Origin of the sequence: Streptomyces sp. CA-106110, assembly GCF_050936285.1 — a bacterium.
Lineage (GTDB): Bacteria > Actinomycetota > Actinomycetes > Streptomycetales > Streptomycetaceae > Streptomyces.
The window spans coordinates 8,661,819-8,718,357 of sequence record NZ_JBNJNB010000001.1 but is presented as its reverse complement, the minus strand read 5'-3'; the positions used below and the strand labels follow the sequence as shown (position 1 = coordinate 8,718,357).

The following is a 56,539-nucleotide window of genomic DNA, read 5'->3' as shown; positions in this document are numbered from 1 at the left end:
CCCCTCTGACCTGGCTCTACGCTCCCGGCGATCGTCCGGAGGTGGTCGGCAAGGCGCTGGTGTCCGGGGCGGACGTGGTGCTGATCGACCTGGAGGACGCGGTCGCCCCGGACCGCAAGGGATACGCGCGTGCGGCGACCGCGGAACGGCTGGCCGAGCGCCCGGCGGTGCCGGTCCATGTACGGGTGAACGCGCTGGACAGCCCCTGGGCGGAGGCCGACCTCGCGGCGCTGACAACGTTGCCCGGCCTGGCCGGTCTGCGCCTGCCCAAGGTCACCTCGCCGTCGGAAGTGGTCCGGGTGGCGGAAGGCACCGCCTCCGCGGAGGGCGGGGCGATCGCTCTCTACGCCCTTCTGGAGACGGCTCTGGGTGTGGAGCGGGCGTTCGCGATCGCGGCGGCCCATCCGGCCGTGCGGGGCATCGCGCTGGGTGAGGCCGATCTCCGGGCGGACCTCGGGGTACGGGAGGACGCGGGACTGGACTGGTCACGGGCGCGCGTGGTCGTGGCCGCACGCGCGGCGGCACTGCCTCCGCCGTCCCAGTCGGTCTACCCGGACACCCGGGACATCGAGGGCCTGGCGGCGTCCTGCGCCCACGGCCGCGCGCTGGGCTTCCTGGGCCGCGCGGCGATCCATCCGCGCCAGCTTCCGGTCATCGAACGCGCCTACGCGCCCACCGCGGGGGAGATCTCCCGTGCCGAGGAGATCCTGAAGGCGGCGGCCAGGGAGCCGGGGGCCCAGGCGCTCCCGGACGGCCGCTTCATCGACACGGCGGTGGTCAGGGAGGCACAGCGGACGCTGTCACTGGCCCGCCGAAGATGCTGAGGACCCGGAGCGACCTGAACACGCCGGGGGCGCCGTATCTGGCGATACGGCGCCCCCGGCGATGTACGGACGCTCAGGCCTTCTTCGCCGACCCCGCTTCGTCCTTCGACGGCTTCGACGTCTCGGTCGTCCCAGAGTCGTCGGCCTTCTCGGAAACCCCGGCGGCCCCGGAGTCCTCGGCGGCCGCAGACTTGTCGGCCGCCTCCGGGTCCTCGGTGGTCCGCGCCGCCTCCGTCTCCGTGGCGGCGGGCTCCGCGTCCTCCGGCTCGGACCCGGCCTTCTTCTCCGGCGTCCCTTCGGCGGAGTCCTCGTCGCTCGCGGGGGCACCGCCTTCGGTGCTCAGGCCCGCCTCCACGATTTCCTCCCGGCCGGGCCGCAGCCGCGCCGACACCACGATGTAGGCCACGGCGAGCAGGAACACGAGCATCGCGGTCCAGTCGTTCAGCCGCAGGCCGAGGAAGTGGTGCGCGTCGTCGACCCGCATGTACTCGATCCAGCCGCGGCCCACGCAGTAGGCGGCCACGTACAGTGCGAACGCCCGCCCGTGGCCCAGCTTGAAGCGGCGGTCGGCCCAGATCACCAGGAGTCCGACCCCGATGCACCACAGCGACTCGTACAGGAACGTCGGGTGGTAGTAGCCCGGCACCCGGCCGTCCGTCGACGAGGTGATGTGCAGCGCCCAGGGCAGATCCGTCGGCCGTCCGTACAGCTCCTGGTTGAACCAGTTGCCCCAGCGGCCGATCGCCTGCGCGAAGGCGATGCCGGGCGCGACGGCGTCCGCGTAGGCGGGCAGCGGGATGCCCCGGCGCCGGCAGCCGATCCAGGCGCCGAGCGCCCCGAGCGCGATGGCTCCCCAGATGCCGAGTCCGCCCTGCCAGACCTTGAACGCGTCCACCCAGTTACGGCCGTCGCTGAAGTACAGCTCGTAGTCCGTGATCACGTGGTAGAGCCGGCCGCCCACGAGTCCGAAGGGCACGGCCCAGACCGCGATGTCGGCCACCGTGCCGGACCGGCCGCCACGGGCGATCCAGCGCCTGTTGCCGAGCCACACGGCTACGAAGACTCCGATGATGATGCAGAAGGCGTAGCCGCGCAGCGGAATGGGGCCGAGGTACAGCACTCCGCGCGAGGGGCTGGGAATGTAGGCAAGTTCCATGGCAGGAACGACGCTACCTTGCCGGACACGCAGCGTGGCAACCCACCGGGCTACGGGTCCATAACGTAGACCGCCCCCCGGTGCAGTGGCACCGGGGGCGGTCACTGGACCACAGGCGTCTTAGGACTTGTTCTCTGCTTCCACCAACTGCTTCAGCTTGGCCGGTGTCATCGTCCGGTCCGTGTAGATGTCCTTCGCGCCGAGGAGGACGGTCGGCGTACCGCTGAAGCCGCCGCTCTGGAACGCGGCGTTCGACTTGGTCACCCAGCTGTCGTGCGTACCGTCCTTGGCGCACTTCTCGAACGCGGGGGTCCTCAGCCCCGGGACCTTGTCCGCCAGCTCGAGGAGCTTGCCGTTGTCCGCGTATGTATCCTGCGTCTCCTTGGGCTGGTTCTGGTACAGCACGTCGTGGTAGTCCCAGAACTTCCCGGCGTCCTGCGCACAGGCCGCCGCGTTGGCCGCGCGGAGCGAGCCGCTGCCGCCCAGATTCCCGTCGATGAGCGTGACGAGGTGGTATTCGATCTTCAGGTGGCCGGCGTCGACCAACTCGTGGATGGTCGGGCGATAGGCGGTCTCGAAGGCCTGGCAGGCCGGGCAGCGGAAGTCCTCCCAGACCGTGAGGGTCGACTTGGCGGTGTCCTGGCCGACCGGGATCGCCAGGCCGTCCTTGCCCGTCGCCCCCGAGGGTGCGGTGGCGGGGCCCGAGGCGCCGCTCTTGCCGCTCTTGCCGGCGTTCGCCGCGAGGACGCCCACCACTGTCGCCAGGGCCAGGACACAGACGATCGAGGCGCCCACGATCAGCGTCCGGCGACGCTTCTCCGCAGTCCTGCGCTTCTCTCGCTCGACCACCAGCCGCTCACGGGCTGTGCGCTTTCCATCACGGTTCTTCTCGCTCACATGTGGCAGAACGAACCGGGGAGGCGCAGCGCGCCTCCCCGGTCCCAGGTCCACCCGTTCGGGTGAGCGATTTTTTCGTCATGGGGGACTTTCGCCCACATGAGTAAGACCGCGAGGTGTCAGGCGTTGCCGCGCACGCCCTCGGCCAGCTCACCCGCCAGGGTCCGCACGGCCTCGAGGGCGGCGGCCTCGTCCTCCGCGTCCAGCATGCGCTTGACGAACGCCGAACCGACGATCACTCCGTCGGCGAACCCGGCCACCTCGGCGGCCTGCACGGCGTTGGAGACGCCGAGGCCGACGCAGACGGGCAGATCGGTGGTGGCCCGGGTGCGGCGGACCAGATCCTGGGCCTGCGCGCCGACCGTCTCACGGGTGCCGGTGACTCCCATCAGCGAGGCCGCGTAGACGAAGCCGGAGCCCGCCGCCGTGATCTCGGCGAGCCTCGCGTCCTTGCTGCTGGGCGCCACGACGAAGACCGTGGCGAGCCCGTGCTTCTCGGCGTGTTCCCGCCACAGGGCCGACTCCTGCACGGGCAGGTCGGGCAGGATGCAGCCCGCCCCGCCCGCCTCGGCCAGTTCGGCGGTGAAGCGTTCCACGCCGTAGCGGTCGATCGGGTTCCAGTACGTCATCACGAGCACCGGCTTCCCGGTCGCCTCGTACGCCTCGCGGACCGTGCGCATCACGTCGGCGATCTTGACGCCGCCGCGCAGGGCGATGTCGTCGGCGGTCTGGATGACCGGACCGTCGAGGACCGGGTCGCTGTGCGGCAGGCCCACCTCGACGACGTCGGCGCCGCCGTCCAGGACCGCCTTGACGGCCGCGATGCCGCCGTCGACGGTCGGGAAGCCGGCCGGCAGATAGGCGATGAGCGCGGAGCGCCCCTCGGCCCTGGCCGCGGCGAGGGTGTCGGACAGCAGTCGGATGTTCCCGCTCACTTGGCGTCCCCCTCGATCTCGGCGGCTTCGCTGTCGGTGTCCGCGGCGACGGCCGCGTCGGTGTCGTACAGGCCGAAGTAGCGGGCGGCCGTGTCCATGTCCTTGTCGCCGCGCCCGGACAGGTTGACGACGATCAGCCCGTCCCTGCCCAGCTCCCTGCCCACTTCCAGGGCACCGGCGAGCGCATGGGCGCTCTCGATGGCCGGGATGATGCCCTCGGTCCGGGACAGCAGGCGCAGGGCCTGCATGGCCGCGTCGTCGGTGACGGCCCGGTACTCGCCGCGGCCGCTGTCCTTCAGGTACGCGTGCTCGGGTCCGATGCCCGGGTAGTCGAGCCCCGCGGAGATCGAGTACGGCTCGGTGATCTGGCCTTCGTCGTCCTGCAGGACGTAGGAGCGGGAGCCGTGCAGGATGCCGGGCTCGCCCGCGGTGAGCGTGGCCGCGTGCTCGCCGCTCTCGATGCCGTGGCCGGCGGGCTCGCAGCCGATGAGGCGGACGGAGGTGTCCGGGATGAAGGCGTGGAAGAGCCCGATCGCGTTGGAGCCGCCGCCCACGCAGGCGATGGCGGCGTCGGGCAGCCGCCCGGCGCGCTCGAGGAGCTGCCGCCGCGCCTCCACACCGATCACACGGTGGAAGTCCCGCACCATGGCCGGGAAGGGGTGAGGGCCCGCCACGGTCCCGAACAGGTAGTGCGTGTGGTCCACGTTGGCGACCCAGTCGCGGAACGCCTCGTTGATGGCGTCCTTGAGGGTGCGCGAGCCGGACTTCACGGCGATGACCTCGGCGCCGAGCATCCGCATGCGGGCGACGTTGAGAGCCTGCCGCTGGGTGTCGATCTCGCCCATGTAGACGGTGCAGTCGAGCCCGAAGAGCGCGCAGGCGGTGGCGGTGGCGACACCGTGCTGGCCGGCGCCGGTCTCCGCGATGACCCGCGTCTTGCCCATCCGCTTGGTGAGCAGGGCCTGACCGAGCACGTTGTTGATCTTGTGGGAGCCGGTGTGGTTGAGGTCCTCGCGCTTGAGGAACACCCGGGCTCCACCGGCGTGTTCGGCGAACCGCGGCACCTCGGTGAGGGCGCTGGGCCGGCCGGTGTAGTCGACGAGCAGGGCGTCGAGCTCGCGGGCGAACTCGGGGTCCGCCTTCGCCTTGTCGTACTCGACGGCGACCTCGTCCACGGCGGCGACGAGGGCCTCCGGGATGAACTTGCCGCCGAAGGCGCCGAAGTACCCCTCGGCGCTGGGGACCTGACCTTCGGGGTCGGGAATGAAGAACTCGCTGGGCATGCGCTTACCTCACAGGGGCAGAGCCCCGGTCGGGTGGGTTTCCGGGTGACGTCGGAAGCGTGCGCGCTGTCCATGGGGCCGTCTCCCCACGGCGCGGAACCGCCGTGGGCACATGGCCGCACCGCGAGGGCGACCGAGAACGGCGAAGTGGGTGCCGGACTCACCGCGGCCGCAGTGGGCGGACGACGGCAAGGCACCCCAGCCGACGGGCGAGGCCCGTTCAGCTCATCGCGGGTGACCGGCGCGCACGGGGCGACGCCATCGCATCCCGTTCACCTGGCCCGGCTCGTCACCGATGACATACCGCACCCGTCGCCCGTGCACCCGCCGCGCGGGGGCACGGCAGCCACGCGGCCGGCACCCACGGGCGAGACGGGCATACGGGTCCCTGGTCGCCACGGTCATCGGAAGCATCATCGACGCCAACCCTACCGGGGCACGGCCGCCCGTGTGACCGCCGGGTTCCGGCAGCCACTGGACCGATCCCGGCGTCACGTCAGTCCCGTCCGTGCCGCAGCGCCGGGTGGGCGCCCGCCGCCACCAGGTCGGCGACCGCCGTCTTCGGGTCGCGTCCGGTCACCAGGGACTCGCCGACGAGCACCGCGTCGGCGCCCTCGTTGGCGTACGCGATCAGGTCGTGCGGACCGCGGACTCCGGACTCGGCGACCTTGACGATGGTCTCGGGGATCTCGGGGGCCACCCGCTCGAACGTGGAGCGGTCGACCTCCAGGGTCTTGAGGTTGCGCGCGTTGACGCCGATCACCTTCGCGCCGGCGTCCACCGCACGGTCGACCTCGTCCTCGTCGTGCACCTCGACGAGCGCCGTGAGCCCGATGGACTCGGCGCGCTCGATCAGGGACTCGAGGGCGGGCTGGTCCAGGGCGGCGACGATCAGCAGCGCGAGGTCGGCGCCGTACGCCCGGGCCTCCCAGAGCTGGTACGACGTGACGATGAAGTCCTTGCGCAGCACCGGGATGTCGACCCGGGCCCGCACGGCCTCCAGATCGGCCAGCGAGCCGCCGAAACGGCGCTGCTCGGTCAGGACGGAGATGACGGACGCACCGCCCGCCTCGTAGTCCGCGGCGAGCCCCGCCGGGTCGGCGATCGCGGCGAGGGCGCCCTTCGACGGGCTGGAGCGCTTGACCTCGCAGATCACCTTGACGCCTTCCCCCCGCAGGGCGGCGAGGCCGTCCTTGGCCGCGGGAGCCTTGGCCGCGCGCTCCTTGAGCTCGTCGAGGCTGACGCGTGCCTGCCGCTCCGCGAGGTCGGCACGGACTCCGTCGATGATCTCGTCGAGCACACTCACGCGAGCGGCCCCCTTCCTGACGGTTGATGTTTCAAGAGGCTCACTGGGGGTTGAGCCTTGGTCCACCGGACCACCTCGGCGGGCGAAAACCGATGGTCACTGTGATGGTATCCGGAGGAAGGCGTAGGCCTCGCATCCGGTTGACGGCGGTCCCACTACCTGGACATTCGCCGGCTGATCAAGGGTGCAGCCAGCCTCCGAATGGCAAGTTCCGGACAACCGTGAAGACCAGCAGCAGGGCGCCCAGGCTCCACAGGTGCACGGGCCGCAGTTCGATCCGCAGCGGCCGTCCCCGCGCCGCGCGCACCGCCCAGAGGACCCACACCACGGCGAAGAGGAGATAGCCGGCGACGGCCGGGGCATTGTCCTGAAGTGCCGTCAGAAAGTCACCGTGCACGAAGGCGTGGGCACTGCGCAGTCCGCCGCAGCCGGGGCAGTACACGCCCGTGTAGCGCAGCAGCGGGCAGACCGGATAGTGCCCGGGCTGGTTCGGATCGACCGCCCCGACGTACGCGAAGGCCCCGAGGACGCCCGCGAGCACTCCGGCGGGAACGGCGGTCCGCCGCAATACGGCGGCGGCTCCGGCGTCCGGACGGGCGGGTGTCACGCTGGGGGATTCGGCGTTCACCCCACGCATTGTGCCGGTCCTCCGGTGGAGGCGCCCATCGGGCCCGGAAATGCCGGAGGCGGCCTCCGCGCTCATGGACGCGGTGCCGCCTCTCGTGAGCGGTCCGGGAGCTCAGCTCTCCGTGGCGCGCGCGGGCTGGTGCGCCGACTGGGCCTGGTGCTTCGGCTGGCCGAGGCCCATCTGGCGCATGAGGCCGCCGACGACGCCGCCGAGAGCGATGATCACCATGCCCGCCCAGAAGCCGATGGGCTGGGCCATCACGGTGAAGGCGCCCGCGACGCAGAAACCGACGAAGGCGATGATGACACCGGTCCAGGCGGCCGGGGTGTGACCGTGACTGCTGCCCGCCATGACTTGCTCCTCGTTTGCTGTATGTACATGTGTGAGCCGGACGCTCGGCGCCATTCTCCCGTACCCGCACGTATGAGGTGCGCTCGGGGTGGGGCCCGCACCGGGCGCTCGGCGTCCGGCACGCTTCTCCCCCGCCGGCCGAGGGGACGGCGGGCCGGCGGTCAGGCGCCTGTGGGGTCCTCGCCCCGGTCGAGGGCCTTCCACAGGTCCTCGGGGCGGTCCGGGTCGACGGGCCTCTCCTTGCGCGGACGAGGGGTGCCGTCGCGCTCGTAGCGGCCCGACATCGCGGGCCAGAGCCGCCCGTAGCGCAGCGCGAGCAGCCCGGCGACGAGGATCAGCGCGCCTCCGGCAACGGCGACGTAGGGCCAGGCGGTGTACGTGAGCCCGGTGGCGGTCGCGGCGGTGTCGCCGGCCGCCTGTGCGGCCTTCTCGTCGAGCGCCGAGCTGTCCGTGGCGCCGAGCAGCGCCGCGGCGACGGTGCCCGCTCCGGAGAGCGCGAGGAGCCCGGCGACGAGCAGGCGCCCGCCCTTGCGGACCGCGAAGACGGCGACGAGTGCGGCGAGGCCCACTATGGCGAGGGCCGCGGGGACGCCGGTGACGTCGCTGCCCGTGACCTTCAGCGGGAAGTCGCCGCCGGCCACCGCCACGGTTCCCGCCGACCAGCGCTGGCGGGAGGCGAGCAGCGCCACGGCCGCGCCGAGCGCCCCGCACAGCAGGGCCAGGGCGAGGCTGCGGCGGCCGGACCGGTCGGGTGCGGCGGCCTCGTATCGAGGATGAGGTACGGCTGTCACACAACTACTATCACCCGAGCCGCCGGCCGGCCGTCACCCGGGTCGCGTCAAACCATGATCACGCAACTGTCGCGCCGTGGCATTCCCGCGAACGTCACATGGAATTCCCAGGAACGGCGAAGGCGCCCCGCTCGGCTACTCACTGCGGAAGGGCACGGCGGCCTTCACCGGCCGAACGTCACAGTGACACCAGCCGGTTGGCCGTGTGCACCGCGCGAAGCACGGCGGCCGCCTTGTTGCGGCACTCGTCGTCCTCCGCGACCGGGTCGGAGTCGGCGACGATGCCGGCGCCGGCCTGCACGTACGCCGTGCCGTCCCGCAGCAGTGCCGTACGGATGGCGATGGCGGTGTCGGAGTCGCCCGCGAAGTCCAGGTAGCCGACGCACCCGCCGTACAGGCCGCGGCGGGACGGCTCCAGTTCGTCGATGATCTGCATCGCGCGTGGCTTGGGCGCGCCGGACAGCGTGCCGGCCGGGAAGCAGGCCGTCAGCACGTCGAAGGCGGTGCGGTCCGCGGAGACCCGGCCGGTCACGGTCGAGACGATGTGCATCACGTGCGAGTACCGCTCGATGGACATGAAGTCGACGACCTCCACCGAGCCGGGCTCGCAGACCCGCCCGAGGTCGTTGCGGCCCAGATCCACGAGCATGAGGTGCTCGGCGCGTTCCTTGGGGTCGGCCAGCAGTTCCTCGGCGAGGGCCTGGTCCTTCTGCGGGGTGGCGCCGCGGGGCCGGGTGCCCGCGATGGGGTGGACCATCGCCCGGCCGTCCTCGACCTTGACCAGCGCTTCCGGGCTGGAGCCCACGACGTCGAAGCCGTCGAAGCGGAACAGGTACATGTACGGGGACGGATTGGTGGCCCGCAGCACCCGGTACACGTCCAGCGCGCTCGCCGTGCACGGCGTCTCGAAGCGCTGCGACGGGACGACCTGGAAGGCCTCGCCCGCGCGGATGCGCTCCTTGACGTCCTCGACGGCCTCCTGGAAGTCCTTGCCGCCCCACAGGGCCGTGTACTCGGGCAGTTCCGACGGCGGGAGGACGGCGGGCGGCTGGGCGACCGCACGGGAGAGGTCGGCCTCCATCGCGTCGAGGCGTGCCACCGCGTCCGCGTAGGCCTCGTCGACGCCCGTCTCGAGGTCGTTGTGGTTGATCGCGTTGGCGATCAGCAGGACCGAGCCCTCCCAGTGGTCCATGACCGCGAGGTCGCTGGTGAGGAGCATGGTCAGCTCCGGGAGCCGGAGGTCGTCCCGCTCCCCGGGGCCGATCTTCTCCAGGCGGCGCACGATGTCGTAGCCCAGATAGCCGACCATGCCGCCGGTGAAGGGCGGCAGGCCCAGGCCCTCGGCGAGGTCGCGGGGGGTGTGCAGGGTCTCGACGGTGGCGCGCAGGGCGGCGAGCGGGTCGCCCTGGGCGGGGACGCCGACCGGGGGAGTGCCGAGCCAGTGGGCCTGGCCGTCGCGCTCGGTCAGCGTCGCCGCCGAGCGCACGCCCACGAAGGAGTAGCGGGACCAGGAGCGGCCGTTCTCGGCGGACTCCAGCAGGAAGGTGCCCGGGCGCTCCGCGGCGAGTTTGCGGTAGAGGGCGACCGGGGTGTCGCCGTCGGCGAGGAGCTTGCGCGTGACCGGGATGACGCGGCGGTCGGTGCCCAGCTTGCGGAACGTCTCGAGGTCCATGGCGGCCGACCCTACTGATCCGCGGACGGTACGCAGCGGGCGGCGTCCGCGAGCAGCACGTCGGCCTCGAAGCAGGTGCGGTCGCCGGTGTGGCAGGCGGCGCCCACTTGGTCGACCTTGACCAGCAGGGTGTCGGCGTCGCAGTCCAGGGCGACCGACTTGACGTGCTGGACGTGGCCGGACGTGTCGCCCTTGACCCAGTACTCCTGCCTGCTGCGCGACCAGTACGTGCAGCGCCCCGTGGTCAGGGTGCGGTGCAGCGCCTCGTCGTCCATCCAGCCGAGCATCAGCACCTCCCCCGTGTCGTACTGCTGGGCGATCGCGGGGAGCAGCCCGTCGGCGCTGCGCTTGAGGCGCGCGGAGATGGCGGGGTCCAGGCCGCTGGGCCTGTTGGGGTCAGACGTGCCGGTCATGCGGACCATTGTGCCGCGCCGCACCGGCGGGCCGGGCCACCGTCCGGTGGGCGGACCCTTCCCCGGGTCGTACGCTGACTGCATGTCGACCCATGCCAAGCGTGAACGACTTCTCCTCGCCGACCTGTTGGAGGCGACGGGCCCGGACGCCCCGACCCTCTGCGAGGGCTGGGACACCCGTGACCTCGCCGCGCACGTCGTGGTGCGCGAGCGCCGCCCGGACGCCGCCGGGGGCATCCTGATCAAGCAACTCGCGCCGCGCCTGGAGAAGGTGATGGAGGAGTTCGCATCGAAGCCGTACGAGGAGCTGATCCAGCTCATCCGTACCGGGCCGCCGCGCTTCTCGCCCTTCTCGCTGAAGCAGATCGACGAGATGTCGAACACGGTCGAGTTCTACGTCCACACCGAGGACGTCCGCAGGGCGCAGCCCGACTGGACGCCGCGCGAGCTGGACCCGGTCTTCCAGGACGCGCTGTGGTCGCGGCTGGAGCGGACGGCCCGGCTGACCGGCCGGGGCGCGCCCACGGGTCTTGTGCTGCGCCGCCCCGACGGGCAGACGGCGGTCGCGCACCGGGGCACGCCGGTCGTGACGGTCACCGGGGAGCCCTCGGAGCTGCTGATGTTCGCCATGGGACGGCAGCGGGTGGCGGACGTGGAGCTGGAGGGCGACAAGGACGCGATCGCCCAGGTGCAGGAAGCGAAGGAGCTGGGGATCTGAGAGCTGTTCCAGGCGCGCGCCTGGAGCGCGCGCCTGGAACACGCTCCCGGTCGCCGCGTTCGGCACCGTTGACGGCGGGCCGGGCGGTCAGCGAGGGAGTTCGGCGCGGCGCAAGGGGCCCGAGCAGAGCGCCAGGATGCCGCTCACGGCGCAGATGACGGCACAGCCCGCGAAGACGGGACCGGTTCCCCACCGCTCGACAGCGACGCCGACCAGCGGGAAGGTGAGCGGTGCGACACCGAAGCTGACGAGGGTGGAGACGGCGGTGACCCGGCCGGCGTAGGCGGGGCCGGCCGCGGCCTGCACCAGCGCTCCGCTCAGTGCCCCGCCCAGCCCGGACAGCATCCCGATCAGCAGAGCGACACCGGCCGCGGCGGCCACGGCCGGCACCTGGGCGAGTCCGCCGATCGCCGCCGCACCCGCGACTTCGGCCACCGCCAGGACCAGTCCCGCGCGGGGCAGCCGTCCGCGGAAGGTGAGCAGCAGTGACACGGCCCCCGCTCCGGTACCGAACCCGGCGAGCACCCAGCCCATGCCGGACGAGCCCCAGCCGCGCTGCTGCGCCAGCAGGGTCAGCCCGAGGTTCATCGGACCCACGAAGCCGAGGTCGCTCAGGGCGATGACCGGGACCAGCGCGCGCAGGACGGGGCTCCGGCGTACCTGCCGCAGGCCGTCGCGCAACTCGGCCAGGACGCCGTGCCGCTCCTCGATGCCGTCGGGCCCGAGCACCCCGATGCGCAGGGTGGCCAGCAGCGGCAGGGAAGCGGCGATCAGCAGTGCGGCGAGCCCGAAGGCGCCCGCGGTGCCACCGAGCGCGACACCGAGTCCGCCGAGCGGCCCGCCGAGGACGGTGGCGAGCCGGACGGCGAGGCCCCGCATGCCCTGGACTCGGGCGAGCTGAGCCGGCGCGGCGATCCGGGCGGGCAGGGCGCCCGCGGCGGGCAGGAAGACCGCGTCGACGACGCCGAAGAGGACCGCCACCGCGCCCAGCGTCCACAGTCCGGGGCTGGTCGCGAGGAGCAGCGCCGCGGCGGTGATGACGAGGGCGCAGCGCACCGCGCTGCTGCCGACGACCACCCGGCGCGGTCCGTACCGGTCGGCCACCACTCCCCCGCCGAGCATCAGCAGCGCCCGCGGCATGGCACTGGCGGCCGTCACGAGCCCCGCCTCGGCGGGCGTCCCGGCCCGTACGGCGGCCCAGGACAGGGCGATGTAGTAGACGCTGTCACCCATCGCGGCCGAGGTGTACGCGCCCAGCCAGCGCAGCACGTTCGGATCGCGGTGGGCGGGCCGGTCCACGGCGGAGGCCGGGCGTACGGCGGTGACGGTCATCGACGGGTCCCCCAGGGCGCGGGTCGTGGCACGGGCGCGGAGCGAGGGCGGATCAGATGCGGAACGGGAAGGCGTTCGCATGCACGGCGACGGTCTCGCGGCCCCCGGTGTCCCCGGCCGCGTCGGCGGCCCGGCCGCGCTCCTCGTACCGGCGCAGGAGAGCCTGGAGTTCCTTGACCAGGTCGAGCAGTTCGCCGGGGGTCAGCCGGAGCACGGACTCCGTGGACTCGGCGGCGCGGTTCCACTCGGGGCCCCAGTACTCCCGCTCGTCCAGGTACCGCCGGTACATCTCGGCGCGCTGCTCGAAGAACAGCCGGCTCGCCGCCGTGTGCGCGGCCGCCTTCTCGGGGGCGTCGCGGAAGTCCTCGTGCCGGATGCTCACACCGTCGGAGGCGGGCTCCCACCAGCGCTCCCGGCTGTCGGTGCTGCGCGGTTCGGCCTCCTCGATGAGCCCGTAGTCGGCGAGCTTGCGCAGGTGGTAGCTGACCAGGGAGACCGCCTCGTCGACCTGCACGGCCAACTGCGAGGCCGTCGCCGCGCGCGCGATGATCAGCCCTCGGTAGAGCTTCATCCGCAGCGGATGGGCCAGTGCCTTGAGGGTGCCCAGGTCGGTGATGCGGCGGTCTCTCTCCTTGTCGCCCATGCCGTCAGGCTAGATACGAAAGAAAAATTGCGCAATGAATTTTGCGCAACTTCCCTTTCGCATCCGAACCGGCTCCGGTCAGCAAGAAGCCCCGGTCGTCCGAAGGCAACCGGGGCTCGAGGCCGGGCGCATCGTCACCGCACCGGGTGTCCCGCTTCCCGCAGCGTCTCCTTCACCTGGCCGATCCGCAGGTCCCCGAAGTGGAAGACGGACGCCGCGAGCACCGCGTCCGCGCCCGCGGCGACGGCAGGCGGGAAGTCGGCGAGCTTGCCGGCGCCGCCGGACGCGATGACGGGCACGGTCACGTGCTTGCGTACGGCCGCGATCATCTCCAGGTCGTAGCCGTCCTTCGTGCCGTCCGCGTCCATCGAGTTGAGCAGGATCTCGCCCGCGCCCAGCTCGGCGGCCCGGTGCGCCCACTCGACCGCGTCGATGCCCGTGCCGCGGCGCCCGCCGTGGGTGGTCACCTCGAAGGCACCGGACTCCGTGCGGCGCGCGTCCACCGACAGCACCAGCACCTGCCGCCCGAACCGCTCGGCGATCTCGCGGATCAGGTCCGGGCGGGCGATCGCCGCGGTGTTGACGCCCACCTTGTCGGCGCCCGCCCGCAGCAGCCTGTCCACGTCCTCCGCCGTACGCACGCCGCCGCCGACCGTCAGCGGGATGAAGACCTGCTCGGCGGTGCGCCGCACCACGTCGTACGTCGTCTCGCGGTTGCCCGAGGACGCGGTGATGTCCAGGAACGTCAGTTCGTCGGCGCCCTCGGTGTCGTACACCTTGGCCATCTCGACGGGGTCACCCGCGTCGCGCAGGTTCTGGAAGTTGACGCCCTTGACGACCCGGCCGTTGTCCACGTCCAGGCAGGGGATGACTCGGACCGCCAGGGTCATGAATCCACGGCTCCTCTTGCTGCTTCTAGCCTCTGAAGGCTTCCAGTTCCACTTCGACCAGGATGCGCGGGTCGACGAAGCCCTCCACGACCAGCAGGGTCGCGGCCGGGCGTACGGAGTCGAAGATCTCCTTGTGGGCCCGGCCCACCTCGTCGACGTCACGCAGATGGGCCAGGTACATCCGGGTCCGGAGCACCGACTCGGGACCGAGCCCGAACTCGGCGATCGCCTCGAGCGCGCTGGTGAACGCCACCTTCGCCTGCTCGTAGGGATCGCCCTCCCCGTAGAGCACGCGGCCCTTGAAGGCCGACGTACCGGCCACCAGCACACGGTCGCCCGCCGCGACGGCCCGCGCAAAACCGAAGGTCTCCTCCCAAGGGCTTCCGCTCTGCACCCGCCGCACGGCATCCGACGTCATGACGACACAGCCTCCAAGGCCTCTTCCAGGGTGAACGCCTTCGCGTACAGGGCCTTCCCGACGATGGCCCCCTCGACACCGAGCGGGACGAGACCGGCGATCGCCCGCAGGTCGTCCAGGGACGACACGCCGCCGGAGGCCACGACCGGGCGGTCGGTGGCGGCGCAGACGTTCTTCAGCAGCTCCAGGTTCGGGCCCTGGAGCGTGCCGTCCTTGGCGATGTCGGTGACCACGTACCGCGCGCAGCCCTCCTTGTCGAGGCGCTCCAGCGTCTCGTAGAGGTCGCCGCCGTCGCGGGTCCAGCCGCGTCCGCGCAGGGTGGTGCCCCGTACGTCCAGACCGACGGCGATCCGGTCGCCGTGCCGGGCGATCACCTTGGCGACCCACTCAGGGGACTCCAGGGCTGCCGTGCCGAGGTTCACCCGGGTGCAGCCGGTGGCCAGTGCGGCGGCCAGCGTGTCGTCGTCACGGATGCCGCCGGACAGCTCCACCTTGATGTCCATCGCCTTGGTGACCTCGGCGATGAGCGCGCGGTTGTCACCGGTGCCGAACGCGGCGTCCAGGTCGACCAGATGCAGCCACTCGGCGCCCGCCGACTGCCAGGTGAGGGCGGCCTCCAGCGGGGAGCCGTACGAGGTCTCCGTGCCGGACTCGCCGTGCACGAGCCGGACGGCCTGGCCGTCACGGACGTCGACCGCGGGGAGGAGTTCGAGCTTGGCCATGGTCTACAGGGTTCCGATCCAGTTGGTGAGCAGCTGCGCTCCGGCGTCGCCGGACTTCTCGGGGTGGAACTGCGTGGCCCACAGGGCGCCGTTCTCCACGGCCGCCACGAAGGGCTTGCCGTGCGTCGACCAGGTCACCTTGGGCGGGTGCAGCAGCGGGTTGGTGGGCTCCAGACGCCAGTCGTGGACGGCGTAGGAGTGCACGAAGTAGAAGCGGGCGCCCGCGTCCAGGCCGGCGAACAGCTCGGAGTCGGCCGGTGCTTCGACCGTGTTCCAGCCCATGTGGGGGACGATGTCGGCCTCGAGCGGCTCGACCGAGCCGGGCCACTCGTCCAGGCCCTCGCTCTCCACGCCGTGCTCGATGCCGCGCGCGAACAGGATCTGCATGCCGACGCAGATGCCCATCACCGGACGCTCTCCGGACAGGCGGCGGTCGATGATCCAGTCGCCGCGCGCCTCCTTCAGCCCCTGCATGCAGGCGGCGAAGGCGCCGACTCCCGGCACCAGCAGGCCGTCCGCGTTCATGGCCTCGTCGTAGTCACGGGTGATCTCGACGTCGGCTCCCGCGCGGGCGAGGGCGCGCTCGGCGGAGCGCACGTTGCCGAAGCCGTAGTCGAAGACGACGACGCGCGGCTTCGTGCCCGTACTGCTCAATTCCACACCTCCAGCCGCATGACGCCCGCGACGAGACACAGGCCCGCGCTGATCGAGAGCAGCACGATGAGGCTCTTCGGCATCTGCTGCTTGGCGAAGGAGATGATTCCGCCGACGAGGAAGAGGCCGACGACGATCAGGACGGTGGACAGACCGTTCATGGATTTACAGCGCGCCCTTCGTGGAGGGGAGGATGCCGGCGGCGCGGGGGTCGCGCTCGCTCGCGTAGCGCAGCGCCCGCGCCAGGGCCTTGAACTGGCACTCCACGATGTGGTGCGCGTTCCGTCCGTACGGCACGTGCACGTGCAGCGCTATCTGCGCCTGGGCCACGAAGGACTCCAGGATGTGCCGGGTCATGGTGGTGTCGTACTCACCGATCATCGGGGCCATGTTCTCGGGCTCGGTGTGCACGAGGTAGGGGCGGCCGGACAGGTCGACCGTGACCTGGGCGAGCGACTCGTCCAGCGGGACCGTGCAGTTACCGAAGCGGTAGATCCCCACCTTGTCGCCGAGCGCCTGCTTGAAGGCGGCGCCGAGCGCGAGGGCGGTGTCCTCGATCGTGTGGTGCGTGTCGATGTGCAGATCGCCGTCGGTCTTGACGGTCAGGTCGAACAGACCGTGCCGGCCGAGCTGGTCCAGCATGTGGTCGTAGAAACCGACACCCGTCGCGATGTCGGTCTTCCCGGTGCCGTCGAGGTCGATCTCGACCAGGACCGAGGTCTCCTTGGTGATGCGCTCGATTCTTCCGAGGCGCCCCTCGCGAGTCATGCGCTCTGCTCCTTCTTCAGTTCACGTACCGCGTCGAGGAACGCGTCGTTCTCCTGCGGGGTTCCGGCGGACACCCGCAGCCACCCCGGTACGCCGTTGTCCCGGACCAGGACGCCCCGGTCGAGGATCCTCCGCCAGGCCTCGTGGGCGTCGGCGAACCGTCCGAACTGCACGAAGTTCGCGTCGGACTCGGTGACCTCGTAGCCGATCGCGCGCAGTTCGGCGACCAGCCGGTCCCGCTCGGACTTCAGCTGCTCCACGTACTTCAGCAGCGTGTCGGTGTGCTCCAGCGCGGCCAAAGCGGTCGCCTGGGTGACCGCGGACAGGTGGTACGGCAGCCGTACGAGCTGGACGGCGTCCACGACCGCGGGGTGCGCGGCCAGGTAGCCGAGGCGGAGGCCGGCGGCCCCGAACGCCTTCGACATGGTCCGCGACACGACGAGATTCGGCCGACCTTCGAGCAGCGGCAGCAGCGATGCGCCGTGGCTGAACTCGATGTACGCCTCGTCCACGACGACCATGGACGGCTTGGCCGCCTGGGCGGCCTCGTACAGGGCGAGGACCGTCGCGGCGGGAACCGCATTGCCGGTGGGGTTGTTGGGGGTCGTGATGAAGACGACGTCCGGCCGGTTCTCGGCGATGGACTGCTCGGCGGCCGCGACGTCGATCGTGAAGTCCTCGCCCCGCGGGCCGGAGATCCAGCCGGTGCCCGTGCCGCGGGCGATCAGCGCGTGCATCGAGTACGACGGCTCGAAGCCGATCGCCGTGCGGCCCGGTCCGCCGAAGGTCTGCAGCAGTTGCTGGATGACCTCGTTGGAGCCGTTGGCCGCCCAGACGTTCTCGAGGCCGACCTCGTGCCCGCCGGTCTTCGTCAGGTACTCGGCGAGCCTGGTGCGCAGTTCGACCGCGTCCCGGTCCGGGTAGCGGTTGAGATCGCGGGCGGCCTCGCGCACACGCTCGGTGATCCGTTCGACCAGCGGCTCGGGCAGCGGGTACGGGTTCTCGTTCGTGTTCAGCCGTACGGGGACGTCCAACTGGGGCGCTCCGTAAGGGGACTTGCCGCGCAGTTCGTCCCGTACGGGGAGATCGTCGATTCCGAAGCTCACTTGCTCTCAGGCACCTTCCAGCCGAACCTGGCCTTGATCGCCGCGCCGTGCGCAGGCAGGTCCTCCGCCTCCGCCAGCGTCACCACGTGGTGCGCCACATCGGCCAGCGCGTCCTTCGTGTAGTCGACGATGTGGATGCCGCGCAGGAACGACTGGACGGACAGTCCCGAGGAGTGGCAGGCGCAGCCGCCGGTCGGGAGCACATGGTTGGAGCCGGCCGCGTAGTCGCCCAGCGAGACCGGCGCCCAGGGGCCGACGAAGATCGCGCCCGCGTTCCGTACCCGCTCGGCGACCCGGGCGGCGTCCGCCGTCTGGATCTCCAGGTGCTCGGCACCGTAGGCGTCGACCACCCGCAGGCCCTCGTCGACTCCGTCCACGAGCACGATCGCGGACTGCTTCCCGGCGAGCGCCGGACGGATCCGGTCCTCGACGTGCTTGGTGGCCTCGACCTGCGGCGCCAGTTCCTTCTCCACCGCGTCGGCGAGCTCGGCGGAGTCGGTGACGAGGACAGCGGCGGCGAGCGGGTCGTGCTCGGCCTGGCTGATCAGGTCCGAGGCCACGTGCACCGGGTCGGCCGTCTCGTCCGCGAGGACCGCGATCTCGGTGGGTCCGGCCTCGGTGTCGATGCCGATCCTGCCGGTGAAGTAGCGCTTGGCCGCGGCCACCCAGATGTTGCCGGGGCCGGTGACCATGTCGGCGGGCGGGCAGGACTCGGTGCCGTACGCGAACATCGCGACCGCGGTCGCGCCGCCCGCCGCGTACACCTCGTCGACGCCGAGCAGGGCGCAGGCGGCGAGGATCGTGGGGTGCGGCAGTCCGCCGAACTCGGCCTGCGCCGGGGAGGCGAGGGCGATCGACTCGACGCCGGCCTCCTGCGCGGGCACCACGTTCATCACCACGGACGACGGGTACACCGAGCGTCCGCCGGGCGCGTAGAGGCCTACGCGCTGCACCGGCACCCACTTCTCGGTGACCGAGCCGCCGGGTACGACATGGGTGGTGTGTGCGCTGCGACGCTGCTCGCGGTGGACCAGGCGGGCACGGCGGATGGACTCCTCCAGGGCCGCGCGCACATCCGGGTCGAGCTGGTCGAGCGCCTTGGTGAGCGCCTCGGCCGGGACCCGTACGGACTCAAGGCGCACCCCGTCGAACTTCTCGGCGAAGTCGATCAGCGCCGCGTCGCCCCGATGATGCACGGCTTCGCAGATCGGACGCACCTTCTCCAGGGCGGCCTGAACGTCGAAGTCGGCTCGGGGCAGCAGGTCACGCAGGGCGGGACCCTCGGGGAGGGCGTCGCCGCGCAGATCGATTCGGGAGATCACAGGGCCAATTCTCTCAGACGGCCTTGCTCCGCTGGACGGCCGTATCAATGGCTGATACATAGCGTGGGCGCGCGGGCCGCTTCCGTGGCGGCCGGAGCGCGGGTGGTGGGGAGGGCCGGGAGCGGCGAAACGGGCACCACCCGGGACCCGCAGTCGCGCGTGTCGGACCCGCCGCCGTCGCTGCGGCCACCCACCCGTGCCGCCCGGTCCCCGGCCCGGCCGCGGCGGCCAGGGGGCGCTGCCCGGCTCGCGGTTCCCGGGTCTCGCGGGCGGCCGGATCCGATACCGGAGGCGGCGCCCGGGTGGCCGGATCAGGGTGGCCGGTACCGAACCCGGAAGATCATCTTCACCAATAGCGTTCGGTCCGTCACACAGCGGGCATCAACGGTCGGTACGAAACCCGCGAGTAGCCGGGGAGGGAGGGAAGTGCTGTGACCGAGGGTGCCGGCATCCGCACCGGCGAGCCGCCGGAGGATCTGACCGCCGCCGAGGCCGGGATGTGGCAGGCCTTCCGCGACGGCAGCGTCTACGACCTGCGCAGTGGGGACGCCGCCGTGGACGATCCGCACGGCGAGCACCCCTGGGGACCCGAGCGCAGTGTCCGGGCGCGGATCGTGGCATGGCTGCTCCTGGACGGGCCGCCCGCGCTGGCGGGCCGGGTCGCCTCCCTCAAGCTGACCGGAGTGCAGATCACGGACACGCTGGATCTGGCCGGCGGCACGATCGTGCCCTACGTGGAATTCAGTGGCTGCCGGTTCGAGAAGGAGGTCCTGCTGCCGGAGGCCCGCTTCACGACCGTACGGCTGGCGGACTGCTCGGTCCCGCGGCTGGAGGCGGCGCGGCTGCAGACCGAGGGCGATCTGCACCTGCCCCGCTGCCGCTTCCACAACGGGGTACGGCTCACCGACGCGCACATCGGCACCGATCTGCTGCTCAACCAGGCCGTCGTCCACCAGGACCGGCGCGGCCGCTCGATCATCGCGGACGGGCTGACCGTCGGACAGGACCTGCAGGCCGAGATGCTGGAGACGCACGGCGAGCTGAGCCTGCGCAGCGCCACCGTCGGCGTCTCGCTGAGCCTGCGCGGGGCCCGGCTGAACAACCCGTACACCCGGCTGGCGCTGAACGCCCCCCAGCTGACGGTCGAGCGGACGCTGTATCTCACCCCCGCGGGCATCGGCAATCCGCTGCTGACCAGCGGCACCACACCCGCGCGCGGAACGCGGGTGCAGCGCTTCGAGTGCCGGGGCGGGGTCCGGCTGGACGACGGGCGGTTCGGTGACGCGCTCGACCTGGACCAGGCCCGGTTCGTGCTCGACGACGACCAGGAGCTGTCCCTGCGCCGGGTGCAGGCGCCCGAGCTGCGCTTCCTGGGCGAGCGGCCCGAGCGGGGGAAGGTGGTCCTCTCCGGAGCGAGGATCGTGACCCTCGTCGACCGGTGGACGAGCTGGCCGGCCCTCGGCAACCTGCACATGGGCGGCTTCACCTACGAGAACCTCGTCCCTCAGGACGCCTTCCCGCTCGCCCGGCGCCTGGAGTGGGTGGCGGCGGCGACCGCCGAGTACCACCCGGAGCCGTACGAGCGGCTCGCGACCGTGCTGCGCAACTCCGGGGAGGACGAGGACGCGCGGGAGGTGCTGCTCGCCAAGCAGCGCCGCCGCCGTGAGACCCTGCCTCTCGCGGCCAAACTGTGGGGGTACGCGCAGGACTGGACGGTGGCCTACGGCTACCGGCCGGGCCGCGCGGCGGTGTGGATGGCGGTGCTGTGGGCGGCGGCCTCACTCGCGTTCTCGCATGCGAGCCATCCGCCGGTGAACAAGGACGGCCACCCGGCGTGGAACCCCTCCCTCTTCGCCCTCGATCTGCTGCTGCCGGTCATCGACCTCGGCCAGGTGGGCCAGTGGCAGCTCAGCGGCAGCTGGCAGTGGCTGTCCGCGGTGGTGATCCTGCTGGGCTGGATCCTGGCGACGACGGTCGCGGCGGGGGCGACGAGGCTGCTGCGGCGGGGCTGACGGCCTCCGGCCGGGCGGTCTGCGCATAGGGGCCCAACACCCATGAAACAGTTGCATTTTACCTATTCTTGACTGCCGGGCGTACAACCAACCAGGGATTCCGCGACAGCTCTGGCGCATCCCCGACCTGCGGCTTTTCAATGGTCGACACCATGGCAATGCTGCGCGCGTTCACCCGTCCGGGCCGGACTTCCCCCCACCTCGCCGCCGGGCTGCCCGCGGACGACGAGGTCCTGCTCGACGCGCCCGACGGGCGCCTCGCACCGGTGCTGGTCGCGGCGGGCCGCGGCGATCACGGCCCGGCGGCCACACTGCTCGCGACCACGCGGGAGGCCGCCGAGTGGGAGGACCGCGACCGGTACGTGGTGCGGCTGGCGGCCTTCGCTCGCTCGCGCGGCGAGTGGTTCGCGGACTGGTGCGCCCTGGCACCGGACGATCCGGACGCGCTGCTGGTGAAGGCGGAACTGGCCCTGGCCGGCGCCTGGGAGTCGCCTGCTCGCGCCGAACTCCTGCGCAAGGTAGCCCCGTTGGTCAAGGCGGCCACCGAGGGCGATCCGCGCGACCCGGTGCCGTGGCGGGTGGCGCTGGACCACGCCCACGGCACCGGCGCGGGGCACCGTGAGTTCGAGCGGCTCTGGGGCGAGGCGGTGAGCCGCTCCCCGCACCACTACGGCTGTCATGTGGCGGCCCTGCGCCATCTCTCCTCGTCCTGGCACGGGTCGCACAGCGAGTGCTTCGACTTCGCCGAGACCGCCGCCCAGGACGCTCTGCCCAGCTCCCTGGTGCAGGCGCTGCCGCTGCGTGCGGCCTACGCCTATCTGCGGGACGACGGCGGGGCGGTCGTGGACCGCGGCCGGCTGGACGCGGCGGCGGACCGGGCGGCCGCACTGTCCGTGGGGTATGCGGCGGGCGACCCGGGGCTCGCCGAGGCACGCAACCTCCTCACCTTCGTGCTGGTCGGGCTGAGTCGCTGGGAGGACGCGCTGACGCAGCTGCGCATGACCGGCCCGTACGCCACGTCGTTCCCGTGGGACCGCGTCGGTGACGATCCCCTGGGTGTGTTCCTGGACCTGCGGCAGGGCGTGCTCCGGGAGGTGGCGGCGGCACGATCCGCGGATTCGGTGCGCCGGCTCCTTCCGCGGAGTGAGCATGCCGGACGCGCGCCCGCTCGCGACCATTAGGCTTTCCCGTCGTGACCACCGTCCGGCTCCCGCTCTTTCCGCTGAACTCGGTGCTGTTCCCGGGGCTCGTGCTCCCGCTGAACATCTTCGAGGAGCGTTATCGCGCCATGATGCGCGAGCTCCTGAAGACCCCCGAGGACGAACCGCGCCGCTTCGCCGTCGTCGCGATCCGCGACGGCCACGAGGTGGCGCCCAGCGCCCCGGGCATGCCGGATCCGACGGCGCTGCCCGCGCGCGGACCCGCCGCGGGCTTCGGCCCCGATCTGGCCAAGGCGTTCCACGGGGTCGGCTGCATCGCCGACGCGGCCACGATCCGGGAGCGGGCCGACGGCACCTTCGAGGCGCTCGCCACGGGCACCACGCGCGTCCGTCTGCTCTCGGTGGACGCGTCGGGCCCCTATCTGACGGCGGAGCTGGAGGAGCTGGCGGAGGAGCCGGGCGACGAGGCGGGCGCGCTCGCCGAGGGCGTGCTGCGGGCGTTCCGGCAGTACCAGAAGCGGCTGGCGGGCGCCCGCGAGAGGTCGCTGTCGACGGGCGCGGACCTGCCGGACGAACCGGCGGTGGTGTCCTATCTGGTCGCGGCGGCGGTGATGCTGGACACGCCGACGAAGCAGCGGCTTCTCCAGGCCCCGGACACCGCCTCCCGGCTCCGTGACGAGCTGAAACTGCTTCGCTCGGAGACGGCGATCATCCGTAGTCTGCCGTCGTTGCCGGCGTCGGAGCTGACGCGCGGTCCGACGAGTCTGAACTGACGCGCACCCTCGAGGAACGGCCGGGATGGCTAAGAAGACGAAGAAGCAGCAGCCGGGCGGGACGCCCGCGACGGTGGCGCTGACGGCCGCTGGGATGGAATTCACCGTCCACTCCTACGAGCACGACCCGTCCCATCCCTCCTACGGCGAGGAAGCCGCCGAGGCGATGGGCGTGTCCCCCGACCGGGTCTTCAAGACGCTGGTGGCGGACGTGGACGGCGCGCTGGTGGTCGGGGTGGTCCCGGTGGCGGGCTCGCTGGACCTGAAAGCACTGGCGACCGCGGTGGGCGGCAAGCGGGCCGTGATGGCCGACCCGGCGCTGGCGGAGCGTACGACGGGGTATGTGCGCGGCGGCATCTCTCCGGTTGGTCAGCGCAAGAAGCTCCGCACCGTGCTCGACGAGTCGGCGTCGGCGCACACCACGATCTGTGTCTCGGCGGGCCGCCGCGGCCTCGAGGTGGAACTGGCCCCGGGTGACCTGGCGAACGTCACGGAGGCGACCCTGGCGCCGATCGCACGCGCGTGACCGTCCGACGTGACCGCTCGACGTACGGGCCGTTCTCGGCTAGTACGGCAATATGTCGAAGAGGACGCGCAAGCGCAAATGGCGCATGAAGAAGGGCCACGCGAACCACGGCCACCGTCCGGCGTGAACACGCCCTGAATCCGGCGCCGGGCAGCCGCCCTCGGCTGCTTCGGCGCTCGGCGGAGTCCCGGGAGGGGACGGAGGCGGCAGCGGCCTGGATCCCACGGGCGTCCACCCGCGCCGTGGACCCTGTGAGCCGTGTACCCCTTACGCGGGCGGCACGGCTGACCCGTACGGTGCCCCGTAGGGGTCAGGGTCGCGCGGGCCGAACAGGGCCGTGAGCCCGAGGTGGACCACCAGCGTGGCCACCGACCACGCCAGCAACGCACCCTTCGCGCCCAGCTTCAGCGGCGCGGAGAACGTCACGCCCGTGCCCACCGCCTTGGCGTGCGCGATCACGTTCTGCGAGGGTCCCAGCCAGACCCCGATGCGCCAGGCGATCAGCGATCCGAGCAGCCCGCCCACGGCCAGCGCCACGACCAGCGGCACCCCGCCGCGCCTGCGCACCAGGAAGACGATCAGGGCGCTGACGACACCGAAGCCGATGGCGAGCAGGGTGAACGCCCCGTCCACCCCGATGGCCTGCTCCCCCTCGGTGTCCTTCAGATAGACGACCCAGTTCTTGTCGACCAGGTCCCCGACCAGCGGCACACGGGGCGCCAGCCACGCCCACAGCACCCCGAGCAGCACCCCGGCGAGCGCGACGCCCACCGTGATCACGGCTGCGTCCCGCACCTCGGTCTTCATACCGGGGCCCTCCGTCCCGTACAGGGAGGTGGCACCGTGCGGGGCGGGTCCGGCTCCCGGCGGGACGGACATGGCTTGCCAGGCATGGGGCGAAGAATGCGGGGACTGTTCATGCGGCGGCGGAGGCGGAGTCAACGGAGCGGTCACCTTCACATCCTGCCAGTCGAGTCTGTCAGAGGCGTCATCGGACGGCCGCCCGGCGGTAGGCCCAGGTCGCCAGGGCCAGCGAGGCCACACCGACAGCCGCGCACACGCCGAGGTCTCCGAGTACGGACGCCCAGTCAGGATGGTTCGCGAAGGTCCGCGCGAGCGCCTCCACACCGTACGTGGACGGCAGCAGATCCCGCGCGAACCGCACGGCCTCCGGCATCCGGTGCGCCGGCAGCACCCCGAGGAGCAGCGCTGCCGACATACCCAACTGGCCCAGCAGCGTGGCGAGCTCGGGCCGCGGTGCGAGCAGGCCGAGCGCGGCGCCGAGCCCGGACAGCGCGGCCCCGGCAAGGGGGATCACCGCGACCAGCACCCACAGATGGGCGAGCGGCAGCCCGAACAGCGCACTCCCGAACACGGCCGTCACCACGGTTCCCGGCACGGTGAAGGACGCGTACGCCCCCGCCGCTCCCAGCACCACCGCGGCCGCCGGCACCGGCAGGGTGGCGTAGTGGTCGAGCCCACCGCTGCCGCGCAGCTGGCCGAAGTACTGCGCCAGCAGGTTCAGTCCGACGTACGCGACCACCAGCACGGACGACCCGGCGACCACGGAGCGTGCGTCGGCCCCGCCGTTCACCACTCCCCGCATCATGATCATGATGCCGACCGACTGGAACGTCGCCACGAAGAGCAGCGGGATCCGCGCGACCCGGGCCCGGGACAGCTGCGCCCGGTACACGGCGGCGAGCGAAGGCCACAGCCGCGCCCGGGGGCCGAGGGCGGCCGTGTCCTGGAAGCCGCCGTCCACCGCCGCTGCGCCGGGCAGAACCTGTGCGGGTACGACACTCACGTCGCGCTGCTCCTCTTCGTTCCTGCCGCCGCCCCGCCCCCGACGGACACGGCGCCCTTACCGCTGCGTACGGCCACGGTGCCCCGCGCGCTCATGCCTTCACCAGCCCCTGGGTGCTGCCGCCGCCGAGTGCGAGGTAGACGTCCTCAAGGCTCGGCGTGGCCAGTGTGAAGTCGTCGAGAGCGGTGAAGGCGGCACCGCCGGTGACGGTGGCGACGGCGGCGCGTGCCTCCTCGGGGGCCATCCGCAGCGACCATCGGCGGCCTGACTCGACGGCGTGGGCACGCAGCGCGGCCACCTCGGGCACCTCCAGCGGCGCCTGCTCGCGCCACACCAGTTCGACCCGCACCTCGCCCGCCACCCGCTCCTTAAGCCCCGCCGGGGTGTCGCAGGCGATGACACGGCCCCGGTCGAGCACGGCGACCCGGTCGAGCACGGTCTCCGCCTCGATCACGTTGTGGGTGACCAGCACCACGGTCGTCCCACGCTCGGCCCGCCGCCGGTCCACGGCAGCCCACACGGCCCGGCGGGCGACGGGGTCCATCCCGGTGGTCGGCTCGTCGAGCACCAGCAGGGGCCGTTCGCCCACGAGCGCGGCGGCGAAGCAGGCGAGCCGGCGCTGACCGCCGGAGAGCTTCTTGAGCGGGCGGGAGGCGACCGCCGTGAGCCCGAGTTCCTCGAGGACGGCGTCCCGCTCCGCACGGGCCTGCCCGAGACCGAGACCGCGCAGCCTTCCGGTCGTCTCGGCGGCGAGCGATACGGTCAGCTCGTCCAGGGCGCTGGACTCCTGCCCCAGATAGGCGAGGATGCGCGCGGCCCGCTCCGGATGGCGCACGATGTCGTGCCCGAGGATCTCGACGCTGCCGCGGTCGGGGCGCATCAGTCCCGTCAGCTGCCGTACAAGGGTGGATTTGCCAGCGCCGTTCGGCCCGAGCAGCCCGAAGATCTCCCCGCGCCGGATGTCCATCCGCACGTCGTCGGTGGCCCGCACCTCGGGGGTTCCCGGCGTGCCGCGCCGGCCCCGTACCGCCGGGTAGGTCTTGGTCAGCCCGCGCACGGCGCACACGACATCGCGACCCTGCGGTTGTGCCTGTGCGGTGCGCGTACTCACAAGGGACGAGGGTACGGGGTGCGGCGCACCGCACGGTTCCCGGGGCCCGGACACCGGCCCGGTGGGTCACTCCCCCGCGGAGGCGTGTTCCGTCGCCGTGCGCTGGTCGATCTCCCGCCAGAACCCCGCCCGGATGGCGTAGCGGTCGTGCTCGTCGATCTGGTCGTCCTTGTGCGCGAGCAGGCCGAACCGTGCCGCGTACCGGAGCAGTTCCCCATCGATGCGGTGCGGCACGCGCGGATACATGTCCGACAGCTTCTGCAGATGCGACTGGTCGGCGAGCCGCCCGATCCAGCGCCGCGCGAACACCTGTCCCACCTCGTAGGGATCGCCGCCGACTGTGGTGATGTCCTCCTCGCGGTCGGCCCAGCGCTGCTCCGCGGTGGTCAGTTGAGCCAGCGTCGGCAGCGAGGCGGCGTCCGGCGACTCGGCCGCGACGGGCCGGTCCACCCAGCCCTTGTCGGAGGACCACCGCAGGGTGGCCCCTGCGGGCTGGTGCACCGCCTGGGGTCCGGGTGCCCGCAGTGCCGCGAGGTCCTTCGGCGTGGGGACGCCTCTGGGGGCCTGTGTGCGCTCCTGGGTCCCGTTCGGCGAGCCGGCCGCGACGGCGTGCTGCGGCTCGACGGACGGCCCCTCCGTGGCGGCGGGGAGCGCCGACTCGGGCAGCGGCGCCGACAGGATCGCGGCGATCTCCGGCCGCGGCGCGGGCGGGGGCGCGCAGATCCCGCCCAGTTCCTTGGCCCGTACGGCCTGGGTGATCCATGCCCGGTCGAGCACGCGCCGTTCGTCGGCCTCGGCGACCAGGTCCTCGGACTGGTTGTAGTCGCCGTCGGCCGCCTGCACGGCCCACAGGTGCACGGCGACCCCGTGCTCCTTCGCGGCCATCATGCCCGGCAACAGGTCCCCGTCGCCGGTGACGAGCACGACATCGGAGCAGGCGCGGTTGCGCGCCAGCTCGGTCAGCTCGGCGTGCATCGCGGCGTCGACGCCCTTCTGCGCCCACCGCCCGTCACTGCGGGTCAGCGCCCCGAGACGCACGGTCACTCGCGGCATCACCCGCAGCCTGCGGTGCTCGGGCTGCGGTACGCGGTCGGGGGCGCCGTCGAACCAGTAGATACGCAGCAGCGGTCGTTGCGTGTCCGCCTCGGCGCGTTCGCGCAACCCCTGGATGAGGGCCGCGTGGTCGACAGTGATCCGGGACCTGGAGGGCTCCCCGGCGAGCAGGCTGGCGGCAGCCCCCAGCAGATACCCGGCGTCCACCAGGACGATGCAGCGGTCCACGCGTTCCACCCTCTTTCCGGGAGGTTTGCTTCGGGCTTCTTTCGAGTCTGCCCGACGGCGCCGAGGTTAACGGCCCGAACTCGATCTTCGGCGTGGCGGAACAGGGCCTTTCCTTCTCACTACCTTTGTCACACACGGTAATTGCACGAAATGCGTTCTTTATCAGCCTATGTGAATCTGGTCCCGGCCCTGGCCCCTAGATCCCCCACAGGAGGCATCACCATGGCCAAGAACAAGAACCGCAAGCAGGCCGGCCCGCAGAACCGCTCCTCACAGGCCAAGGAGACACAGGAGCAGGCGCACAGGCCCGCAGCGGAGACACATCAGTCCTCGGCGCCGCAGGCCCAGGGCAGTCCCGCGGATGTCGCCCGTAAGAAGCAGAAGAGCTTCGGCCACAACTGAAGCCGGTGCCAGGGCCCTTGAAGCCCGGTGGGGCTGCTGAAGCCCCGATACGCACAGAGGGGCGCACCCATCAATGGGGTGCGCCCCTCGCGTCTGTGGGCGGTCCGGGCGATCAGCCCGCCAGGCAGGCGGGTCCGAGCAGGACCTTCAGATCGCCGTAGAGCGCCGGGTCCGCCTTGACCCGGTGGCGGTCCAGCCTGAGGACGGTCGTCTTGCGCGGTCCCTGGAGTTTGATCCGCACCTCGCTGTCGCCCTTGTGCTGGCTGAGGATCTCGCCGAGGCGGCTCACCATCGGCGGGGTGACCTTCACCGCCGGGATGGTGAGCACCACGGGCGCGTTGGTGCCCGCGTTCGACAGGTCCGGGATCATCAGCTCCATCGCGACCAGCCGCGGCACGTCCTCGCGCTTGTCCAGGCGGCCCTTGACGAACACCACGGCGTCCTCGACGAGTTGGGTCGACACGAGCTGGTAGGTCGCCGGGAAGAACATGCACTCGATGGAGCCCGCGAGGTCCTCGACCGTGGCGATCGCCCAGGCGTTGCCCTGCTTGGTCATCTTGCGCTGGAGGCCGGAGATGATGCCGCCGATGGTGACCACCGCGCCGTCCGCGTGCTCGCCCCCGGTGAGCTGGGCGATGCCCGCGTCGGCCTTGTCGGACAGCACGTGCTCCAGGCCGAAGAGCGGGTGGTCGGAGACGTACAGGCCGAGCATCTCCCGTTCCTGGGCGAGCAGATAGGTCTTGTCCCACTCGTCGTCGGTGAAGGTGACGTCGAGGCCGAAGCCGGGCTCGCTGCTCTCCTCCTCCATGCCGCCGAAGAGGTCGAACTGGCCCTCCGCCTCCTTGCGCTTGACCGCGACCACGTTGTCGATCATCGGCTCGTACTGCGCGGTGAGGCCCTTGCGGGTGTGCCCCATCGTGTCGAAGGCGCCGGCCTTGATCAGCGATTCCGTGGTGCGCTTGTTGCAGACCACCGCCTCTACCTTGTCGAGGTAGTCCGGGAACGACGCGTACTTCCCCTTGGTCTTGCGGGTCTTGATGACCGACTCGACGACGTTCGTACCGACGTTGCGCACGGCGGAGAGGCCGAAGAGGATCACTTCGTCACCCTGGGCGGCGAAGTTCGACTCGGACTCGTTGACGTTCGGCGGGAGCACCCTGATGCCCATGCGCCGGCACTCGTTCAGGTAGACGGCCGACTTGTCCTTGTCGTCCTTGACCGAGGTGAGCAGCCCGGCCATGTACTCGGCGGGGTGGTTCGCCTTCAGGAAGGCGGTCCAGTACGACACCAGGCCGTACGCCGCGGAGTGGGCCTTGTTGAAGGCGTAGCCGGCGAAGGGGACCAGCACGTCCCACAGGGCCTGGATCGCCTCGTCGCTGTAGCCGTTCTTGCGGGCGCCCGTCTGGAAGATGGTGAAGTTCTTCGCCAGCTCCTCGGGCTTCTTCTTGCCCATCACACGGCGCAGGATGTCTGCCTCGCCCAGCGAGTAGCCCGCGATGATCTGGGCGGCCTTCTGCACCTGCTCCTGGTAGACGATCAGGCCGTAGGTGACGTCCAGGACCTCCTTGAGCGGCTCCTCCAGCTCCGGGTGGATCGGCGTGATCTCCTGCTGGCCGTTCTTGCGCAGCGCGTAGTTCGTGTGGGAGTTCATGCCCATCGGGCCCGGGCGGTACAGGGCCGACACGGCGGAGATGTCTTCGAAGTTGTCCGGCTTCATCAGCCGCAGCAGGGAGCGCATCGGGCCGCCGTCGAATTGGAAGACGCCGAGTGTGTCGCCGCGCTGGAGCAGGTCGAAGGTCGTGGGGTCGTCCAGCGGCAGACTCAGCAGGTCGATGTCGGCGCCCTTGTTGGACTTCACCATCTTGACGGCGTCGTCCATGATCGTCAGGTTGCGCAGACCGAGGAAGTCCATCTTCAGCAGGCCGAGCGACTCACAACTCGGGTAGTCCCACTGGGTGATGGTCACGCCGTCGGTGTGCCTGACCCAGACGGGCACATGCTCGGTGATGGTCTCGCTGGACATGATCACACCGGCCGCGTGCACACCCATCTGCCGCACCAGGCCCTCAACGCCCTTGGCGGTGTCGATGACCTTCTTCACGTCCGGCTCGTTCTCGTACATCCCCCGGACCTCGCCCGCCTCCGAGTAGCGGGGGTGCTCGGAGTCGGTGATGCCGGACAGCGGGATGCCCTTGCCGAGGACGTCGGCGGGCATGGCCTTCGTGATCCGGTCGCCCATCGCGTACGGGTAGCCCAGCACACGCGCGGAGTCCTTGATGGCGTTCTTGGCCTTGATGGTGCCGTACGTGCCGATCATGGCGACCTTGTCGGCGCCGTACTTCTCCGTCACGTACCTGATCACCTCGACGCGCCTGCGCTCGTCGAAGTCGATGTCGACGTCGGGCATGGAGATGCGCTCGGGGTTGAGGAACCGCTCGAAGATCAGACCGTGCGGGATCGGGTCGAGGTCGGTGATGCCCATGGCGTAGGCGACGATCGAGCCCGCCGCGGAACCTCGGCCGGGGCCGACCGCGATGCCGTTGTTCTTGGCCCACATGATGAAGTCGGCGACGACGAGGAAGTAGCCCGGGAAGCCCATCGAGATGATGACGTCCATCTCGTAGTCGGCCTGCTTCTGGCGGTCCTCGGGGATGCCGCCCGGGAAGCGGCGCTCCATGCCGCGGTGGACCTCCTCCTTGAACCAGGTGACCTCGGTGTAGCCCTCGGGGATGTCGAACTTGGGCATGAGGTCGCGCTTCTCGAACATGCCGGTGGTGTCGACCATCTCGGCGACGAGGAGCGTGTTGGCGCAGCCCTCCTGCCAGGCGTCCGAGGAGTCGATGGCGTACATCTCGTCCGTGGACTTCAGGTAGTAGCCGGTGCCGTCGAACTTGAAGCGGTCGGGGTCGGAGAGGTTCTTGCCGGTCTGGATGCACAGCAGGGCGTCGTGGGCGCCGGCCTCGTGCGCGTACGTGTAGTGCGAGTCGTTCGTGACCAGGGGCGGGATGCCGAGCTTGCGTCCGATCTCCAGCAGACCGTCGCGGACCCGGCGCTCGATCTCGATGCCGTGGTCCATCAACTCCAGGAAGTACTTGTCCTTGCCGAAGATGTCCTGGTACTCGGCCGCGGCCTTCAGTGCCTCGTCGAAGTGGCCGAGGCGCAGCCGGGTCTGCACCTCACCCGAGGGGCAGCCCGTGGAGGCGACGATGCCCTCGGACCACTGGGCGATGGTCTCCTTGTCCATACGGGGCCACTTCTGCAGCCAGCCCTCGGCGTACGCGTCCGAGGACAGGCGGAAGAGGTTGTGCAGGCCGGTCCTGTTCACCGCCCACATCGTCTTGTGGGTGTAACCGCCGGAACCGGAGACGTCGTCCCTCTTCTGGTGCGGCTGGCCCCACTGGATCTTGCGTTTGTTGCGCCGGGACTCGGGGGCGACGTACGCCTCGATGCCGATGATCGGGGTGACGCCGGCCTTCTTCGCGGAGTGGAAGAAGTCGTACGCCCCGTGGAGGTTGCCGTGGTCGGACATGGCGATGTGCGTCATGCCCATCTCGTTGCACGCGTTGAACATGTCCTTCAGCCGCGCGGCACCGTCCAGCAGTGAGTACTGGGTGTGGACGTGCAGGTGCGTGAACGGCGGCTTTGACACGGCTTCGGCCTCCAAGGCGAACAGGCGTCGACGGGGGTCCGACAGGCTGCGGACAGTCTGGGGGACAGCGTCGAAGTCTATGCCTCGGCACTGACACCCGGCGCTCTTCCACACGTACCTTCATCCGGGGGACACGGGCCGCGCAGCCGTGCCCTCATGCGGCGAACACGGGCCCTGCACCCGTACCTTCGTGCGACGGACACGGGCCTTGTCGCCCGTGTCTTCGTGCGGGGGTCGCGGGCACTCGCGCGTACCGTCGTCCGTTGGAAGGGGGCGGACGGCTCCGTCCCACACGTCATGCACCACCTGTACCTGGAGGCACCCAGCGATGTCGGTTCCGCAGCTCAGCGCCGAGCAACGCGGCGAGGAGATCCTCGCCGTCTTCGACACCGCCTTCGGCGAGCTGCTCGCCGCCGACCCGGCCGCGTTCCGCGTGAAGTTCCGCAAGATGGCGGCCTCCGCCTTCGCGTTCTACCGGGGCACGGCGTGCCTCTTCTACCACGACGTGCACGCCGAGAAGCGCGGCGGTCCCTATCTGGACGAACGCACCTCACGCGTGTGGATCCACGGCGATCTGCACGCGGAGAACTTCGGCACGTACATGGACTCCACGGGCCGCCTGATCTTCAACGTGAACGACTTCGACGAGGCGTACGTCGGCCCCTTCACCTGGGACCTGAAGCGCTTCGCCGCCTCCATGGCGCTGATCGGGTACGCGAAGGCGCTCAGCGACGGGCAGATCACCGAGCTGGTCAAGATCTACGCCGCGGCCTACCGCGAGCGCATCCACGCCCTCGCGACCGGCGCCAAGCAGGACGAGGTGCCGCCCTTCACCCTGGACACCGCTCAGGGCCCGCTCCTGGACGCGCTGCGCGACGCCCGCTCCCTCACCCGCTTCGGGCTGCTGGACTCGATGACCGAGATCCGCGACTTCGAGCGCCGCTTCGCGCCGGGCGGTGGCTCCATCGAGCTGGACGCGGCCACCCGCTACAAGGTGCTCGCGGCCTTCGACGGCTATCTGGAGACGCTGCCGGAGTCGTCCCTGGCCCGTCCGGACTCCTACCGCGTCAAGGACGTCGTCGGCCGCCGCGGCATCGGCATCGGCTCCGCGGGCCTGCCGTCGTACAACATCCTTCTCGAGGGCAACAGCGACGCCCTGGAGAACGACGTCGTGATCTACATCAAGCAGGCCCAGACCCCCGCCGTCTCCCGGCACATCACCGACCCGGCGATCCGCGACTACTTCCAGCACGAGGGCCACCGCACGGTGATCTCCCAGCGCGCCCTGCAGGCCCACGCCGACCCGTGGCTGGGCTGGACCGAGCTGGACGGCTCCGGCCAGCTGGTCGCCGAGGTGTCGCCGTACGCCGTGGACCTGGACTGGAGCGACATCGACGACCCGGAGGAGATCGCGGCCGTCGTCGCCGACCTGGGCCGGTCCACGGCCACGATGCACGCGGCGGCGGACGACCAGTCCGGAGAGTCCCTGGTGCCCTTCTCCACGGAGCGGGCCATCGACGCGGCGATCGCAGCCGACGAGGCAGGCTTCCCGGAGCTGCTGGTGGACTTCGCACACGGGTACGGGGCGCGTACGCGTGCCGACCACCAGATCTTCGTGGACCTGTTCCGCAACGGGCAGATCCCCGGCCTCTGAGCCGGCCCCGCCCGTCCCGCACAACGCTCCCGTAACGCATCCGGCCCTTTAAGGGGCCCTTACGGGAGCGCATGCGACACTCTCCACGCTATGGACATATCCGGGACCCAGCTCAGAGCCGTGCGCGCGGCGCTGTTCACGGCCGTGGTCGTGACGCTCAGCACCGCGTCGCACGTGCTGCTGTCCGAGGTCCCGCTCCCGACGGCGGCGGTGGCCGCGACCGCCGCCGCCGTCTTCGCCGTCGCGTACATGCTGGCGGGCAGCGAGCGCGGCTTCGGGAAGATCGCCGCCCTGCTGGTCCCCCTGGAGCTCACCGCCGACACCCTGTTCACCACCGGCCAGCGTGCCTGCTACGGCCCGGCGGGCGGCCCGGTCACCGGTCCGCTGCACTCGGTCGGCCTGGACGTGCTGTGCAGCGGCGGCAGCGTGGGCAGCCCGCTGACCCAGGTCACCGGCACCGGCACCGACCGGGTCGCGGCCTTGCTCGCCCACTCCGACCCGGCGACCGCCTGGCTGCTGCTCGCCGCGCATGTGAGCGTGGGGCTCCTCGCCGCCGTCTGGCTGCGCCGCGGCGAGCGGGCTCTGGCCCAGTTGCTGCGCGCCGTGGCCGCGACCACCTTCCGGCCGCTCCTGGTCGCGGTGGCCGCCGTGACGGTACGGCCCGCCCCGGCGGGCCGGGCTTCGCGCCCCCTCCACCGCGTCACCACCACCCGCACCCAGCTGTTCACGCACTCCCTGGGACGGCGGGGTCCGCCGCGCTCGGCCGCCTTCGCCTGAAGCATCCGAGCACCGGAAGTCCCCCTTACACATTCCGCGCACAGCGTGTGCGCGTTTCCCATGGAGATCACCCAATGAGCAAGCGAAACAGCCAGGACGCCAAGACGGCGGCCCGTGAGCGGCTGCGTGTCGAGCGCGAGCGGCAGGCCAAGCGGGCCAAGGTCAGGCGGCAGGTCATCGTCGCCTGTTCGGTCGTCGCCGTTCTGGCCGCGGCCGGTGGCATCGGTTACGCCGTCGTCCAGGCCAACAAGCCCGGCCACTGGGAGGCCATGAAGGACGAGAAGGTCGTCGCACCGGCCAACACCACGGGCACCGACGGCACGACCGTGGTCATCGGCAAGAGCAGCGCGCCCAAGACCCTCAAGGTCTACGAGGACCCGCGCTGCCCGATCTGCGCCCAGTTCGAGCAGACGGTCGGCTCGACCGTCAAGCAGGACATCGACGCCGGCAAGTTCAAGATCCAGTACATCGGTGGCACGTTCATCGACGGCGACGCCCTCGGCAAGGGCACGATCGGTTCGCGCGGCGAGGGCTCGAAGAACGCGCTGAGCGCCATGGGCGCCGCGCTCAACGTCAGCCCCGAGGCGTTCCTCGAGTACAAGACCGCGCTCTACTCGCAGAAGTGGCACCCCGACGAGACGGACGACAAGTTCAAGAAGGACGGCTACCTCATCGAGGTCGCGAACACCGTCCCCGCGCTCAAGGACAACGCCAAGTTCCAGACCGCGGTGAAGAACGGCACCTATGACGCCTGGGCGATGGCGATGTCGAAGTCGTTCGACACCAACAAGGACGGCGTGACCGGCACCCCGAGCTTCGTCATGGACGGCAAGATACTCACCACGCCGGGCAGCCAGAACCCGCCGATGACGGTGGCCGACTTCACCTCGGTGGTCGAGGCGGCCCTCAAGGCCTGACCGACCGGCAGGGCACGGACACCAAGGGCCGTGGTGCGAGCGGGCGTTACCCGCCGCACCACGGCCCTCGTCCGTCGGGGCGCGAAGGCGCAGGACGACAACAACGGCTGCGGCAGCCGCTGTTGAACGGCGCGGTCTTCCACGACCGGATGCGATTCAACGCCGGTGGAAGAGCGGGCGAACTTTTGTCGGTCCGCCCGCTCAAGCGCCTACTGGCCAGTAATCTGAGCGCCCGTGACTAAACCAAACAGACCACTGGAGAGTGACAACTCCCTCTCCCCGCGCCGCCGTACGGTCGTCAAGGCCGCGGCCGCCACCGCCGTTCTCGGTGTTCCCCTCGCGGCCGCCCTCCCCGCCCGGGCGGCCGCCGAGGCCCCCGCCTTCCTGCACGGTGTGGCCTCCGGCGACCCGCTGCCCGACGGCATCCTGCTGTGGACCCGGGTGACGCCCGCCTCCGACGCGCTGCCCGGCTCCGGAATCGGGCCGGACACCGAAGTGAGCTGGGTCGTCGCCAAGGACAAGGCGCTGACCGACATCGTCGCCAAGGGGTCCCTCACGGCGACCGCCGCCTCCGACCACACCGTCAAGGCGGACATACGTGGCCTCGCCCCCGCCACGACCTACTGGTTCCGCTTCTCCGCCGGCGGCACCGACTCCCCCGTCGCCCGCACCCGCACGGCCCCGGCTGCCGACGCCCCGGTGCCCGGGCTCCGCTTCGGTGTGGTCTCCTGCGCCAACTGGGAGGCCGGCTACTTCTCGGCCTACCGCCACCTGGCCGCCCGCGGCGACCTCGACGCCTGGCTGCACCTGGGCGACTACATCTACGAGTACAAGAGCGGCGAGTACGGGACCCGCGGCACGGTCGTCCGCCCGCACTCCCCGGCGAACGAGATCATCACACTCGCCGACTACCGAACCCGGCACGGCCGTTACAAGACCGACCCCGACCTCCAGGCCCTGCACCACACGGCGCCGGTCATCGCGATCTGGGACGACCACGAGTTCGCCGACAACGCCTGGTCGGGCGGCGCGGTCAACCACACCGAGGGCGCCGAGGGCACCTGGACGGCCCGCAAGGCGGCGGCGAAGCAGGCCTACTTCGAGTGGATGCCGGTCCGTCCGGCGATCGAGGGCACCACCTACCGCCGGCTGCGCTTCGGCAAGCTCGCCGACCTCTCGTTGCTCGACCTGCGCTCCTTCCGGTCGCAGCAGGCGTCCACGGCGAGCGGTTCGGTCGACGACCCGGACCGCACGATCACCGGGCGCGCCCAGCTCGACTGGCTGAAGGCGGGCCTGAAGGCGTCCGACACCACGTGGCGGCTGGTCGGCAACTCGGTGATGATCTCGCCGTTCGCCATCGGCTCGCTCACCGCCGACCTGCTCAAGCCGCTGGCGAAGCTGCTGGGCCTGCCCCAGGAGGGCATCGCCCTCAACACCGACCAGTGGGACGGCTACACCGACGACCGCCGCGAACTCCTGGCCCACCTGCGCGCCAACGCCATCAGGAACACGGTGTTCCTGACCGGCGACATCCACATGGCATGGGCCAACGACGTGCCGGTCGACGCCGGCACATACCCGCTGTCGGCCTCGGCGGCCACCGAGTTCGTGGTCACCTCGGTCACCTCCGACAACCTCGACGACATCGTCAAGGTCCCCGAGGGCACCGTCTCGGCCCTGGCCTCGCCGATCATCCGCGCGGCCAACCGGCACGTCCACTGGGTGGACACCGACCGCCACGGCTACGGCGTGCTGGACATCACCGCCGACCGGGCGCAGATGGACTATTACGTCCTGTCCGACCGGACCAAGGCCAACGCCACCTCGTCCTGGACGCGTTCGTACCGCACGCGCACCGGCACGCAGACGGTCGAGCGCACCTACGACCCGGTATAACCCGGCGGATCCGTACCGCTACAGACTGTCGAGGAAGCCGAGCGCCACCCGCCAGGTGGCCTCGGCCGCCTCTTCGTCGTAGTCCGGCAGCTCCGGGTCGGTGTAGAGGTGACCCGCGCCGGCGTACCGGTAGATCTCCACGTCCGCGCCCACCCTGCCCATCTGCAGATACCAGGCGCTCAGCCAGTCGTCCGTCTCGAACGGGTCCGGCTCGGCGACGTGCAACTGGACCGGCAGCGCGTCCACCGAGGCCGTCGGCGAGATGTCCGAGGTGCCGTGCAGCAGCAGGAGTCCGCGGGCGTCGCTGTCGCCGAGCGCCAGGGTCTGCGCGGTGGCGGCGCCCAGCGAGAACCCCGCGTACACGAGTCCTCGCCCCGCGTAGGGCGCGGCGGCCAGGACCGCCCGCTTGAGCAGCCCCTCCTTGCCGATCTCGTCCTTGAAGGCCATGCCCTCCTCGACCGACTCGAAGGTGCGGCCGTCGAACAGGTCGGGAGTCCACACCTCGTGCCCCGCGGCGCGGAGCCGGTCGGCGGCGGCCCGGACGGCGGGCCGCAGTCCGTACGTCGAGTGGAAGAGCATGATGTTCATGAGGACATGGTGCCAGCCGGGACGGACGGTGCCGTCAGCAGCGCGTTCACGACGGGGCCAAGGTCACAGGTTCAGGATCCCGTGGGCCTGGTTACGTTCGAAGGCATGGAGAACGTACTGCGCCCGGTGATCGTCGTCGGCGGCACGGTCGTGCTCACACTGCTTATCGGGTGGGGCACTGACCTGCTGCTGCGCAAGGCGAACGGCCGGCACCCCGAGACGCCCCTGTGGGAGCTGCTCCGGCGCGGCCGGGTCCCCTACCAGCTCGTCCTGTGCGCGGCCCTGCTCAGAGGTTCCTACGACCAGGCGGAGGTCCTCGAGGCGCACCGGGTCGGCGTCGGGCGGACCCTGACGCTGGTGCTGATCGGTTCCGCGGCCTGGCTGGTGATCCGTATCGCGGCCGCGGTCGTCGAGACCTCGTACACCCGCTACGCCCGCGCCCATCACGACCCGGCCCGGGTCAGGCGCGTGCGCACCCAGGTCTCGCTGATCACACGCGTGGTGGCCGCGGTCGTCGGAGTGGTGGCCGCCGCCGCCATGCTGCTGACGTTCCCGGCGATGCGGGCGGCCGGAGCCTCGCTGCTGGCCTCGGCCGGCATCCTCGGCATCGTCGCCGGTGTCGCCGCCCAGTCGACGCTCTCGAATCTCTTCGCCGGGCTGCAGATCGCGTTCGGCGACATGGTGCGGCTCGGCGACACCGTCGTGGTGGACGGCGAGTGGGGCACCGTCGACGAGATCACGCTGACGTTCCTGACGGTACGGACGTGGGACGAGCGCCGGATCACCATGCCGGTGTCGTACTTCACCTCCAAGCCGTTCGAGAACTGGTCCCGGGGCAGCCCGCAGATGACCGGCATCGTGTACTTCCACGTCGACCACGCAGCGCCCGTGGAGGCGATGCGCGACAAGCTCCGCGACATCCTGCGCGAGTGCCCCGCGTGGGACGGCCGCGCCTACGGCCTCCAGGTCACGGACACGACGCCCAACACCATGCAGGTGCGAGCGCTGGTGACCGCCAAGGACGCGGACGACATCTGGACGGCCCGGATCACGGTCCGCGAGCAGCTGATCCGCTGGCTCGTCGACCAGCACCCGTACGCGCTGCCGCGGGTCAACACGGCGGAAGCGGAGCAGCCGCCGAGCCGCAACGGGCATGTGCCGCCCGGCGGGCCGGTCCACAGGGCGTACGAGACGCCGCGGACGGGCCGGGGCTGAGGTACCGCCGCGTCAGTGGCCGCGCTCGGCGCCGCCGTTCACCTGGATCACCTGAGCGGTGATGTGGCCGGCCCCGGGGGAGGCCAGCCAGTGCAGGGTCTGTGCGATGTCGCCCGGCGTGCCGGCGCGGCCGGTCGACGTCTCCGCGATGCGCTGGTCGCGTCGCGCCGGGTCCATCGGGCCGCCGAAGAACTCGGTGTCCTCGATGTACCCGGGCGCGACCACGTTCACCGTGATCCCGCGCGGACCCAGTTCCCGGGCCAGATCGAAGGCGTACGGATGCAGCGCGGCCTTGGCCGCGGCGTACGCGCCGCTGCCGGAGCCGCGGTAGGCGGCGATGGAGCTGAGGAACAGCACACGGCCGCCGGGTGAGGCGAGCCGGTCCCGCAGCGCCTCCGTGAGCAGGACCGAGGTCAGCACGTTCAGCCGGAAGTTGACGGTCCAGGTGTGCGCGACGGCCTCGAGCGGCTCCTCGACGGCGGCGCCGGGCTCAAGACCGCCGTTTCCGCCCGCGTTGTTGACGAGGACGTCCACGGTGCCGAGCCCCTCGGCCACGAACCGGGCCACGCCGCGCACCGCGTGGGGATCGCTCAGGTCGGCGGCGTAGGTGAATGCCCCGGGCACTTCGGCCTTCTCCAGTACCTCCGCCCGCCGGCCGAGGAGCAGCACCCGGTCCCCGTCCGCGGCGAACGCCCGCGCCGACGCGAGCCCGATTCCCGTCCCGCCACCGCTGATCACCACATTGCGCGCCATGATCCCGATCGTACAAAGCCGGGCGCCCGCGAACCGATTGCTCGGCCGGACCGTTCACGCGCGTCGGCCCCGCGCACCCGTCGTGGCGGTCAGCGCAGACTGCGTACGTCGAGGTGACGCAGCACCCGGTCGACGACCTCCGGGTCCGCCCCGGGTTCGCTGCGCGCCGCGAGCACCTCGTGCCGTGCCGCACTGAGCATCTCCTGCTGGATCCGGCGGAGCCGTTTGAGGCGCCTGGCACGCTGCTGGTGCGCTTCGCGCCGCTCCTCGTCCGCGAGGTCCGGGCTGATCCGCACGCCGATGTCGGAGGCCCGCCGCAGGAGTTGCTCGGACAGGTCCTCCGGCAGCTCCTCGACTTCCTCGATCTCCCTCAGCCTCCGTTTCGCCGCCTTGGCCGCGCGGACCGCCAGCCGGCGCTCGAACGCCTTCTCGCTCTCCGGGTCGGCCCGCACCCCCAGCCCCTTCACCAGCCACGGCAGCGTGAGTCCCTGGAGCACGAGCGTCGCCATGATCACCCCGAACGCGATGAAGACGATCTCGTCCCGGTCGGGGAAGGGCGACCCGTCGGCCATCCGCAACGGAATGGCCAGGGCCAGGGCCACCGATGCCACTCCCCGCATCCCGGACCACCACATCACGATGGTCTCCCGCCAGGACGTCGGGATCTCCTCGTCGTAGTCCCGGATGGCGTGAAGGCGCTTCGTCAGCCAGGTCGCGGGCAGCAGCCACACGAGCCGTACCAGCACCACGACGGCCACGATCGCGGCGGCCCAGCCGAGCAGCTCGCCCCACCGCCCGGACGCTGTGCGGATCGCCAGGGGCAGTTCGAGCCCGATCAGACCGAACGCGACCCCGGTGACCAGCGTGTCCACCACGTCCCAGAACGTGTGCCCGGCCAGGCGCATCAACACATCGTCCGGGTCCTTGGACTCGGCCAGGAACAGCGCGGTGACGAGCACGGCCAGCACACCGGAGCCGTGCAGTTCCTCGGCCAGGACGTAGGAGGCGTACGGCACCAGAAGCGTCAGGCCGACCTGCAGGGTGGCGTCGTCGAGCATGCCCAGCAGCCTGTTGGTGATCCAGCCGAGCGCAAGCCCGACGGCGAGGGCGACCACTGCGGAGAGCGCCAGTTCGAGCACGGCGCCCGGCAGCGAGAACGTCCCGCTGACCGCGACGGCGATGGCCACGTGGTAGAGCACGATCGCCGTCACGTCGTTGAACAGCCCCTCGCCCTCCAGGATCGACACCAGCCGGCGGGGCAGCCCGAGCTGTCCCGCGACGGCCGTGGCCGCGACCGGGTCGGGCGGCGCGACCAGCGCGCCGAGCACGACCGCGCCGGCGACCGGCAGCCCCGGCACGATCGTGTGGGCCACGACGGCCACACACACCGTGGTGATGAAGACCAGCGCCACCGCCAGCAGGAAGATCGGCCGCTTGTTGGCGGCGAACTGCCGCCAGGAGGTGCGGCGTACGGCGGCGTAGAGCAGCGGCGGCAGCAGGGCGGGCAGGATCAGCTCGGGCGGGATGTTCACGTTCGGCACGAAGTCGAGCAAGGCCAGCGCGATCCCGACCAGCGTCATCAGCACCGGGGCGGGCAGTTTCAGCCGGTCCCCGACCGGGACGCTGACCACGGCCCCGAGCAGCAGCAGGAGCAACAGGGCCAACTGATCCACGTCAGGCGCTCCGGGGGAGTTCGGCGTTCACACAGCGGACCCCCAGCCTGCCACGCGGCCCTCCCCACGGGGCTTTTCGGCACCTTCGGCTACAGGGTGCGCCGCATCGCTCGGTGCGCGATCCCCGCGTCGGGGAACTCGGGTCCGTAGGCCTCGTACCCCAGCCGCTCGTAGAACCCGAGCGCATGGGTCTGGGCGTGCAGGTCCACCGCCGCCAGTCCGCGCGCGCGTGCCGCGTCCTCGATCGCCCGCACCAGCGCGGCGCCCACACCGAGCCCACGCGCCTCACGGGTCACCGCGAGCCGTCCCAGGGCCCCCACGGACGGGTCGCCGCCGTTCTTCGCCGCGGCAGCCTCCCCGTACAGCAGCCGGCCCGTGCCGAGCGGCAGACCGTCCTCCCGGACGGCCAGCACATGCACGGCGCCGGGGTCGTAGGCGTCGTACTCGATGTCCTCGGGGACGCCTTGCTCACGGACGAAGACCTCCTTGCGGACCGTGAAGCACACTTCCCGGTCGGCGGGGTCCTCGGCGACCCGTATCACGTAGGCGGCGGTCATGCCCAGCTCTCCTCACGTACCTTGTCCAGCGCCTTCTGCAGGTCGGCGGGGTAGGCGCTCTCGAACTCCACCCACTGTCCGTCCGCCGGGTGCTCGAAGCCGAGCCGCACGGCGTGCAGCCACTGGCGGGTCAGGCCGAGCCGCTTGGCGAGCTTCGGGTCCGCGCCGTACGTCAGGTCACCGACGCAGGGATGACGGTGCGCGGCCATGTGGACCCTGATCTGGTGGGTGCGCCCGGTCTCCAGCTTGACGTCGAGCAGGGAGGCCGCGCGGAAGGCCTCCACCAGGTCGTAGTGGGTGACCGAGGGCTTGCCGTCGGCCGTGACCGCCCACTTGTAGTCGTGGTTCGGGTGGCGGCCGATGGGCGCGTCGATGGTGCCGCTGGTGGGGTCGGGGTGTCCCTGGACGAGAGTGTGGTAGCGCTTGTCGACCGTGCGCTCCTTGAACTGGCGCTTGAGCGAGGTGTACGCGCGCTCCGACTTGGCCACGACCATCAGACCGGAGGTGCCGACGTCGAGCCGGTGCACGATGCCCTGGCGCTCGGCGGCGCCCGAGGTCGAGATGCGGTAACCGGCGGCGGCGAGACCGCCGATCACGGTCGGCCCCGACCAGCCGGGCGACGGGTGCGCGGCCACGCCGATCGGCTTGATGATCACGACCACGTCCTCGTCGTCGTGCACGATGTCCATGCCCTCGACGGGCTCGGCGACCACTTGCACCGGCGCGGGCGCCTGCGGCATCTCGACCTCGAGCCAGGCACCCCCGCTCACCCGCTCCGACTTGCCGACCACCGCCCCGTCGACGTGCACCTTGCCCGCCGCGGCCAGCTCGGCCGCCTTCGTCCGGGAGAAGCCGAACATGCGGGAGATGGCGGCGTCGACGCGCTCGCCCTCCAGGCCGTCGGGTACGGGCAGGGTACGGATCTCGGGAAGCGTGCTCACCCGTCGAGTATGCCGGACGGGGCAGACACAGCCGTACGAGAGTCCCGGGCGCTCAGTCCTTGTGGACCGTTCCGTCCGGGTCCAGGCCGCGGAAGGACAGCAGCACGATCAGGATGCCGCCGCAGACGATCGCCGAGTCGGCCAGGTTGAAGACGGCGAAGTGCTTCGGCGCGATGAAGTCGACCACCGCCCCTTCGAAGACTCCCGGCGACCGGAAGATACGGTCAGTGAGATTGCCCAGGGCGCCTCCGAGCAGCAGGCCGAGCGCGATCGCCCAGGGCAGGCTGTAGAGCTTGCGCGCGAGTCGGGCGATCACCACGATCACGACGGCCGCGATCACCGTGAAGATGATCGTGAAGGCCTCACCGAAGCCGAAGGCCGCGCCCGGGTTCCGGATCGCCTCGAGCTTCAGCCAGTCCCCCGCGATCTCGATCGGCGCGTGGTGCTCCAGCTTGGCGACCACGATCAGCTTGCTGACCAGGTCGAGGGTGTAGGCGAAGGCGGCGACCGCGAACAGGACCGCGATCCTGCGCCTGCCCTTGGGGCGCTCGGCTGCGCCGGACCCCGACTCTCGCGGGCCGGGGCCGTCGGCGGGTGCCTGCCCGCCGGGCTGCTCCGGCCCGGCCCCCGACGCGTCTGGGATGTCCGGCGTACCGATGATGCGCTCCGCCTCTGCCACGTGAGTCCCTCAACCTAGGTGCCCTGACTGAGGACGAGACTACGACACCACCCGACTCTGCCAGATGCTCAGGAGGGGATCGTCAGCGGCGTTCCTGCTTCTGCTTGCACTCCACGCACAGCGTGGCACGGGGAAACGCCTGCATACGGGCCTTTCCGATGGGGTTGCCGCAGCTCTCGCACAGCCCGTAGGTCCCGGCGTCGAGGCGGTCCAGGGCACGTTCGGTCTGCTCGAGCATCTCGCGCGCATTGGCGGCGAGCGCCAGCTCGTGCTCGCGCGTGATGTTCTTCGTGCCGGTGTCCGCCTGGTCGTCGCCCGCGCCGTCCCCGGAGTCGCGCATCAGGCCGACCAGCGCCTGCTCGGACGCGTCGAGCTCACCGCGCAGCCGCGCCTCGTCCGACTCCAGCTCCGTGCGCGCCTCGGCCACCTCCTCGGCGGTCCAGGGGTCCTCGCCGGGGCGCACCGCAAGCTCGCCGGGCTCCGCGGCGACGACCCGTGCCTTGGGGACCGCGGTGGGGTTCTTCGCCGCTGTGGCCGTGCCAGGTGTCTTCTTCGCAACCACCGTCGTGGCTCCCGTCTGCTTCGCGGCCTTCGCGACGCCCGCCTTCTTGGCCGTGCTCTTCTTGGCCGCACTCCCTGTGGGCGTGCTCTTCGTGGTGCCGCCTTTCGCGGCGTTCTTCGCGGCAGCGGCCTTCCGAGGGGCCGCCTGAGGTGCGGCGGTCTTCCCGCCGGCCGCCTTCTTGTTGGTCGCCTTCTTGCCGGGGGGCCTCTTCGCCGCCGTCTGCTCGGCGGCCGCCTTCTTGGCCGCCGTCGCCTCGGCGGCGGGCTTCTTCGCCGCTGCCGCCCGGTCGACGGCGCTCGGGGCCGCCTTCTTGGCAGCGGGCTTCTTCGCCGCTGTCGCCTTCTTCACGACGGTGCTGGTCACGGCTGCCTCCTTGGCGACGGACCTCTTCGCTGCCGGCTGCTTCGCCGCCGCCTTCCTCACGCCGGCACCGGCCTCCGCTGCCTCCTTGCCGGCCGCCTTCCTCGCGACCGGTTTCCTGGGCCCGCCTTTCTCCTCGGCCGCCTTCTTCGACGGGACCGCTTTCCCGGCCGTCCCGGCAGGGGTCCGCTTCCCGGCAGCCGCCTTCTTGCCGGCCGCCTTCTTGCCGGTTGCCTTCTTGCCGGTTGCCTTCCTCGCGGGACTCCTCTCGGCGGCCGACGTGGTCTCGCCCGTCTGGGAGACCGGTTTTCCACCCGTCGGCGTGGTGGCCACCGCCTTTCCCGCGGCCGCCGAACGAGCGGCGCCCGTGGTGGAGGCCGTCCTGCCGACGGTAGTCCTGGCGGCGGCCGTCTTCCTCCCGGCTGCCGTCCGGTCGGCCGTCCGCTTGCCGGAGGCCGCCTTTCCAGGCGTCTTCGTCGAGGCCGCCTCGGCCGCCGTCGCCGCGGACGTCCCCTTCGGGGCCTTGGCTCCCGTGGAGGCCGCCCTCCCGGCGGTCGGACCCGCCGTGGAGTCCGCCCGCCTGGCCGTCGCCCTCGCCCCGGCCTTCTTCGCGGGACCCGCCGCTTCCGACGACGCCCCCTTCGCCGCACCCGCCGCCCGTGGGGCCTTTCCCTCCTGGGCCACCGCCTCCGCGATCCGCGTCTTCCCCGCAGCGGTCCGCCCGGCAGACGTCCTGGCGGCGACCCTCCCTCGGCCGCCCCCGGAGACCTTCCCGGCACTGTGCGGGTTCCCGGCCGGCGCCCGTCGCCCCGTCGCACCCGTGCGTCCCCGTGCCGCCGTCCGGGCGATGCCCGGCTTCTCCTTCCCGACCTCGGTGCCTGCCCCTCTCGGAGCCACGCCGACAGCCGCGCCCAGCCTCTTGACCAGCCCCGCCGTCCGGCTCGCCAGAGTCCTCCCGCGCGTGTCCTTGGACAGCGAGTCGCCGGAGGCGGCCGCATCCGAGGTTCTGCCGGACGCGGACTGCTGTACGGCGGTCTTTTTCGCCACCATGGGAGCAGCCCCTTCACATATTGTGATCTTGCGCGCGAATCGTGCTGGGACGATAAATCGACTTCCGGTCCGCGGCAACGGGGCACGCCAACGATTCGCCCGCCGCGCGCGTGCCGCACGGCGAGCCTGCATCCGTTGTGCCCAGCTCTCCGCCGGGTAATCCGCCGTCTCCGGCGTCCTGTGCGATCCGGGAACCCGCGCCGCGCCGTTCGGGGCATCGGCAAGCAGATGCGTCCCCAGGCCACGGGAGGGAAATCCGGTCGGCCGCCGTCCGTGTGGCGCCGTACACTGGGCGGAGCGAAAAGCGTGGATGGGGACGAGTAGCGGCGTACGCAGCCATGAGCGACCCGGGGACGGTGGAAGCCCGGGGGCGAGCGCGACGTGAACATCACCCCGGAGCCGCCGGAAGAAAGCCTTGGACAGTGGGCTTCGCCCACGGGACGGCCAGGGCCGGTAGAACCGGCATCGCGATCCCAATGAGGGGGTTCACCGGCGCGTTCGGCGCACCGGGGAGCCAAGGAGGGTGGTACCGCGGGAGCGCGCCGCACAGGGCGTACGGAGAATGCACGACATTCCCGGCTCTCGTCCCTCCGACGGAAGGCAGCACATCCGCCGGAGGAAGATCGATGACGCAGTACCGCCAGGTGCCCGCCCAGGTCGACCTGCCCGCGCTCGAGCACGCGGTGCTCGACTTCTGGCGCGAGCAGAAGATCTTTGCCAAGAGCCTGGAGCAGTCCGAGGGCCGCCCCGAGTGGGTGTTCTACGAGGGCCCGCCCACCGCCAACGGCATGCCGGGCGCTCACCACATCGAGGCCCGCGTCTTCAAGGACGTCTTCCCGCGCTTCCGCACCATGCGCGGCTACCACGTGGCCCGCAAGGCCGGCTGGGACTGCCACGGCCTGCCGGTGGAGCTGGCGGTCGAGAAGGAGCTCGGCTTCAGCGGCAAGAAGGACATCGAGGCGTACGGCATCGCCGAGTTCAACGACAAGTGCCGCGAGTCCGTGCTCCGCCACACCGACGCGTTCTCCGAGCTGACGACCCGTATGGGCTACTGGGTCGACCTCGACGAGGCGTACGTCACGATGGAGCCCGAGTACATCGAGTCCGTGTGGTGGTCGCTGAAGGAGATCTTCAAGAAGGGCCTGCTGGTCCAGGACCACCGCGTGGCCCCCTGGTGCCCCCGCTGCGGCACGGGCCTGTCGGACCACGAGCTGGCGCAGGGCTACGAGACGGTCGTCGACCCGTCGGTCTATGTCCGTTTCCCGCTGACCTCCGGCCCGCTCGCCGGTGAGGCCGCCCTCCTGGTATGGACCACGACCCCGTGGACCCTGGTCTCCAACACCGCGGTCGCCGCGCACCCCGAGGTCACCTACGTCGTCGCGACGAACGGCGAGGAGAAGCTCGTCGTCGCCGAGCCGCTTGTCGGCAAGGCACTCGGCGAGGGCTGGGAGACCACGGGCCAGACCTTCACCGGCGCCGAGATGGAGCGCTGGACGTACCGGCGTCCCTTCGAGCTGGTCGAGTTCCCCGAGACCCCGGGCGGCACCCACTACGTGGTGAACGCCGAGTACGTCACCACCGAGGATGGTACGGGTCTGGTCCACCAGTCCCCCGCCTTCGGTGAGGACGACCTCAAGGTCTGCCGCGCCTACGGCCTGCCCGTCGTCAATCCGGTGCGCCCCGACGGCACGTTCGAGGAGGACGTCCCCCTGGTCGGCGGGGTCTTCTTCAAGAAGGCGGACGAACGGCTCACCGAGGACCTCCAGCAGCGCGGACTGCTCTTCAAGCACATCCCGTACGAGCACAGCTACCCGCACTGCTGGCGCTGCCACACCGCCCTGCTCTACTACGCGCAGCCGTCCTGGTACATCCGCACCACGGCCATCAAGGACCGCCTGCTCGAGGAGAACGAGAAGACCAACTGGTACCCGGAGACGGTCAAGCACGGCCGCTTCGGCGACTGGCTGAACAACAACATCGACTGGGCGCTCTCCCGCAGCCGCTACTGGGGCACCCCGCTGCCGATCTGGCGCTGCGAGGACGACCACCTCACCGTCGTGGGCTCCCGCGCCGAGCTCACCGAGCTGACCGGCACCGACCAGTCCGAGCTCGATCCGCACCGCCCCTTCATCGACGAGGTCACCTTCGGCTGCCCGCAGTGCGGCAAGACGGCCACGCGGGTGCCCGAGGTGATCGACGCCTGGTACGACTCCGGCTCGATGCCGTTCGCGCAGTGGGGCTACCCGTACAAGAACAAGGAACTGTTCGAGTCCCGTTACCCGGCCCAGTTCATCTCCGAGGCCATCGACCAGACCCGCGGCTGGTTCTACACGCTGATGGCGGTCGGCACGCTGGTCTTCGACAAGTCCTCGTACGAGAACGTGGTGTGCCTGGGCCACATCCTCGCCGAGGACGGCCGCAAGATGTCCAAGCACCTGGGCAACATCCTGCAGCCGATCCCGCTCATGGACCAGCACGGCGCGGACGCGGTGCGCTGGTTCATGGCAGCGGGCGGCTCACCGTGGGCGGCCCGCCGCGTGGGCCACGGCACCATCCAGGAGGTCGTCCGCAAGACGCTGCTGACCTACTGGAACACGGTCGCCTTCCAGGCGCTGTACGCCCGCACCTCCGGCTGGGCGCCGAGCGAGGCCGACCCGGCCCCGGCCGACCGCCCGGTGCTGGACCGCTGGCTGCTCTCCGAGCTGCACGCGCTCACCGACCAGGTGACCCAGGCTCTGGAGTCGTACGACACCCAGCGCGCCGGCAAGCTCCTGTCGGCCTTCGTGGACGACCTCTCGAACTGGTACGTCCGCCGCTCGCGCCGTCGCTTCTGGCAGGGCGACAAGTCGGCGCTGCGCACGCTGCACGAGGTCCTCGAGACGGTCACCAGGCTCATGGCGCCGATCACCCCGTTCATCACCGAGCGGGTCTGGCAGGACCTGGTGGTGCCGGTGACCCCGGGCGCCGTGGAGTCCGTGCACCTGGCGTCCTGGCCGGAGGCGGACCTGTCCGCGATCGACCCGGAACTGTCGAAGCAGATGGTGCTGGTCCGCCGCCTGGTGGAGCTGGGCCGTGCCACGCGTGCGGAGTCGGGCGTCAAGACGCGCCAGCCGCTGTCCCGCGCGCTGATCGCCGCGGCCGGCTTCGACACCCTGGACGGGGAGCTGCACTCGCAGATCACCGAAGAGCTGAACGTCGAGGCGCTCGCCTCCCTCGCCGAAGTCGGCGGCTCGCTGGTCGACACCACGGCGAAGGCGAACTTCCGCGCGCTGGGCAAGCGCTTCGGCAAGCGCGTCCAGGATGTGGCCAAGGCCATCGCGAACGCCGACGCGGCGGCGCTGTCCCTGGCGCTGCGCGAGGGCACGGCGTCGGTGGACGTCGACGGGGAGAGGGTCGACCTGGCCCCCGACGAGGTGATCATCACGGAGACCCCGCGCGAGGGCTGGTCGGTGGCGTCCGACGCCGGCGCGACGGTCGCCCTCGACCTGGAGATCACCGAGGAGCTGCGGCAGGCGGGCCTCGCCCGTGACGCGATCCGGCTGATCCAGGAAGCCCGGAAGAACAGCGGCCTGGACGTCGCCGACCGGATCGCGCTGCGCTGGACCGCGACGGACCCGGAGGTCATCGCGGCCCTGAGCCGGCACACGGAGCTGCTAGCCGAGGAGGTGCTCGCCACGGACTTCGCCCAGGGCGAGGCGGACGACAGCTACGGTGAGCCGTTCACCGACGAGTCCCTGACCCTCGCCTTCCGCCTGCGCAAGGCGTAGCGGCACACGCGAAGGCCCGGGCCACCGAAAAAATCTTGGTGGGCCCGGGCCTTCGGCGTTGCGTACGCACGCACAACCGCTCCCACACTCGAACACAGAGGGCATAACCCCCGAACGCGCGTAGCAACAGGGCGGGGCTCCGGATCGAATCCGGAGCCCCGCCCTGAATGTTGCCGACGCCTACGGCCTGGTCGTTCCCGTCAGTTGTCGTCCTCGTCGATGAGGAACCCGCGCATCGGCGAGGGTGCCTGACCCATCGGCCCCGGACCCTGCGGACGCACCGGCGCCATTGGCTGGGTCATCGCCGGGGACATCTGCTGCTGACCGCCGTAGGACGGAGCAGCCGGACCACCGTGACCGTGACCGCCCATCGCCTGGTTGCCGCCGTACGACGGGGCGCTCGCCCCTGCGGGAGCCATCGAGGGCGCCGCCGGCGACGGCAGGGAGGGCGCGGCCGGGGTGCGCGGCGGGGCCAGCGAGTCGTCGGCCTGGGTCTCCAGCTGGCGCAGCTGCGACTCCAGGTACGACTTCAGCCTCGTGCGGTACTCGCGCTCGAAGCCACGCAGGTCCTCGACCTTGCGCTCCAGCGTGGCGCGGGCGGACTCCAGGGAGCCCATCGCGACACGGTGCTTCTCCTGCGCGTCCCGCTCCAAGGCGTCGGCCTTGGCACGGGCGTCGCGCTCCAGACCCTCGGCGCGGCTGCGGGCCTCGCCGACGATCTTGTTGGCCTCGGAGCGGGCCTCGGCGATCGCCTGGTCGGCGGTCTGCTGGGCCAGCGAGAGGACACGCGCGGCGCTGTCGCCGCCAGGGCCCTGACCGGGCATGCCCGGACCGCCCATGGGGCCGCCCATGGGGCCGCCCATCGGACCGCCCATGGGCCCACCCATCGCCTGCTGCATCGGGGGCTGGCCCATCGGCCCCGGACCCATCGGACCCTGGCCCATCGGGCCGGGACCCTGCGGACCGCCCGGTCCACCCGGACCGGGGGGCAGCTGCGGGGCACCGCTCGGCAGCTGGGGCGGGCCACCCATGGGGCCACCCATCTGCTGCTGCGGCGGGCCCGATATCCCGGCGGGGACGGGAGCACCCGGACCGCGCATGCCCTGCGGCTGGTCCTGCGGCTCCGGGGGCTTGCGCATGTTCTGCTGGTTCTGCGCCGCGGCACGCGTGGCAGCAGCAAGCTTGGCGCGCAGGTCCTCGTTCTCCCGCAGCAGGCGGGTCAGTTCGGATTCGACCTCGTCGAGGAAGGCATCGACCTCGTCCTCGTCATAGCCTTCTCGGAGGCGGACGGTCGTGAACTGCTTGTTCCGCACGTCCTCGGGGGTCAACGGCATCTCTTCACCTCAACGTAGTCATCGGCAGTCGGCAAGACCGTATCGTCCACATTCACCTCGCGAGGCTGCCCACGATGGAGATCAGGATGTAGACGATGATCATCAGAACGAAGAAGGACAGGTCAAGCGCCACGCCCCCGAGACGCAGCGGCGGAATGAACCGCCGCAGAAGCTTCAACGGTGGATCGGTGACAGTGTAGGTGGCCTCCAGAACGACCACCATCGCCTTGCCGGGTTGCCATGAGCGGGCGAACTGGAAGACGTAGTCCATGACCAACCGGAAAATCAGCACGACGAGGAAGCACATCAGCACGATGTAGACAACCTCCAGGAACACGCCCATGATCCGTGTGCTTCCCTCTCCCCTGTTCCGCGCTCTCTCCGGTGGTGCTCTCAGCTCTGGTTGAAGAACCCGCCCTCTGCGATGCGGGCCTTGTCCTCCGCCGTGACATCGACGTTAGCAGGAGACAACAAGAACACCTTCTGCGTCACCCGCTCGATACTTCCATGAAGACCAAACACCAAACCGGCCGCAAAGTCGACAAGTCGCTTCGCATCTGTGTCATCCATCTCAGTCAGATTCATGATCACCGGCGTGCCCTCACGGAAGTGTTCCCCGATGGTACGGGCCTCGTTGTAGGTCCGGGGGTGAAGCGTGGTGATCCGGTACGGCTCTCGTTCGGACACGACCTTGGGCATGATCACCGGCGCGCTCTTCTCCAGACTCTGACGTTCTTGTGTGATGGACGCCACGGGCGCGATGCGAGCCGGACGCCCTGATTCCGTGGGTAGCGAAGCCGATTGGGGTGCCGGATCGCGCGGTGCCGGCGGCTGCACCATTCGCACCGATTCGTCCCTTTGAGACTGAAGTGCCTGGTGTGACTGGTGAGACGGATCATGCCGCCTGCGATCCCGCTCCGACTCCGGGTCGAGCTCGGGCTCGAAGTCGTCGTCGGGGTCGAAGCCCCGGCCGTCGTACCCATCGTCCTCCACGAGGCCGAGGTAGACCGCCATCTTGCGCATCGCGCCGGCCATGCTCTGAGTCCTCCGCTCTGTGGTGGATCTGCTGACGACTGCCAAGTGCCTGCGATCCACGAGGTCGTTATGCCCGTCTATGGGCGGTAATGACCATATTTTCTGCTGTGGTCCGACTTCTTGGCGACGTTACCCGAGCCTGGGGCGGACTCCGAGTACCGCAGTGCCGACGCGCACATGTGTCGCCCCGGCGGCCACGGCCTCCTCGAGGTCCGCACTCATTCCCGCCGAGACCATGGTTGCAGCCGGATGGGCTCGGCGCAGGCCGGTCGACAAATCCATCAACCGTCCGAACGCCGCCCGTTGACGCCCCGCGTACTCTCCGGTGAGCGGCGCGACGGTCATCAGCCCGTCCAGCCGCAGTCCCGGAGCGTCCGCGACAAGGTCGCCCAACTCTTCGATTCCCGGGGGCGCCACGCCCCCGCGCTCTCCGCGCTCACTCTCGTCCGCGTCGAGCGCGACCTGGATGAGGCAGCCCAGCTCGCGGCCGGTCCGCACGGCCTCCTTCGAAAGCGCCGTGACGAGCCGGGAACGATCGACGGACTGCACGAAATCCGCGTAACCGACCACGGATCGCACCTTGTTGGTCTGCAACTGACCGACAAAATGCCATCTGAGCGGCAGATCCGAGCAAGCGGCCGCCTTGGGCGCCGCGTCCTGGTCGCGGTTCTCGGCGACGTCCCGGACGCCCAGTTCCGAGAGAATGCGCACATCGCTCGCGGGATAGGTCTTGGTGACCACGATCAGGGTCACCTCCTCGCGCTTACGCCCCGCGGCCGCGCACGCAGCCGCGATGCGGTCCTCGACCTTCGCGAGGTTCGCGGCGATTTGATGCTTACGGTCCGTCATGCCCCATCAGTCCAGCCAGACATATCCCGCGAGTCGCCCGGTGGTGCGGTCGCGGCGATACGAGAAGTGATCGCCCGATTCCAGCGTGCACACCGGCGACTGCGCCCGGTCGCACACCCCGAGCCGTTCGAGCTGCGCGTGCACGCCGGCGGCCACGTCGACCGCGGGCGTACCCCAGCTGGTCTCGGAGTGTGCCGCCGGTTCGACGGCGGCCACCTCGGCGCGCATCGTCTCCGGCACCTCGTAGCACCGGCCGCAGACCGTGGGTCCCGTGCGGGCGACGATCCGGGACGGCTCGGCGCCCAGTTCCATCATCGCTCGCACCGCGGCGGGGACGACTCCGGCGACCATGCCGGGCCGGCCCGCGTGGGCGGCGGCGGCGATCCCGGCGACCGGATCGGCGAGCAGGACGGGGGTGCAGTCGGCGGTGAGCACGGCGAGGGTGAGTCCGCGCCGTGCGGTGACGATCGCGTCAACCTCGGGCACTGGGTTTTCACCCCAGGGTGCGTCCACCACGGCGACGCCGGACCCGTGCACCTGGTTCATCCAGACCACGTGGCCGGGGTCGAGCCCCAGCGACTTCGCGGCCAGACCCCGGTTGGTGGTCACGGCCCCGGGATCGTCCCCGACGGCGCCGCCGAGGTTGAGCTCCTCGTACGGAGCGGCGCTCACCCCGCCCCACCGGTCGGTGAAGGCGAAGTGCGCGCCGCTCGCGGTGTCGCGCTGTCCTATCACTTGAGGAAGTCCGGGACGTCCAGCTCCTCGGCCGTGCTGTCCGAGTAGGTCCGCGACGAGGGGATCGGCGGGGTGATCGGGCGCTCGCTCACCGGCTCCGGGGCGGGGGCGGGCTCGGGCACCTCCTTCGGCGTGACGCTGCCGAGCGAGCCGAAGGACGGGCGGCTGTCGGCAGGACGCGACGGAGCCGGCTCCTCGCGCCGGGCCGAGGACGAGCCGAGGACGTTCTCCCGCTTGGCCGGGGGCTGGCCGCCGTCGAAGCCGGCGGCGATCACGGTGACCCGGACCTCGTCGCCGAGGGCGTCGTCGATGACGGCACCGAAGATGATGTTCGCCTCGGGGTGCGCGGCCTCGCTCACCAGCTGGGCGGCCTCGTTGATCTCGAAGAGACCGAGGTCGGAGCCGCCGGAGATGGACAGCAGCACCCCGCGGGCGCCGTCGATGGAGGCCTCGAGCAGCGGCGAGGAGATGGCCATCTCGGCCGCGGCCACCGCGCGGTCGTCGCCGCGGGCCGAGCCGATGCCCATGAGAGCCGAACCGGCTTCGGACATAACAGACTTCACATCGGCGAAGTCGAGGTTGATCAGACCGGGCGTGGTGATGAGGTCGGTGATGCCCTGGACACCGGAGAGCAGGACCTGGTCCGCCGACTTGAAGGCGTCGAGCACGGAGACCTGGCGGTCCGAGATGGACAGCAGCCGGTCGTTCGGGATGACGATGAGGGTGTCGACCTCTTCGCGAAGCTCGGCGATGCCGTCCTCGGCCTGGTTGGCCCGGCGCCGGCCCTCGAAGGTGAACGGGCGCGTGACCACACCGATGGTGAGGGCGCCCAGCGAGCGAGCGATGTTGGCCACGACGGGCGCGCCGCCGGTGCCGGTGCCGCCGCCTTCACCGGCCGTCACGAAGACCATGTCGGCCCCCTTGAGGACCTCCTCGATCTCCTCGCGGTGATCCTCGGCGGCCTTGCGGCCGACGGCCGGGTTGGCTCCGGCGCCGAGTCCGCGGGTGAGTTCGCGGCCGACGTCCAGCTTGACGTCGGCGTCGCTCATCAACAGAGCTTGCGCGTCGGTGTTGATGGCGATGAACTCGACGCCCTTGAGACCGACCTCGATCATCCGGTTGATGGCATTGACACCACCGCCGCCGACACCGATGACCTTGATGACTGCGAGGTAGTTCTGCGGTGCTGCCACGTCGAAGGCCTCTCGCCTCGAATTACGTGCCGCCGTCCCGCGGGTGCTCCGCGGCCCGACGGCTGATGCCGAATGGGACGGTCCGAACGCCGACCCGAACCCTAACCCTGAAGTTTAGGGTTACCAGTGTGTCTGTTCCTTGGACTCTTCCGAACAGGACACTAAGTCGACAAGTGGCGCACGTTCAACGAACACGCCGAACCTCCCGTCTTTCTTTTCACCCTATGTGATCAGCCGTAGCGCTGCCCAATCAGGGTGCGGGCCTGTTTCGACCGGCGTCAACTCCCCGATGACGCAGGGGCGGTGGGAACACTCACGTCGAAGTGCCGGGCGCCGGGAGCCGCTTTCATCAGCGCAATCAGCGTGACCGCCTTCGCCCGGCCCTTCTCGCTACTGCCCCACATGACGGTCCGCCCGCCGCTCAACTCCAGGGAGATGGAGTCATAGGAGCCGACCCTGACGTTCCTCACGTCGCGGGCCACTGCGGCGGGAATGTCCTGGACCACACGGGCCGCGGCACGGTCGAGTCGGCCGACGCCGAAGCGCCGCTGAGCGGCGGAGTGCCCCACGGTCAATTGCAGCGTGGGAACGGCCTTCGGAGGGCTCGAAACCGTGGCGAACCGCACGCCTTCCCGGTCCACTTCGATGAACTTTCCGGCGTTCCCCACGAGCAGAACCGGAGTACGCTCCGTCACTTTCAGCCCGATGCCCTGCGGCCAGGACCGGGCGACCTCGACCGAGTCGATTCGCGGCAATTTCCGGCGCAGCCGCGCCTCGATCGCATCGGTGTCGAGTGAAATCAGGGGCGTTCCGAGCCGCACGCCGGCCGCCTCACGCACCTCGGCGCGGGTGAGGACGCGCGTACCGGAGACGGAGACGTGCTGCACGCGCAGCCACGGAGAGCCGTACAGCAGCCAGATGGAGCCGCCGCTCGCCAACACCACCGCGAGCGTAAGGATGATGAGCATACGAAGACGGCGCAATCGCCACAGACGGGACGGCCGGGGCGAACCGGACTCCAGCTTCTGCCGTTCGCCGCGTTCGGCGGTGGTCGGTCCGGCCACGCTCCCTGCCTTCCCTCGTTCCGGTGCGGTTCGCCTCCGGGGCGCGCCGTCCGGTGCCGAGAGCCCGGTCGTGCTCAGCCCTGCGGGCTTCCGCGTTCCCCCGGTGTCCCGGCCTCGCCGGAGCGGGGGGGGGAACCCCACGACCTCCCGGCACCGGTGCGCGCCCCTTCGGCTCACTCACCGATGCGTTACTGGTGGTGACGCGACGCGATCGCCTCGTACACCATGCCGACGAGCAGGTCGTCGGCGTCCCGGCGGCCGAACTCACCGGCGGCACGGGACATCTCGTACAGCCGGTGCGGGTCGGCGAGCACGGGCAGAACGTTCTGCTGGATCCACTCGGGCGTGAGTTCCGCGTCGTCGACCAGCAGCCCGCCCCCGGCCTTGACCACCGGCTGGGCGTTCAGCCGCTGTTCGCCGTTGCCGATGGGCAGCGGAACGTAGGCGGCCGGAAGTCCGACGGCGGAGAGTTCGGCGACGGTCATCGCGCCCGCGCGGCAGAGCATCATGTCGGCCGCGGCGTACGCGAGGTCCATCCGGTCCACGTACGGTACCGGGATGTACGGCGGCATCCCCGGCATCTGGTGCACCTGTGGCAATTCGTTCTTGGGGCCGACCGCGTGGAGGATCTGGATACCGCACTGCTGGAGGTACGGGGCGACCTGCTGGATCACCTCGTTCAGCCGGCGGGCGCCCTGCGAGCCACCGGAGACCAGCAGTGTCGGCAGGTTCGGGTCGAGCCCGAACGCGGCGCGGGCCTGCGGGCGTACGGCGGCACGGTCCAGGGTGGCGATGGAGCGGCGCAGCGGGATGCCGATGTAGCGGGCGCCCCGCAGCTTGCTGTCCGGGGTGGAGACGGCGACCTGGGCGGCATACCGCGAGCCGATCTTGTTGGCCAGACCGGGCCGTGCGTTGGCCTCGTGGATGATGATCGGCACCCCGAGCCGCTTGGCGGCCAGGTAGCCGGGGAGGGCGACATAGCCGCCGAATCCGACGACGGCGTCCGCCTTGGTGCGCTCCAGGATCTGCTCCGCCGCCTTGATCGTGCCACGCAGCCGCCCGGGGACGGTGATCAGCTCGGGGGTGGGCCTGCGCGGCAGAGGGACGGCGGGGATCAGCGCGAGCTCATAGCCCCGCTCGGGCACGAGCCGGGTCTCCAGGCCGCGCTCAGTACCCAGGGCCGTGATCCCCACGGTCGGGTCCTGCCTGCGCAGAGCGTCCGCGAGGGCGAGCGCGGGCTCGATGTGGCCGGCGGTCCCCCCACCGGCGAGTACGACATGCACGGAAATTCACCGCTCTCCGGACGAACGCGCCACTCAGGCACGCCGTCGCATCGTGTTCCATCTCCGAGGCCCCCGGTTGGGCACGGCGCCTCCAGACCGCTTTCTAC

General features: G+C 71.0%; 56 protein-coding genes (2 of these 56 only partly in view). 14 read left to right on the top strand and 42 right to left on the bottom strand.

Features of this window, described 5'->3' with window-relative positions; genetic code table 11:
* A protein-coding gene (locus tag ACQEXA_RS40230; protein ID WP_433132493.1) for an HpcH/HpaI aldolase/citrate lyase family protein crosses the window boundary here: on the top strand, positions 1–824 show its 3' portion. Its footprint begins 22 nt before the window's first position; 824 of the gene's 846 nt are visible here — the last part of the coding sequence; its start codon lies off the left edge, out of view; its stop codon occupies positions 822–824.
* 73 nt (positions 825–897) lie between these two features.
* Here ACQEXA_RS40230 and lgt read toward each other — a convergent pair whose 3' ends face one another.
* The 11 genes from lgt to hisI form a co-directional block, all read right to left on the bottom strand.
* The gene (gene lgt, locus ACQEXA_RS40225; RefSeq protein ID WP_432926585.1) at positions 898–1,980 is read right to left on the bottom strand and encodes a prolipoprotein diacylglyceryl transferase; all 1,083 of its coding nucleotides are present in this window, start codon (positions 1,978–1,980) and stop codon (positions 898–900) included.
* Between the two features lie 120 nt (positions 1,981–2,100).
* Entirely contained in the window at positions 2,101–2,877 is a 777-nt protein-coding gene (locus ACQEXA_RS40220) for a DsbA family protein (RefSeq protein ID WP_432926586.1), read from the bottom strand.
* Between the two features lie 119 nt (positions 2,878–2,996).
* Complete coding sequence (trpA, locus tag ACQEXA_RS40215; protein WP_432926588.1) at positions 2,997–3,812, bottom strand: tryptophan synthase subunit alpha; 816 nt, start codon at positions 3,810–3,812, stop codon at positions 2,997–2,999.
* On the bottom strand, positions 3,809–5,095 hold the full coding sequence (gene trpB / locus ACQEXA_RS40210; RefSeq protein ID WP_359389322.1) for a tryptophan synthase subunit beta: 1,287 nt from the start codon (positions 5,093–5,095) through the stop codon (positions 3,809–3,811). Before trpB ends, trpA begins: the two co-directional genes overlap by 4 nt.
* Before the next feature lie 225 nt (positions 5,096–5,320).
* Complete coding sequence (gene trpM, locus ACQEXA_RS40205) at positions 5,321–5,512, bottom strand: tryptophan biosynthesis modulator TrpM (protein ID WP_359389319.1); 192 nt, start codon at positions 5,510–5,512, stop codon at positions 5,321–5,323.
* 79 nt (positions 5,513–5,591) lie between these two features.
* Positions 5,592–6,401, bottom strand: a complete 810-nt coding sequence (trpC, locus tag ACQEXA_RS40200; RefSeq protein WP_432926592.1) for an indole-3-glycerol phosphate synthase TrpC — start codon at positions 6,399–6,401, stop codon at positions 5,592–5,594.
* A gap of 178 nt (positions 6,402–6,579) precedes the next feature.
* Positions 6,580–7,038 carry a DUF2752 domain-containing protein gene (locus ACQEXA_RS40195; protein ID WP_432926594.1) on the bottom strand — a complete coding sequence of 153 codons (459 nt, stop codon included), beginning with the start codon at positions 7,036–7,038 and terminating at the stop codon, positions 6,580–6,582.
* A 102-nt stretch (positions 7,039–7,140) separates the two neighbouring features.
* A complete protein-coding gene (locus ACQEXA_RS40190) occupies positions 7,141–7,380 on the bottom strand; it encodes an HGxxPAAW family protein (protein ID WP_432926595.1) in 240 nt (79 codons plus the stop codon).
* Positions 7,381–7,541: 161 nt separating this feature from the next.
* Complete coding sequence (locus tag ACQEXA_RS40185) at positions 7,542–8,171, bottom strand: TIGR02234 family membrane protein (RefSeq protein WP_433132491.1); 630 nt, start codon at positions 8,169–8,171, stop codon at positions 7,542–7,544.
* 178 nt (positions 8,172–8,349) lie between these two features.
* Positions 8,350–9,843 carry an anthranilate synthase component I gene (locus ACQEXA_RS40180; RefSeq protein ID WP_432926599.1) on the bottom strand — a complete coding sequence of 498 codons (1,494 nt, stop codon included), beginning with the start codon at positions 9,841–9,843 and terminating at the stop codon, positions 8,350–8,352.
* A gap of 11 nt (positions 9,844–9,854) precedes the next feature.
* A complete protein-coding gene (hisI, locus tag ACQEXA_RS40175; protein WP_432926601.1) occupies positions 9,855–10,256 on the bottom strand; it encodes a phosphoribosyl-AMP cyclohydrolase in 402 nt (133 codons plus the stop codon).
* 82 nt (positions 10,257–10,338) lie between these two features.
* On the opposite strand from hisI, the gene ACQEXA_RS40170 reads away from it, so the two are divergent.
* Positions 10,339–10,974, top strand: a complete 636-nt coding sequence (locus ACQEXA_RS40170; protein WP_359389300.1) for a TIGR03085 family metal-binding protein — start codon at positions 10,339–10,341, stop codon at positions 10,972–10,974.
* An 87-nt stretch (positions 10,975–11,061) separates the two neighbouring features.
* On the opposite strand, the gene ACQEXA_RS40165 is transcribed toward ACQEXA_RS40170, so the two are convergent.
* From ACQEXA_RS40165 to hisD, 10 genes are all read right to left on the bottom strand, one after another.
* Entirely contained in the window at positions 11,062–12,306 is a 1,245-nt protein-coding gene (locus ACQEXA_RS40165; protein WP_432926603.1) for an MFS transporter, read from the bottom strand.
* Between the two features lie 52 nt (positions 12,307–12,358).
* A complete protein-coding gene (locus tag ACQEXA_RS40160) occupies positions 12,359–12,949 on the bottom strand; it encodes a helix-turn-helix domain-containing protein (protein WP_432926604.1) in 591 nt (196 codons plus the stop codon).
* A 134-nt stretch (positions 12,950–13,083) separates the two neighbouring features.
* Positions 13,084–13,839 carry an imidazole glycerol phosphate synthase subunit HisF gene (hisF, locus tag ACQEXA_RS40155; RefSeq protein ID WP_432926606.1) on the bottom strand — a complete coding sequence of 252 codons (756 nt, stop codon included), beginning with the start codon at positions 13,837–13,839 and terminating at the stop codon, positions 13,084–13,086.
* Positions 13,840–13,864: 25 nt separating this feature from the next.
* Complete coding sequence (locus tag ACQEXA_RS40150) at positions 13,865–14,257, bottom strand: RidA family protein (protein ID WP_432926607.1); 393 nt, start codon at positions 14,255–14,257, stop codon at positions 13,865–13,867.
* The gene (priA, locus tag ACQEXA_RS40145) at positions 14,254–14,979 is read right to left on the bottom strand and encodes a bifunctional 1-(5-phosphoribosyl)-5-((5-phosphoribosylamino)methylideneamino)imidazole-4-carboxamide isomerase/phosphoribosylanthranilate isomerase PriA (protein ID WP_433132489.1); all 726 of its coding nucleotides are present in this window, start codon (positions 14,977–14,979) and stop codon (positions 14,254–14,256) included. Before priA ends, ACQEXA_RS40150 begins: the two co-directional genes overlap by 4 nt.
* 3 nt (positions 14,980–14,982) lie before the next feature.
* Positions 14,983–15,639 carry an imidazole glycerol phosphate synthase subunit HisH gene (hisH, locus tag ACQEXA_RS40140; protein ID WP_432926611.1) on the bottom strand — a complete coding sequence of 219 codons (657 nt, stop codon included), beginning with the start codon at positions 15,637–15,639 and terminating at the stop codon, positions 14,983–14,985.
* Complete coding sequence (locus ACQEXA_RS40135) at positions 15,630–15,794, bottom strand: hypothetical protein (protein WP_360989265.1); 165 nt, start codon at positions 15,792–15,794, stop codon at positions 15,630–15,632. The genes hisH and ACQEXA_RS40135 overlap by 10 nt, the downstream gene beginning before the upstream one ends.
* A gap of 4 nt (positions 15,795–15,798) precedes the next feature.
* Positions 15,799–16,401: an imidazoleglycerol-phosphate dehydratase HisB gene (gene hisB, locus ACQEXA_RS40130; RefSeq protein ID WP_432926613.1), complete on the bottom strand. Its 603-nt coding sequence runs from the start codon at positions 16,399–16,401 to the stop codon at positions 15,799–15,801.
* Complete coding sequence (locus ACQEXA_RS40125; protein ID WP_432926615.1) at positions 16,398–17,507, bottom strand: histidinol-phosphate transaminase; 1,110 nt, start codon at positions 17,505–17,507, stop codon at positions 16,398–16,400. Before ACQEXA_RS40125 ends, hisB begins: the two co-directional genes overlap by 4 nt.
* Positions 17,504–18,829 carry a histidinol dehydrogenase gene (gene hisD, locus ACQEXA_RS40120; protein ID WP_432926617.1) on the bottom strand — a complete coding sequence of 442 codons (1,326 nt, stop codon included), beginning with the start codon at positions 18,827–18,829 and terminating at the stop codon, positions 17,504–17,506. Before hisD ends, ACQEXA_RS40125 begins: the two co-directional genes overlap by 4 nt.
* A 431-nt stretch (positions 18,830–19,260) precedes the next feature.
* Between hisD and ACQEXA_RS40115 the strand changes: the two genes are divergently transcribed.
* From ACQEXA_RS40115 to ybaK, 4 genes are all read left to right on the top strand, one after another.
* Positions 19,261–20,841: an oxidoreductase gene (locus ACQEXA_RS40115; RefSeq protein ID WP_433132487.1), complete on the top strand. Its 1,581-nt coding sequence runs from the start codon at positions 19,261–19,263 to the stop codon at positions 20,839–20,841.
* 152 nt (positions 20,842–20,993) lie between these two features.
* Positions 20,994–22,022, top strand: coding sequence for a hypothetical protein (locus tag ACQEXA_RS40110; protein ID WP_432926621.1), 1,029 nt, complete (start codon positions 20,994–20,996; stop codon positions 22,020–22,022).
* Between the two features lie 11 nt (positions 22,023–22,033).
* A complete protein-coding gene (locus ACQEXA_RS40105) occupies positions 22,034–22,774 on the top strand; it encodes an LON peptidase substrate-binding domain-containing protein (protein WP_432926623.1) in 741 nt (246 codons plus the stop codon).
* Between the two features lie 25 nt (positions 22,775–22,799).
* Positions 22,800–23,300 (top strand): Cys-tRNA(Pro) deacylase, encoded by a 501-nt coding sequence (gene ybaK / locus ACQEXA_RS40100; protein ID WP_359389258.1) that lies wholly within the window; start codon positions 22,800–22,802, stop codon positions 23,298–23,300.
* 267 nt (positions 23,301–23,567) lie between these two features.
* Here ybaK and ACQEXA_RS40095 read toward each other — a convergent pair whose 3' ends face one another.
* The 4 genes from ACQEXA_RS40095 to ACQEXA_RS40080 form a co-directional block, all read right to left on the bottom strand.
* Positions 23,568–24,254 carry an AAA family ATPase gene (locus ACQEXA_RS40095; RefSeq protein WP_433132485.1) on the bottom strand — a complete coding sequence of 229 codons (687 nt, stop codon included), beginning with the start codon at positions 24,252–24,254 and terminating at the stop codon, positions 23,568–23,570.
* A 34-nt stretch (positions 24,255–24,288) separates the two neighbouring features.
* Positions 24,289–25,107 (bottom strand): ABC transporter permease, encoded by an 819-nt coding sequence (locus ACQEXA_RS40090; protein WP_432926627.1) that lies wholly within the window; start codon positions 25,105–25,107, stop codon positions 24,289–24,291.
* Positions 25,108–25,198: 91 nt separating this feature from the next.
* On the bottom strand, positions 25,199–26,173 hold the full coding sequence (locus ACQEXA_RS40085) for an ABC transporter ATP-binding protein (protein ID WP_433134725.1): 975 nt from the start codon (positions 26,171–26,173) through the stop codon (positions 25,199–25,201).
* A 111-nt stretch (positions 26,174–26,284) separates the two neighbouring features.
* On the bottom strand, positions 26,285–27,499 hold the full coding sequence (locus tag ACQEXA_RS40080; protein WP_432926629.1) for an NYN domain-containing protein: 1,215 nt from the start codon (positions 27,497–27,499) through the stop codon (positions 26,285–26,287).
* A gap of 222 nt (positions 27,500–27,721) precedes the next feature.
* On the opposite strand from ACQEXA_RS40080, the gene ACQEXA_RS40075 reads away from it, so the two are divergent.
* Positions 27,722–27,901: a hypothetical protein gene (locus tag ACQEXA_RS40075; RefSeq protein ID WP_432926631.1), complete on the top strand. Its 180-nt coding sequence runs from the start codon at positions 27,722–27,724 to the stop codon at positions 27,899–27,901.
* A 112-nt stretch (positions 27,902–28,013) separates the two neighbouring features.
* Here the strand turns inward: ACQEXA_RS40075 and dnaE are convergent, their stop codons facing one another.
* Positions 28,014–31,550: a DNA polymerase III subunit alpha gene (gene dnaE, locus ACQEXA_RS40070; RefSeq protein WP_432926633.1), complete on the bottom strand. Its 3,537-nt coding sequence runs from the start codon at positions 31,548–31,550 to the stop codon at positions 28,014–28,016.
* A 328-nt stretch (positions 31,551–31,878) separates the two neighbouring features.
* On the opposite strand from dnaE, the gene ACQEXA_RS40065 reads away from it, so the two are divergent.
* The 4 genes from ACQEXA_RS40065 (at position 31,879) to ACQEXA_RS40050 (ending at position 36,794) form a co-directional block, all read left to right on the top strand.
* A complete protein-coding gene (locus ACQEXA_RS40065) occupies positions 31,879–33,204 on the top strand; it encodes a DUF2252 domain-containing protein (RefSeq protein ID WP_432926634.1) in 1,326 nt (441 codons plus the stop codon).
* Positions 33,205–33,294: 90 nt separating this feature from the next.
* The gene (locus tag ACQEXA_RS40060; RefSeq protein ID WP_433132483.1) at positions 33,295–33,981 is read left to right on the top strand and encodes a hypothetical protein; all 687 of its coding nucleotides are present in this window, start codon (positions 33,295–33,297) and stop codon (positions 33,979–33,981) included.
* Positions 33,982–34,055: 74 nt separating this feature from the next.
* Positions 34,056–34,898 (top strand): thioredoxin domain-containing protein, encoded by an 843-nt coding sequence (locus ACQEXA_RS40055; RefSeq protein ID WP_432926638.1) that lies wholly within the window; start codon positions 34,056–34,058, stop codon positions 34,896–34,898.
* Between the two features lie 234 nt (positions 34,899–35,132).
* Positions 35,133–36,794 carry an alkaline phosphatase D family protein gene (locus ACQEXA_RS40050; protein ID WP_432926640.1) on the top strand — a complete coding sequence of 554 codons (1,662 nt, stop codon included), beginning with the start codon at positions 35,133–35,135 and terminating at the stop codon, positions 36,792–36,794.
* An 18-nt stretch (positions 36,795–36,812) separates the two neighbouring features.
* Here ACQEXA_RS40050 and ACQEXA_RS40045 read toward each other — a convergent pair whose 3' ends face one another.
* Positions 36,813–37,382 (bottom strand): dienelactone hydrolase family protein, encoded by a 570-nt coding sequence (locus ACQEXA_RS40045; RefSeq protein ID WP_432926642.1) that lies wholly within the window; start codon positions 37,380–37,382, stop codon positions 36,813–36,815.
* A gap of 105 nt (positions 37,383–37,487) precedes the next feature.
* Between ACQEXA_RS40045 and ACQEXA_RS40040 the strand changes: the two genes are divergently transcribed.
* A complete protein-coding gene (locus ACQEXA_RS40040; protein WP_432926644.1) occupies positions 37,488–38,597 on the top strand; it encodes a mechanosensitive ion channel family protein in 1,110 nt (369 codons plus the stop codon).
* A gap of 12 nt (positions 38,598–38,609) precedes the next feature.
* Here the strand turns inward: ACQEXA_RS40040 and ACQEXA_RS40035 are convergent, their stop codons facing one another.
* From ACQEXA_RS40035 to ACQEXA_RS40010, 6 genes are all read right to left on the bottom strand, one after another.
* Positions 38,610–39,350 carry an SDR family NAD(P)-dependent oxidoreductase gene (locus ACQEXA_RS40035; RefSeq protein WP_432926646.1) on the bottom strand — a complete coding sequence of 247 codons (741 nt, stop codon included), beginning with the start codon at positions 39,348–39,350 and terminating at the stop codon, positions 38,610–38,612.
* An 89-nt stretch (positions 39,351–39,439) separates the two neighbouring features.
* The gene (locus ACQEXA_RS40030; RefSeq protein WP_432926648.1) at positions 39,440–41,023 is read right to left on the bottom strand and encodes a Na+/H+ antiporter; all 1,584 of its coding nucleotides are present in this window, start codon (positions 41,021–41,023) and stop codon (positions 39,440–39,442) included.
* Between the two features lie 89 nt (positions 41,024–41,112).
* Positions 41,113–41,580 carry a GNAT family N-acetyltransferase gene (locus tag ACQEXA_RS40025; protein WP_432926650.1) on the bottom strand — a complete coding sequence of 156 codons (468 nt, stop codon included), beginning with the start codon at positions 41,578–41,580 and terminating at the stop codon, positions 41,113–41,115.
* The gene (locus tag ACQEXA_RS40020) at positions 41,577–42,521 is read right to left on the bottom strand and encodes an RluA family pseudouridine synthase (protein WP_359389212.1); all 945 of its coding nucleotides are present in this window, start codon (positions 42,519–42,521) and stop codon (positions 41,577–41,579) included. Before ACQEXA_RS40020 ends, ACQEXA_RS40025 begins: the two co-directional genes overlap by 4 nt.
* Positions 42,522–42,573: 52 nt before the next feature.
* Entirely contained in the window at positions 42,574–43,200 is a 627-nt protein-coding gene (gene lspA / locus ACQEXA_RS40015) for a signal peptidase II (protein ID WP_432926652.1), read from the bottom strand.
* 82 nt (positions 43,201–43,282) lie between these two features.
* Positions 43,283–44,125, bottom strand: coding sequence for a TraR/DksA family transcriptional regulator (locus ACQEXA_RS40010; protein WP_432926654.1), 843 nt, complete (start codon positions 44,123–44,125; stop codon positions 43,283–43,285).
* A 10-nt stretch (positions 44,126–44,135) separates the two neighbouring features.
* Here ACQEXA_RS40010 and ACQEXA_RS40005 point away from each other — a divergent pair, with 10 nt between their 5' ends.
* Both ACQEXA_RS40005 and ileS read left to right on the top strand, forming a co-directional pair.
* Positions 44,136–45,332 carry a hypothetical protein gene (locus tag ACQEXA_RS40005; protein WP_433132481.1) on the top strand — a complete coding sequence of 399 codons (1,197 nt, stop codon included), beginning with the start codon at positions 44,136–44,138 and terminating at the stop codon, positions 45,330–45,332.
* A 466-nt stretch (positions 45,333–45,798) separates the two neighbouring features.
* Positions 45,799–48,939: an isoleucine--tRNA ligase gene (gene ileS, locus ACQEXA_RS40000; protein ID WP_432926658.1), complete on the top strand. Its 3,141-nt coding sequence runs from the start codon at positions 45,799–45,801 to the stop codon at positions 48,937–48,939.
* Between the two features lie 200 nt (positions 48,940–49,139).
* Here the strand turns inward: ileS and ACQEXA_RS39995 are convergent, their stop codons facing one another.
* The 9 genes from ACQEXA_RS39995 to ftsW form a co-directional block, all read right to left on the bottom strand.
* On the bottom strand, positions 49,140–50,273 hold the full coding sequence (locus ACQEXA_RS39995; RefSeq protein WP_432926660.1) for a DivIVA domain-containing protein: 1,134 nt from the start codon (positions 50,271–50,273) through the stop codon (positions 49,140–49,142).
* Positions 50,274–50,325: 52 nt separating this feature from the next.
* Positions 50,326–50,616, bottom strand: coding sequence for a YggT family protein (locus tag ACQEXA_RS39990; RefSeq protein WP_359389193.1), 291 nt, complete (start codon positions 50,614–50,616; stop codon positions 50,326–50,328).
* Between the two features lie 50 nt (positions 50,617–50,666).
* Entirely contained in the window at positions 50,667–51,308 is a 642-nt protein-coding gene (locus tag ACQEXA_RS39985; RefSeq protein ID WP_433132479.1) for a cell division protein SepF, read from the bottom strand.
* A gap of 129 nt (positions 51,309–51,437) precedes the next feature.
* Positions 51,438–52,157, bottom strand: coding sequence for a YggS family pyridoxal phosphate-dependent enzyme (locus ACQEXA_RS39980; protein ID WP_432926664.1), 720 nt, complete (start codon positions 52,155–52,157; stop codon positions 51,438–51,440).
* 6 nt (positions 52,158–52,163) lie between these two features.
* Complete coding sequence (gene pgeF, locus ACQEXA_RS39975; RefSeq protein ID WP_432926666.1) at positions 52,164–52,892, bottom strand: peptidoglycan editing factor PgeF; 729 nt, start codon at positions 52,890–52,892, stop codon at positions 52,164–52,166.
* Positions 52,889–54,085: a cell division protein FtsZ gene (ftsZ, locus tag ACQEXA_RS39970; RefSeq protein WP_359389182.1), complete on the bottom strand. Its 1,197-nt coding sequence runs from the start codon at positions 54,083–54,085 to the stop codon at positions 52,889–52,891. Before ftsZ ends, pgeF begins: the two co-directional genes overlap by 4 nt.
* Before the next feature lie 278 nt (positions 54,086–54,363).
* Positions 54,364–55,149: a cell division protein FtsQ/DivIB gene (locus tag ACQEXA_RS39965; RefSeq protein ID WP_432926668.1), complete on the bottom strand. Its 786-nt coding sequence runs from the start codon at positions 55,147–55,149 to the stop codon at positions 54,364–54,366.
* Positions 55,150–55,337: 188 nt separating this feature from the next.
* Positions 55,338–56,432 carry an undecaprenyldiphospho-muramoylpentapeptide beta-N-acetylglucosaminyltransferase gene (gene murG / locus ACQEXA_RS39960; RefSeq protein WP_432926670.1) on the bottom strand — a complete coding sequence of 365 codons (1,095 nt, stop codon included), beginning with the start codon at positions 56,430–56,432 and terminating at the stop codon, positions 55,338–55,340.
* A gap of 33 nt (positions 56,433–56,465) precedes the next feature.
* Positions 56,466–56,539, bottom strand: the 3' end of a protein-coding gene (gene ftsW, locus ACQEXA_RS39955) for a putative lipid II flippase FtsW (protein WP_433132477.1). Its footprint extends 1,261 nt past the window's final position; only the last 74 of its 1,335 coding nucleotides appear in the window; its start codon lies beyond the right edge, outside the window; it ends in the stop codon at positions 56,466–56,468.

What these genes read in the sequence shown, in the direction of transcription:
- lgt (WP_432926585.1), bottom strand. Translation starts at nt 1,980, where the DNA reads ATGGAACTTGCCTACATTCCCAGCCCCTCGCGCGGAGTGCTGTACCTC.
- trpB (WP_359389322.1), bottom strand. Translation starts at nt 5,095, where the DNA reads ATGCCCAGCGAGTTCTTCATTCCCGACCCCGAAGGTCAGGTCCCCAGC.
- trpM (WP_359389319.1), bottom strand. Translation starts at nt 5,512, where the DNA reads ATGATGCTTCCGATGACCGTGGCGACCAGGGACCCGTATGCCCGTCTC.
- ACQEXA_RS40195 (WP_432926594.1), bottom strand. Translation starts at nt 7,038, where the DNA reads ATGCGTGGGGTGAACGCCGAATCCCCCAGCGTGACACCCGCCCGTCCG.
- ACQEXA_RS40190 (WP_432926595.1), bottom strand. Translation starts at nt 7,380, where the DNA reads ATGGCGGGCAGCAGTCACGGTCACACCCCGGCCGCCTGGACCGGTGTC.
- ACQEXA_RS40180 (WP_432926599.1), bottom strand. Translation starts at nt 9,843, where the DNA reads ATGGACCTCGAGACGTTCCGCAAGCTGGGCACCGACCGCCGCGTCATC.
- hisI (WP_432926601.1), bottom strand. Translation starts at nt 10,256, where the DNA reads ATGACCGGCACGTCTGACCCCAACAGGCCCAGCGGCCTGGACCCCGCC.
- ACQEXA_RS40170 (WP_359389300.1), top strand. Translation starts at nt 10,339, where the DNA reads ATGTCGACCCATGCCAAGCGTGAACGACTTCTCCTCGCCGACCTGTTG.
- ACQEXA_RS40165 (WP_432926603.1), bottom strand. Translation starts at nt 12,306, where the DNA reads ATGACCGTCACCGCCGTACGCCCGGCCTCCGCCGTGGACCGGCCCGCC.
- ACQEXA_RS40160 (WP_432926604.1), bottom strand. Translation starts at nt 12,949, where the DNA reads ATGGGCGACAAGGAGAGAGACCGCCGCATCACCGACCTGGGCACCCTC.
- hisF (WP_432926606.1), bottom strand. Translation starts at nt 13,839, where the DNA reads ATGACCCTGGCGGTCCGAGTCATCCCCTGCCTGGACGTGGACAACGGC.
- ACQEXA_RS40150 (WP_432926607.1), bottom strand. Translation starts at nt 14,257, where the DNA reads ATGACGTCGGATGCCGTGCGGCGGGTGCAGAGCGGAAGCCCTTGGGAG.
- priA (WP_433132489.1), bottom strand. Translation starts at nt 14,979, where the DNA reads ATGGCCAAGCTCGAACTCCTCCCCGCGGTCGACGTCCGTGACGGCCAG.
- ACQEXA_RS40135 (WP_360989265.1), bottom strand. Translation starts at nt 15,794, where the DNA reads ATGAACGGTCTGTCCACCGTCCTGATCGTCGTCGGCCTCTTCCTCGTC.
- hisB (WP_432926613.1), bottom strand. Translation starts at nt 16,401, where the DNA reads ATGACTCGCGAGGGGCGCCTCGGAAGAATCGAGCGCATCACCAAGGAG.
- ACQEXA_RS40110 (WP_432926621.1), top strand. Translation starts at nt 20,994, where the DNA reads ATGGCAATGCTGCGCGCGTTCACCCGTCCGGGCCGGACTTCCCCCCAC.
- ybaK (WP_359389258.1), top strand. Translation starts at nt 22,800, where the DNA reads ATGGCTAAGAAGACGAAGAAGCAGCAGCCGGGCGGGACGCCCGCGACG.
- ACQEXA_RS40075 (WP_432926631.1), top strand. Translation starts at nt 27,722, where the DNA reads ATGGCCAAGAACAAGAACCGCAAGCAGGCCGGCCCGCAGAACCGCTCC.
- ACQEXA_RS40065 (WP_432926634.1), top strand. Translation starts at nt 31,879, where the DNA reads ATGTCGGTTCCGCAGCTCAGCGCCGAGCAACGCGGCGAGGAGATCCTC.
- ACQEXA_RS40060 (WP_433132483.1), top strand. Translation starts at nt 33,295, where the DNA reads ATGGACATATCCGGGACCCAGCTCAGAGCCGTGCGCGCGGCGCTGTTC.
- ACQEXA_RS40055 (WP_432926638.1), top strand. Translation starts at nt 34,056, where the DNA reads ATGAGCAAGCGAAACAGCCAGGACGCCAAGACGGCGGCCCGTGAGCGG.
- ACQEXA_RS40045 (WP_432926642.1), bottom strand. Translation starts at nt 37,382, where the DNA reads ATGAACATCATGCTCTTCCACTCGACGTACGGACTGCGGCCCGCCGTC.
- ACQEXA_RS40040 (WP_432926644.1), top strand. Translation starts at nt 37,488, where the DNA reads ATGGAGAACGTACTGCGCCCGGTGATCGTCGTCGGCGGCACGGTCGTG.
- ACQEXA_RS40035 (WP_432926646.1), bottom strand. Translation starts at nt 39,350, where the DNA reads ATGGCGCGCAATGTGGTGATCAGCGGTGGCGGGACGGGAATCGGGCTC.
- ACQEXA_RS40025 (WP_432926650.1), bottom strand. Translation starts at nt 41,580, where the DNA reads ATGACCGCCGCCTACGTGATACGGGTCGCCGAGGACCCCGCCGACCGG.
- ileS (WP_432926658.1), top strand. Translation starts at nt 45,799, where the DNA reads ATGACGCAGTACCGCCAGGTGCCCGCCCAGGTCGACCTGCCCGCGCTC.
- ACQEXA_RS39995 (WP_432926660.1), bottom strand. Translation starts at nt 50,273, where the DNA reads ATGCCGTTGACCCCCGAGGACGTGCGGAACAAGCAGTTCACGACCGTC.
- ACQEXA_RS39990 (WP_359389193.1), bottom strand. Translation starts at nt 50,616, where the DNA reads ATGGGCGTGTTCCTGGAGGTTGTCTACATCGTGCTGATGTGCTTCCTC.
- ACQEXA_RS39985 (WP_433132479.1), bottom strand. Translation starts at nt 51,308, where the DNA reads ATGGCCGGCGCGATGCGCAAGATGGCGGTCTACCTCGGCCTCGTGGAG.
- ACQEXA_RS39980 (WP_432926664.1), bottom strand. Translation starts at nt 52,157, where the DNA reads ATGACGGACCGTAAGCATCAAATCGCCGCGAACCTCGCGAAGGTCGAG.